General features: G+C 49.0%; 55 protein-coding genes and 1 riboswitch (2 of these 56 only partly in view). Of the genes, 6 read left to right on the top strand and 49 right to left on the bottom strand.

Translation table 11 applies throughout. The annotated features are described in order from the left end of the window. Positions 1–447 carry the start of an MBL fold metallo-hydrolase gene (locus QWY22_RS08725; protein WP_300984026.1) on the bottom strand. The gene continues 501 nt to the left of window position 1, outside the view, so 447 of the gene's 948 nt are visible here — the first part of the coding sequence; it begins with the start codon at positions 445–447; its stop codon lies off the left edge, out of view. Positions 448–1,159: 712 nt separating this feature from the next. On the opposite strand from QWY22_RS08725, the gene proC reads away from it, so the two are divergent. Then, a complete protein-coding gene (gene proC / locus QWY22_RS08720; RefSeq protein ID WP_300984025.1) occupies positions 1,160–1,963 on the top strand; it encodes a pyrroline-5-carboxylate reductase in 804 nt (267 codons plus the stop codon). 56 nt (positions 1,964–2,019) lie between these two features. Then, positions 2,020–3,036, top strand: a complete 1,017-nt coding sequence (gene namA / locus QWY22_RS08715) for an NADPH dehydrogenase NamA (protein WP_300984023.1) — start codon at positions 2,020–2,022, stop codon at positions 3,034–3,036. A 644-nt stretch (positions 3,037–3,680) separates the two neighbouring features. Here namA and rnz read toward each other — a convergent pair. From rnz to mce, 5 genes are all read right to left on the bottom strand, one after another. Continuing rightward, positions 3,681–4,640, bottom strand: coding sequence for a ribonuclease Z (rnz, locus tag QWY22_RS08710; protein ID WP_300984021.1), 960 nt, complete (start codon positions 4,638–4,640; stop codon positions 3,681–3,683). 7 nt (positions 4,641–4,647) lie between these two features. Beyond that, positions 4,648–5,889: a DNA polymerase IV gene (locus QWY22_RS08705; protein ID WP_300984020.1), complete on the bottom strand. Its 1,242-nt coding sequence runs from the start codon at positions 5,887–5,889 to the stop codon at positions 4,648–4,650. A gap of 260 nt (positions 5,890–6,149) precedes the next feature. Next, complete coding sequence (locus tag QWY22_RS08700) at positions 6,150–7,265, bottom strand: M20/M25/M40 family metallo-hydrolase (RefSeq protein ID WP_300984019.1); 1,116 nt, start codon at positions 7,263–7,265, stop codon at positions 6,150–6,152. 94 nt (positions 7,266–7,359) lie between these two features. Then, on the bottom strand, positions 7,360–8,901 hold the full coding sequence (locus tag QWY22_RS08695; protein ID WP_300984017.1) for an acyl-CoA carboxylase subunit beta: 1,542 nt from the start codon (positions 8,899–8,901) through the stop codon (positions 7,360–7,362). 15 nt (positions 8,902–8,916) lie between these two features. Next, positions 8,917–9,315 (bottom strand): methylmalonyl-CoA epimerase, encoded by a 399-nt coding sequence (gene mce, locus QWY22_RS08690; protein WP_300984016.1) that lies wholly within the window; start codon positions 9,313–9,315, stop codon positions 8,917–8,919. A 170-nt stretch (positions 9,316–9,485) separates the two neighbouring features. On the opposite strand from mce, the gene prli42 reads away from it, so the two are divergent. Further along, the gene (gene prli42 / locus QWY22_RS08685; protein WP_300984015.1) at positions 9,486–9,581 is read left to right on the top strand and encodes a stressosome-associated protein Prli42; all 96 of its coding nucleotides are present in this window, start codon (positions 9,486–9,488) and stop codon (positions 9,579–9,581) included. A gap of 36 nt (positions 9,582–9,617) precedes the next feature. Here the strand turns inward: prli42 and QWY22_RS08680 are convergent, their stop codons facing one another. The 13 genes from QWY22_RS08680 to QWY22_RS08620 all read right to left on the bottom strand — a co-directional run bounded on the left by QWY22_RS08680 (position 9,618) and on the right by QWY22_RS08620 (position 27,359). After that, positions 9,618–10,604, bottom strand: coding sequence for an aromatic acid exporter family protein (locus QWY22_RS08680; protein ID WP_300984014.1), 987 nt, complete (start codon positions 10,602–10,604; stop codon positions 9,618–9,620). Positions 10,605–10,659: 55 nt separating this feature from the next. After that, positions 10,660–11,100, bottom strand: coding sequence for a BrxA/BrxB family bacilliredoxin (locus QWY22_RS08675; protein ID WP_036809211.1), 441 nt, complete (start codon positions 11,098–11,100; stop codon positions 10,660–10,662). Positions 11,101–11,165: 65 nt separating this feature from the next. After that, positions 11,166–12,233: a methylmalonyl Co-A mutase-associated GTPase MeaB gene (gene meaB / locus QWY22_RS08670; protein WP_300984012.1), complete on the bottom strand. Its 1,068-nt coding sequence runs from the start codon at positions 12,231–12,233 to the stop codon at positions 11,166–11,168. Continuing rightward, positions 12,233–14,380 carry a methylmalonyl-CoA mutase gene (gene scpA / locus QWY22_RS08665; RefSeq protein ID WP_300984010.1) on the bottom strand — a complete coding sequence of 716 codons (2,148 nt, stop codon included), beginning with the start codon at positions 14,378–14,380 and terminating at the stop codon, positions 12,233–12,235. Before scpA ends, meaB begins: the two co-directional genes overlap by 1 nt. A 1-nt stretch (position 14,381) precedes the next feature. Next, entirely contained in the window at positions 14,382–16,076 is a 1,695-nt protein-coding gene (locus QWY22_RS08660) for a methylmalonyl-CoA mutase family protein (RefSeq protein ID WP_300984009.1), read from the bottom strand. A 99-nt stretch (positions 16,077–16,175) separates the two neighbouring features. Beyond that, a complete protein-coding gene (locus QWY22_RS08655; protein WP_300984008.1) occupies positions 16,176–17,525 on the bottom strand; it encodes a dihydrolipoamide acetyltransferase family protein in 1,350 nt (449 codons plus the stop codon). Positions 17,526–18,020: 495 nt separating this feature from the next. After that, positions 18,021–19,004, bottom strand: coding sequence for an alpha-ketoacid dehydrogenase subunit beta (locus QWY22_RS08650; protein ID WP_036809219.1), 984 nt, complete (start codon positions 19,002–19,004; stop codon positions 18,021–18,023). Next, complete coding sequence (locus tag QWY22_RS08645; RefSeq protein WP_300984007.1) at positions 19,004–20,005, bottom strand: thiamine pyrophosphate-dependent dehydrogenase E1 component subunit alpha; 1,002 nt, start codon at positions 20,003–20,005, stop codon at positions 19,004–19,006. Before QWY22_RS08645 ends, QWY22_RS08650 begins: the two co-directional genes overlap by 1 nt. Before the next feature lie 13 nt (positions 20,006–20,018). Next, the gene (gene lpdA / locus QWY22_RS08640; protein ID WP_300984006.1) at positions 20,019–21,446 is read right to left on the bottom strand and encodes a dihydrolipoyl dehydrogenase; all 1,428 of its coding nucleotides are present in this window, start codon (positions 21,444–21,446) and stop codon (positions 20,019–20,021) included. Between the two features lie 21 nt (positions 21,447–21,467). After that, positions 21,468–22,556 (bottom strand): butyrate kinase, encoded by a 1,089-nt coding sequence (gene buk, locus QWY22_RS08635; protein WP_300984005.1) that lies wholly within the window; start codon positions 22,554–22,556, stop codon positions 21,468–21,470. Positions 22,557–23,152: 596 nt separating this feature from the next. Next, entirely contained in the window at positions 23,153–24,247 is a 1,095-nt protein-coding gene (locus QWY22_RS08630) for a Leu/Phe/Val dehydrogenase (RefSeq protein WP_300984004.1), read from the bottom strand. Between the two features lie 24 nt (positions 24,248–24,271). Further along, entirely contained in the window at positions 24,272–25,180 is a 909-nt protein-coding gene (gene yqiS / locus QWY22_RS08625; RefSeq protein WP_300984002.1) for a phosphate butyryltransferase, read from the bottom strand. Positions 25,181–25,313: 133 nt separating this feature from the next. Continuing rightward, complete coding sequence (locus tag QWY22_RS08620; protein WP_300984001.1) at positions 25,314–27,359, bottom strand: sigma-54 interaction domain-containing protein; 2,046 nt, start codon at positions 27,357–27,359, stop codon at positions 25,314–25,316. A gap of 125 nt (positions 27,360–27,484) precedes the next feature. Between QWY22_RS08620 and QWY22_RS08615 the strand changes: the two genes are divergently transcribed. Next, complete coding sequence (locus QWY22_RS08615) at positions 27,485–27,718, top strand: DUF2627 domain-containing protein (protein WP_036809233.1); 234 nt, start codon at positions 27,485–27,487, stop codon at positions 27,716–27,718. Positions 27,719–27,788: 70 nt separating this feature from the next. Here QWY22_RS08615 and QWY22_RS08610 read toward each other — a convergent pair whose 3' ends face one another. The 20 genes from QWY22_RS08610 to QWY22_RS08515 all read right to left on the bottom strand — a co-directional run bounded on the left by QWY22_RS08610 (position 27,789) and on the right by QWY22_RS08515 (position 47,763). Next, positions 27,789–28,514: a glycerophosphodiester phosphodiesterase gene (locus QWY22_RS08610; RefSeq protein ID WP_300984000.1), complete on the bottom strand. Its 726-nt coding sequence runs from the start codon at positions 28,512–28,514 to the stop codon at positions 27,789–27,791. A gap of 114 nt (positions 28,515–28,628) precedes the next feature. After that, complete coding sequence (locus QWY22_RS08605; RefSeq protein ID WP_300983998.1) at positions 28,629–29,096, bottom strand: plastocyanin/azurin family copper-binding protein; 468 nt, start codon at positions 29,094–29,096, stop codon at positions 28,629–28,631. A gap of 153 nt (positions 29,097–29,249) precedes the next feature. Next, positions 29,250–30,008: a sporulation transcription factor Spo0A gene (gene spo0A, locus QWY22_RS08600; protein ID WP_300983997.1), complete on the bottom strand. Its 759-nt coding sequence runs from the start codon at positions 30,006–30,008 to the stop codon at positions 29,250–29,252. Positions 30,009–30,043: 35 nt separating this feature from the next. Beyond that, on the bottom strand, positions 30,044–31,741 hold the full coding sequence (gene recN / locus QWY22_RS08595; RefSeq protein ID WP_300983996.1) for a DNA repair protein RecN: 1,698 nt from the start codon (positions 31,739–31,741) through the stop codon (positions 30,044–30,046). 16 nt (positions 31,742–31,757) lie between these two features. Further along, positions 31,758–32,207, bottom strand: a complete 450-nt coding sequence (gene ahrC, locus QWY22_RS08590) for a transcriptional regulator AhrC/ArgR (protein ID WP_036809248.1) — start codon at positions 32,205–32,207, stop codon at positions 31,758–31,760. Positions 32,208–32,388: 181 nt separating this feature from the next. Beyond that, positions 32,389–33,210 (bottom strand): TlyA family RNA methyltransferase, encoded by an 822-nt coding sequence (locus QWY22_RS08585; RefSeq protein ID WP_300983995.1) that lies wholly within the window; start codon positions 33,208–33,210, stop codon positions 32,389–32,391. Continuing rightward, positions 33,207–35,111: a 1-deoxy-D-xylulose-5-phosphate synthase gene (dxs, locus tag QWY22_RS08580; RefSeq protein ID WP_300983993.1), complete on the bottom strand. Its 1,905-nt coding sequence runs from the start codon at positions 35,109–35,111 to the stop codon at positions 33,207–33,209. The genes QWY22_RS08585 and dxs overlap by 4 nt, the downstream gene beginning before the upstream one ends. A gap of 92 nt (positions 35,112–35,203) precedes the next feature. Beyond that, positions 35,204–36,082: a polyprenyl synthetase family protein gene (locus tag QWY22_RS08575; protein ID WP_300983991.1), complete on the bottom strand. Its 879-nt coding sequence runs from the start codon at positions 36,080–36,082 to the stop codon at positions 35,204–35,206. Continuing rightward, positions 36,079–36,315, bottom strand: coding sequence for an exodeoxyribonuclease VII small subunit (gene xseB / locus QWY22_RS08570; RefSeq protein WP_300983990.1), 237 nt, complete (start codon positions 36,313–36,315; stop codon positions 36,079–36,081). The genes QWY22_RS08575 and xseB overlap by 4 nt, the downstream gene beginning before the upstream one ends. Next, positions 36,308–37,669, bottom strand: a complete 1,362-nt coding sequence (gene xseA / locus QWY22_RS08565; protein ID WP_300984360.1) for an exodeoxyribonuclease VII large subunit — start codon at positions 37,667–37,669, stop codon at positions 36,308–36,310. The genes xseB and xseA overlap by 8 nt, the downstream gene beginning before the upstream one ends. Before the next feature lie 70 nt (positions 37,670–37,739). After that, a complete protein-coding gene (gene folD, locus QWY22_RS08560; RefSeq protein WP_300983989.1) occupies positions 37,740–38,615 on the bottom strand; it encodes a bifunctional methylenetetrahydrofolate dehydrogenase/methenyltetrahydrofolate cyclohydrolase FolD in 876 nt (291 codons plus the stop codon). A 15-nt stretch (positions 38,616–38,630) separates the two neighbouring features. Continuing rightward, positions 38,631–39,020 (bottom strand): transcription antitermination factor NusB, encoded by a 390-nt coding sequence (nusB, locus tag QWY22_RS08555; RefSeq protein ID WP_300983988.1) that lies wholly within the window; start codon positions 39,018–39,020, stop codon positions 38,631–38,633. A 242-nt stretch (positions 39,021–39,262) separates the two neighbouring features. Further along, positions 39,263–39,661, bottom strand: a complete 399-nt coding sequence (locus QWY22_RS08550; RefSeq protein WP_036809269.1) for an Asp23/Gls24 family envelope stress response protein — start codon at positions 39,659–39,661, stop codon at positions 39,263–39,265. 14 nt (positions 39,662–39,675) lie between these two features. Next, a complete protein-coding gene (gene accC, locus QWY22_RS08545; RefSeq protein WP_300983987.1) occupies positions 39,676–41,025 on the bottom strand; it encodes an acetyl-CoA carboxylase biotin carboxylase subunit in 1,350 nt (449 codons plus the stop codon). A gap of 13 nt (positions 41,026–41,038) precedes the next feature. After that, positions 41,039–41,548 (bottom strand): acetyl-CoA carboxylase biotin carboxyl carrier protein, encoded by a 510-nt coding sequence (accB, locus tag QWY22_RS08540; RefSeq protein WP_300983985.1) that lies wholly within the window; start codon positions 41,546–41,548, stop codon positions 41,039–41,041. Between the two features lie 143 nt (positions 41,549–41,691). Continuing rightward, complete coding sequence (gene efp / locus QWY22_RS08535) at positions 41,692–42,252, bottom strand: elongation factor P (RefSeq protein WP_036809277.1); 561 nt, start codon at positions 42,250–42,252, stop codon at positions 41,692–41,694. Positions 42,253–42,269: 17 nt separating this feature from the next. Further along, positions 42,270–43,337 (bottom strand): M24 family metallopeptidase, encoded by a 1,068-nt coding sequence (locus QWY22_RS08530; protein ID WP_300983984.1) that lies wholly within the window; start codon positions 43,335–43,337, stop codon positions 42,270–42,272. After that, positions 43,334–43,774 carry a type II 3-dehydroquinate dehydratase gene (gene aroQ / locus QWY22_RS08525; protein ID WP_300983983.1) on the bottom strand — a complete coding sequence of 147 codons (441 nt, stop codon included), beginning with the start codon at positions 43,772–43,774 and terminating at the stop codon, positions 43,334–43,336. The genes QWY22_RS08530 and aroQ overlap by 4 nt, the downstream gene beginning before the upstream one ends. Before the next feature lie 462 nt (positions 43,775–44,236). Beyond that, positions 44,237–46,795: a vitamin B12-dependent ribonucleotide reductase gene (locus tag QWY22_RS08520; protein ID WP_300983981.1), complete on the bottom strand. Its 2,559-nt coding sequence runs from the start codon at positions 46,793–46,795 to the stop codon at positions 44,237–44,239. 188 nt (positions 46,796–46,983) lie between these two features. Next, positions 46,984–47,763 carry a lipoate--protein ligase family protein gene (locus QWY22_RS08515; RefSeq protein ID WP_300984359.1) on the bottom strand — a complete coding sequence of 260 codons (780 nt, stop codon included), beginning with the start codon at positions 47,761–47,763 and terminating at the stop codon, positions 46,984–46,986. A gap of 156 nt (positions 47,764–47,919) precedes the next feature. Here QWY22_RS08515 and QWY22_RS08510 point away from each other — a divergent pair, with 156 nt between their 5' ends. Continuing rightward, positions 47,920–48,300 carry a rhodanese-like domain-containing protein gene (locus QWY22_RS08510; RefSeq protein WP_036809291.1) on the top strand — a complete coding sequence of 127 codons (381 nt, stop codon included), beginning with the start codon at positions 47,920–47,922 and terminating at the stop codon, positions 48,298–48,300. Between the two features lie 83 nt (positions 48,301–48,383). Beyond that, positions 48,384–49,658 carry an AAA family ATPase gene (locus tag QWY22_RS08505; RefSeq protein ID WP_300983980.1) on the top strand — a complete coding sequence of 425 codons (1,275 nt, stop codon included), beginning with the start codon at positions 48,384–48,386 and terminating at the stop codon, positions 49,656–49,658. Positions 49,659–49,719: 61 nt separating this feature from the next. On the opposite strand, the gene gcvPB is transcribed toward QWY22_RS08505, so the two are convergent. From gcvPB to comGA, 10 genes are all read right to left on the bottom strand, one after another. After that, positions 49,720–51,183, bottom strand: a complete 1,464-nt coding sequence (gene gcvPB / locus QWY22_RS08500) for an aminomethyl-transferring glycine dehydrogenase subunit GcvPB (RefSeq protein WP_300983979.1) — start codon at positions 51,181–51,183, stop codon at positions 49,720–49,722. Continuing rightward, positions 51,176–52,543, bottom strand: a complete 1,368-nt coding sequence (gene gcvPA / locus QWY22_RS08495; RefSeq protein WP_300983977.1) for an aminomethyl-transferring glycine dehydrogenase subunit GcvPA — start codon at positions 52,541–52,543, stop codon at positions 51,176–51,178. Before gcvPA ends, gcvPB begins: the two co-directional genes overlap by 8 nt. Before the next feature lie 27 nt (positions 52,544–52,570). Further along, a complete protein-coding gene (gcvT, locus tag QWY22_RS08490) occupies positions 52,571–53,674 on the bottom strand; it encodes a glycine cleavage system aminomethyltransferase GcvT (protein ID WP_300984358.1) in 1,104 nt (367 codons plus the stop codon). 153 nt (positions 53,675–53,827) lie between these two features. Further along, positions 53,828–53,919: riboswitch (glycine riboswitch) on the bottom strand. A 138-nt stretch (positions 53,920–54,057) separates the two neighbouring features. Beyond that, positions 54,058–54,573, bottom strand: a complete 516-nt coding sequence (locus QWY22_RS08485; RefSeq protein WP_300983976.1) for a shikimate kinase — start codon at positions 54,571–54,573, stop codon at positions 54,058–54,060. A 206-nt stretch (positions 54,574–54,779) separates the two neighbouring features. Then, positions 54,780–55,217, bottom strand: coding sequence for a competence type IV pilus minor pilin ComGF (gene comGF, locus QWY22_RS08480; RefSeq protein WP_300983975.1), 438 nt, complete (start codon positions 55,215–55,217; stop codon positions 54,780–54,782). Next, positions 55,205–55,468 carry a hypothetical protein gene (locus tag QWY22_RS08475; RefSeq protein WP_300983974.1) on the bottom strand — a complete coding sequence of 88 codons (264 nt, stop codon included), beginning with the start codon at positions 55,466–55,468 and terminating at the stop codon, positions 55,205–55,207. Before QWY22_RS08475 ends, comGF begins: the two co-directional genes overlap by 13 nt. A 25-nt stretch (positions 55,469–55,493) precedes the next feature. Then, positions 55,494–55,934 (bottom strand): competence type IV pilus minor pilin ComGD, encoded by a 441-nt coding sequence (gene comGD / locus QWY22_RS08470; protein WP_300984357.1) that lies wholly within the window; start codon positions 55,932–55,934, stop codon positions 55,494–55,496. Further along, positions 55,919–56,233, bottom strand: coding sequence for a competence type IV pilus major pilin ComGC (gene comGC / locus QWY22_RS08465; protein WP_300983973.1), 315 nt, complete (start codon positions 56,231–56,233; stop codon positions 55,919–55,921). Before comGC ends, comGD begins: the two co-directional genes overlap by 16 nt. A gap of 11 nt (positions 56,234–56,244) precedes the next feature. Then, positions 56,245–57,288, bottom strand: a complete 1,044-nt coding sequence (gene comGB / locus QWY22_RS08460; RefSeq protein ID WP_300983971.1) for a competence type IV pilus assembly protein ComGB — start codon at positions 57,286–57,288, stop codon at positions 56,245–56,247. Beyond that, positions 57,242–57,671: the 3' end of a competence type IV pilus ATPase ComGA gene (gene comGA, locus QWY22_RS08455; RefSeq protein ID WP_300983970.1), read on the bottom strand. The gene runs 614 nt beyond the window's last position; the window shows 430 of its 1,044 coding nt (coding positions 615–1,044); its start codon lies beyond the right edge, outside the window; the stop codon is at positions 57,242–57,244. The genes comGB and comGA overlap by 47 nt, the downstream gene beginning before the upstream one ends.

Here is a 57,671-nt window from a genome sequence, read left to right as displayed (position 1 = left end):
CCCAGGCAATGCATCGCCTTCATTAATCGACATATCCAGCGGCCGGCTGCCCATTAAATTCAGCGGCCGTTTCATTTTCTTGACCCAGAACCATAGCTCTTCCGGAACGCCTTCTTCCTTCAAGCGTTCGAGATAAAACGCATCGTGGTAATCGAGAAAAGCCTGGTCGCGCCTCAGCCACAAATCATTATAAGGGTGTCCGTATAATTTGGCATTTTCAAAACCGTCTACCCAGCCGGCGTGGTCCGGGTGGTGATGCGTCAGCACAACTTGCTCTACATCTTTCGGTTCAACATGGGCTTCTTTCAGCCCTGCTTTTAACGCAAGCCATGCTTCCGGCGTTTTCGGGCCGGCATCAATCAATGTCAGCATATCGCCCTTAATCAAATAGGAATTCACGTCGCCGACCGCAAAAGGCGTCGGAATAATTATCTTATGTAAACTCATTTCTCCATCTCCCTTGAAACTGAATCGCTATTCACCTATCATACCGATATTTTTCTGTTTCGTCACGCACCAAAGAGCATTTGACAAACAATTAAGACTCCCTCTATAATTCAGGTAATATAGACAAGCGAAGAAAAAGACCAGTACAGAAGGTGATGGTGCCAAGAGAGTGCGCTCCAGCTGAAACGCGCATCCCCGCTCCCTTCTCGAACCTGCTTTCGAGCTGCCGTGCAAACACGGCCGTATCTCTGCGATAAAGAGCTCGAGAAGTGCCGCTCGCCGGCAAATTTAGGTGGTACCGCGGAAACCAAGCGTTTTCGTCCTTGCAAAGCAGGGACGAATGCGCTTTTTTTATTGAAAAGCGGAGGTGCCCGATCAGCTCTGACAGGCATAAGACGTCTTGGCGAAGCGGCATGTTTTCAGCCGAATAGCCAAGACGGCTTATGACCCGAGGAGCTGGGCACCGGAGTCTAGACAACGGAAAAACGGAAACGGCCGTTTAGATTCGACAGGCATAAGACGGATTGGCGAAGCGACATTTTTTCAGCCGCATAGCCAAGACGCCTTATGACCCGAGGGGTTGGCCGCCAGAGGCTAGACAATTGAAACCCAGAGAGAAGCCGTTAAAATCCAACGGCTCTTCTCCGCCCATTACATAAGAACAAAAGAACCCAATCCATCCGTTTACAGAACAGAAAAGGAAGTGACTGCAATGAATATCGTTTGTGTAGGAGCCGGATCCATGGCAGAATCCATGATTCACGGCTGGATCAATAAACGCATACTAAGCCCAAGGAATATTTCGGTAATGAACAAATCGGATTTTGATCGTTTGGAGTTTTTGCGGGATGAATACGGGGTCAATATTGTCCAAAAAGAAAAAACAGAACTGGAAAACGCCGATTTTATTTTACTGGCGATGAAGCCGAAAGACGTGAAAGCTGCACTGGGCGGCATACAGGAGCACTTATCCCCCGGGACCGTCGTTCTGTCGGTTGTGGCGGGTGTCTCGATTCAGACCATCCAAAAGCTGGCCGGTGATTTACCGGTTGCCCGTGCGATGCCGAATACATCGGCAAAAATCGGCAAGTCGGCGACAGGCGTCGCCTGGAGCAAACAAGTGACGTTGGACCAGCAATACGAATTGCGTGATCTGCTTTCTTCGATTGGCAGCGTCACCGTCGTCCAGGAAAGCCAGCTCGATGCCGTAACAGCGGTTGCCGGCAGCGGACCTGCCTTTGTTTACTACTTTGCAGAAGCGATGACCGAAGCCGGCGTCAACAGCGGTTTGTCGCTGGAAGACGCCACTAAACTCGTGCGCCATACGATATCCGGCGCTGCCGACATGCTCCAGCAGGCAGATTTTAAAGAACTGCGGAAAAAAGTGACAAGCCCGAACGGCACCACCGCAGCCGGCATTGCTTCCCTGGAGAAAAACGACTTCAAACGCATCATTGGAGAATGCATAGAGCAGGCATCCAGCCGCTCCCAAGCCTTGGGACGCGAATTTGAATAATTCCTTTTGCTATACTAGATATCGACTCATTTGGCACTAAAGGGGAGGAACTTGTATTGGCTAAATTATTTGAACCACTGACCATTAAAAACACCACTTTTAAAAACCGCATCGTTATGGCACCGATGTGCATGTATCAGAGCGATCAAGAAGACGGCCGAGTGACCGACTGGCACCGTGTGCATTATCCGACGCGTGCTGTCGGCCAAATCGGGCTGATCATTGTAGAAGCGACAGCTGTCCAGCCGCAAGGGCGCATTTCCATGAGAGATTTGGGCATTTGGGATGACAGCCATGTTGAAGGGCTCGCGGAAATCGTCCGGCTGATGAAGCAAAACGGTTCCAAAACGGGCATCCAATTGGCACACGCCGGCCGCAAAGCAGACCTTCAAGTGCCGATCCAGGCGCCGAGTGCCCTTGCTTTTAATGAAAAATACCAGACGCCGAAAGCTATGACGCCTGAAGAAATCGCAGAAACCATCCAGGCCTTCAAAGAAGGCGCAAGACGATCCAAAGAAGCGGGCTTTGAAGTGATTGAAATCCATGCTGCGCATGGGTATTTGATCAATCAGTTCCTGTCGCCGCTTTCCAATAAACGCACCGATGAATACGGTGGTTCGGCGGAAAACCGCTACCGCATCTTGCGTGAAGTGATCGACGCCGTCAATGAAGTGTGGGACGGCCCGCTGTTTGTCCGTATTTCAGCAACGGATTATACAGAAGGCGGCATGACGCCGGAGCAATATGTAGAAATGGCCCAATGGATGAAACAGCAAGGTGTTGATTTGATCGATGTCAGTTCCGGGGCGCTTGTACCCGCACAGATTCCCGTCTTTCCGGGCTATCAAGTTCCGTTTGCGGAAACCATCAAATACGAAACACCGATTGCTACAGGAGCAGTCGGTTTGATCACGAGCCCTTTGCACGCAGAAGAAATTTTGCAAAACGGCCGGTCGGATATGATTTTCCTGGCACGTGAACTGCTTCGCGACCCTTATTGGGCTTACACTGCTGCCAAGGAATTGAATGCCGATATCGAGGCGCCTGTCCCATATAAGCGCGGCTGGGTTTAAGGCAGTTGCAAAATCCCAGGAATTTAGTATACTGAAAGTAACGTAAAAAAAACCGAATGCCGGAGCATTCGGCCAGCTGCATGCCGCACCATGGGCGGTTGGCTGGAAATCTTGGCTTTGAAAATAACCGTCATTCCTCTACCACAAGGGACGGTTATTTTCTTTGTTTATAGCCAAGTCCCTTGCCCGCAGCTGTATATTTATTTTATCACAATAAGAACGTATGTTCTATTATTTCTGTATTTTCAGAACAAAAAGTGTTTAAAAATCCGAACAGATTTAGTATACTGAAACTAGCGTAAAAAAACCGAATGCCGAAGCATTCGGCCAGCTGCATGCCGCGCGTGAGCGGTTGGCTGGAAAACTAGGCTCTGAAAATAACCGTCATTCCTCTACCACAAGGGACGGTTATTTTTTTTCGTTCATGGCCAAAATCATGGAAACGACCAAAGTCACTGCACTGATCGTGAGTCCAATGCTCGTGAAAACAAGAGCAAATGATTCTGAAATCGTCATGTCACCACCCCCTTTCTCCGGGAATGGCCAAACCGTCCTCATGCAGCTGTACCTTTATTTTATCATAAATCGAACGTTTGTTCTATTATTTCCATTAAAAACTTTTTAAAACCAAAAAAAACCATCGATTAACGATGGCTTTCCATTTTTTTCTTTAATTGGCGCGACTGCTGGTTCCATTCGTATTCTGCGAAATCGCGGGCGATCCATGTGCGCGGATGCACGTCTTTCACTTGGGCAATCAGAATTTTTTCATCATCCGGCAAGAACCGAGCGCTGATATGGTTGGCAATGAGTGTTTTCGCGCCGGCGCGTTTTGCTATTTTTGCGGCATCGAGTATGGTCGAGTGGCCATAGTCTTTCGCCAGTTTTTGTGTTTCTGCATCAAAAGTGGCTTCGTGGACGACAACGTCTGCATCCCGGCTTAACGCGACGGCGGCATCGCAATACCGTGTGTCGCCAAGAATGGTGACAACGAATCCCGGCTGGGCCGCTTCTGTAACGTCTTCACTTTTGATTGTGGTGCCGTCTTCAAGCACGACGTCTTCCCCGCCTTTTAGTTTCGCGAGCAGCGGCCCTTTCGGCACGCCGAGAGAAATGGCGCGCTCCATGTTCAATTTTGGGGGCAAGGGCTTTTGCGTGATGCGGAAGCCGTGCGACGGAATGACGTGGTCAAGCAATGCCGCTTCCACCCGCATGGTGCCGTCTTCAAAAATGACGCCCTCTAGTTGTTCGTAAAACACGATCTCGTACGTCAAATGCGTGCGGCTGATGCGCAAGAAAGTTTCCACAAACTCTTTGATGCCCGATGGACCGTAGATTTCCAGCGGCTCGTCGCCGCCTTGGAAAGACCGGGAACCAAGCAGGCCGGGCAAACCAAAAATGTGGTCGCCGTGCAAATGAGTGATGAAAACCTTTTCGATTTTGCGTGGTTTTAACGTGGTATGTAAAATCTGATGCTGGGTCGCTTCTCCGCAATCAAACAGCCAGACTGTTCCGCGCTCTTCCAGCAATTTCAGGGCAAGCGCGCTCGTGTTGCGCTGCTTGGACGGCATGCCTGCCCCTGTCCCAAGAAATAATAATTGCATAAAGTCCCTACTTTCTATTGTGGTCGTGGTCATCAAGAAAATCCTTGCTGAAGCTGGTTTTTGAGTCATAGGAAGTTTTCTTGTATTTGGCGCCGCGGATCAAGACGTTTTTGCCGAATTTCGTTTCCAGCTTGGACATCAAATCAAGAATCGGCTCTTCTTTGGCATGCTCCTGAAAATTAAAAATCGACAACTGCTCGGTCATATCGCCTTTGTCCTTAACGTTCGACACCGTGACGCCGACCAGCCGGAGCGGTTCCCCGTTCCAGTTTTTCGTGAACAATTGCCAGGCGTGGCGGAAAATATCGTCGCTTTTCCAGACGGTATTTTTCAACGTGATGCTGCGGGTGTGGTTTTGCCATTCCGAACTGCGCGTCTGGATGCTGACAGTCGGCCCTGCCAGTTCCTTGGCTTCCAGCCGGTTGGCCACTTTTGCACTCAACTGGCGGAAAATCACCTTCAACTGCTCTTCATCCGTTTCATCGACCGGCAGCGTGGTTGACGTACCCACGCTTTTCGTGTCGTAAATAGACTCGGGATCTACGATTCGATCATCGATGCCATTGGCCCGGTTTTGGAGCCGCAGTCCGTTTTTGCCCATTTTTTCTTTGATGAGGCCGGTATTGGCATTCGCCAGATCCCCAATGGTGTCAATCGACAGCCGCTTTAGTTTCGCCGCGGTGCTCTCGCCGATGCCGTGCATTTCAATGACCTCAAGCGGCCATAACTTTTCCTGGATGTCGCGTTTTCTTAAGATGGTAATGCCCATCGGCTTTTTCATGTCGGATGCCGTTTTTGCCAAAAACTTATTCGGTGCAATGCCGATCGAACACGGCAAATCGAGTTCCGACTTCATGCGCTGCTGGATTTCCTCCGCAATCGACAAGGCGTGGCGCTCTTTTGCAAGCTCCGTCACATCGACATAGCCCTCGTCGATCGATACCGGTTCCACCAGATCGGTATACGAACGCAGTATTTCGAACATCGCTTTTGACGCTGCCCGGTAGCGCTCGAAGTTTGGCGGCAACAAGATCAATTCCGGGTACTTCCGCTTTGCTTCGTGCACCTGCATCGTGGTATAGATGCCATGCGCCCGTGCTTCGTAAGAGCACGTGACAATAATGCCGCGCCGCTCTTTCGGATTGCCTGCAATCGCTATGGCTTTGCCCTTTAAAGAAGGGTCATGCGACTGCTCGACCGAGGCGTAAAAACTATTCATATCAATATGGAAAATCACTCGGCCAGCCATGTGGATCGCTTCACTTTCGTTTTCTTCCAGTTTACCATATGAAAAGCTCGGATGCTTGCTGCTCCGTATTTTCAGAATATCCCTTGTCTCCTTACGACCAACAATGCGAAAAATACGACCAGTAGGGAATCAATTACGACCAGAAGCCGCTGAAATACGACCCGCAGCGAATTGTTTACGACTCACAAGCATTTCCATCTACAAAAAACCGCAGCTGCTGCCGGCTTCCCGGCTGCAGTTGCGGTTTTCCAATCATTCCATTAAATTGTTGATTCCTTAACGATTTCAATCAGCATTTCCGCCAGTTTTTCGAGTTCTTCGATTGGCATGCGCTCTTTTTTCGTATGGATTTCCTCATAGCCGACACATAAGTTAACTGTTGGTATGCCGTGGCCGTTGAAAATATTGGCATCGCTGCCGCCGCCGCTCATCAGAATCGGCGCCGGCCGATTGATATTGGCAGCCGCTTTTTTGGCGATTTCAACGACGCGTTCATTTTCGTCAAAGTGGAAGCCCGGATACATCAGTTTGACCTCTGTTTCCGCATGTCCTCCCATGCGCTCGGCTATTTCTTCAAAGACCGATTCCATATGCGCCGTCTGGGACGCCAGTTTGTCTTCTTTGATGGAGCGCGCTTCCGACAGGATGTGCACTTCGTCACAGACGATGTTTGTCGCTTGTCCGCCTTCGAAACGGCCGATATTGGCAGTTGTTTCTTCGTCAATGCGCCCAAGCGACATTTTAGCGATCGCTTTCGCCGCGATGGTGATCGCCGATACACCTTTTTCAGGCGCTACACCGGCATGGGCCGTTCTGCCGTAGATGGTTGTCCACAGTTTCGCCTGGTACGGCGCAGATGTCACAATGCCGCCCACTTTGCCGTCGCTGTCTACTGCGTAGCCGTATTTGGCAAACAGCAAAGAGGCATCCATTTCTTTCGCTCCGACCAAACCGCTTTCTTCTCCGGCAGTAATGACAAATTGGATATCGCCGTGTTCGATTTGCTGTTCCTGGATGCTGCGGATCATTTCAAACAAAGCAGCGATGCCGGCTTTGTCATCGGCACCAAGAATCGTGGTGCCGTCTGAATAGACGTAACCGTCCCGAATTTCCGGTTTTACGCCTTTGCCCGGAACCACCGTATCCATATGGACGGTGAAATAAATAGGCGGTACGGCAGTTGCCGCTCCGCGCAGTGTTGCAATCAAGTTATTGGCGCCGTGTCCGGTGCGTGTGGAAGAATCGTCTTCTTGCACGTAAAAGCCGAGTTCGCTAAGCTTTTCTTTCAGCACTCCGGCAATTTCTGCTTCGTTTTTCGTTTCTGAATCGATTTGCACCAATTCGAGGAATTCGTTTAACAGTCGATCTTTTTTCATATGTTAGGACCTCTTTCTTTTTTGGGCTTGAGCGCCCGGTTAAATCAATGAACAATCAGCGGGAAACGAAGCTCCCGCTGATTGAAGTTGTTCTTTATAATGGCATATTGCCGTGTTTTTTCGCTGGCCGTGTATCTTTCTTGTTGCGCATCATTTCGAGCGCCTGAATCAATTTGACGCGTGTTTCGCGTGGGTCGATGACGTCATCGACCATGCCGCGCGCTGCGGCCACGTAAGGGTTGGCGAATTTCTCGCGGTATTCCTCGATTTTCGCTGCACGCGTTTCTTCCGGATTGTCGCTCGCTGCAATTTCACGGGCGAAAATGATGTTTGCTGCGCCTTGTGGCCCCATTACCGCAATCTCCGCATTCGGCCATGAGTACACCAGGTCGGCACCGATCGATTTTGAGTTAAGGGCGACATAAGCGCCGCCGTATGCTTTTCGCAGAATGACCGTCATTTTCGGCACGGTCGCTTCTGAATAAGCGTAAAGGATTTTCGCGCCGTGGCGAATGATGCCGCCGTGCTCCTGCTTGATGCCCGGAAAGAACCCGGTCACATCTTCAAACGTGATCAACGGAATATTGAACGAATCACAGAAGCGGATAAAACGGGCCGCTTTGTCCGATGAATCGATATCAAGCCCGCCGGCCATCACTTTCGGCTGGTTGCACACCAAGCCAACCGTTTCGCCTTTAATGCGGGCCAGGCCGACCACGATATTGCGGGCAAATTCCGGCTGGACTTCCATGAAACTATCGGCATCCACCACTTGCTCCACGACTTTGCGGACATCATACGGCCGGATCGCTTCATAAGGTACGATATCGGCAAGATCCGGGCGGTAATCATCTTCGTTATCCACTTCAAGCCGCGGCGGCATTTCTTGGTTATTTTGCGGAAGGTAGCTGATCAAGCGGCGCACCATCTGCAATACGTCCTGTTCGGAATCCGAACGAAAATGAGCGTTTCCGCTAATTGCTGTATGTACTTTCGATCCACCTAAATCTTCAGATGAAATTTTTTCACCTGTCACCGTTTCGATGACTTTCGGCCCTGTAATAAACATCTGGCTCGTTTTGTCGACCATGAAGACAAAATCCGTGATGGCCGGCGAATACACCGCGCCTCCAGCTGAAGGTCCCATGATGACCGAAATCTGTGGAATAACTCCAGAATAAATGGAATTCCGGTAAAAAATATGGCCGTAGCCATCAAGCGATAAAACGCCTTCCTGGATGCGCGCGCCGCCGGAATCGTTCAAGCCGATGAACGGTGCACCGTTTTTCGCTGCCAGATCCATGACATTGGCGATTTTCTGGGCATGCATTTCACCAAGTGCGCCGCCAAACACCGTGAAGTCCTGCGAGAACAAATAAATTGCGCGGCCGTCCACTTTGCCGTAACCGGTTACAACGCCTTCGCCAGGCCCCGGGCCCATCCCGAAATCGGTTGTCCGGTGTTCCACGAACGGGCTCAATTCGACAAATGACCCTTCGTCCACCAACAGTTCGATGCGTTCACGTGCAGTCAATTTCCCTTTTTCATGCTGCTTGTTGATGCGCTCTTCGCCGCCGCCAAGCTCAATTTCGCGTTTGCGGTCATACAACTCATTGATTCTTTCGTAAATGTCCATTTCTCCACTCCTCAATCATTGCTTTTCACAAAGTTCGTATAATACTCCGTTTGATGACTTCGGATGCAAAAAGGCAACCATTGCCCCGCCTGCTCCTGGACCTGCATGCTCGCTCAAAAGCTGGACGCCTTTGTCGCGCAAGTCTGCCATGCGCTGTTCGATGTTTTCCACTCCAAAAGCGATGTGATGGATGCCTTCTCCCCGTTTTTCGATAAACTTGGCAACGGCGCCCGTATCGTCTAGCGGTTCCAGCAATTCGAGCTTGATATTGCCGGCATCAATAAAAGCCACTTTCACCTTTTGGGATGCCACTTCTTCAATTTTCAACAAAGGACAGCCCAGTGTTTCTGTATAGTATGTAAGGACTTCATCAATGCTGCGTACTGCAATTCCAATATGGTCGACTTTTTTCATTTTCTCACTTCCTTTTTTATCTTCTCTATTATTGTACCCATTCCGTTGCTAAAACTAAAGGGGCTACTTGAATATTTGGAAAACGGCAGAACCTGCCGCTACAAATCCGCCTCGATTTATGGTATTATTTCTTAAAAGCCAATATTGGAGAACAAAGGAGCATTACGTTCATGAACAACCCTGCATTCCGTAAGTTTGTCGTCTATGCGATGATTGGCATCATGCTGTTGTCCACATTGATGATGGGACTAAGCTTTGTCATCTAACAAGCAATAATCGAATAAATAAAAAGACAGCTGAAATCATCCGATTTCAGCTGTCTTTTTGTTGGTAAAGCCTTTGTAGGACGATTTGATTTCCAAATAGGTGTCCATTTCTTCAATCACTTGGTAAAGTGCCGCCATCGCCAGGAATTTTTCGTGGCTGTCAGGCAGCGGCATACCGGCAAATTCATCTTTGACGGCTTGCAATTTGCTGATGTAACGGTAAGCGGTATTGCCGGAATGGACGTGGCTCGCCAAGTCTTCCAGAAAATCAGCCACTAAATGCGAATGCCCGATAATGACCGGCAGCGCCGTGATTTTTGGCAGAATGCGCTCAATGATTTCAAGCTGCTGTTCACGCATATCGAAATAATGGTAATACTTATTCTCGAGACGGGTCACATGGTTTTCAACATCCTGATAAGCAAGTGCTTTCGCTTTTTTCAGCAGTTCCGTGCTCTGGGTCAATTCTTTCCCATCCCAGTCCGAATCGCCTTGCCGCAGGAAAATCGAGATTTCCTGGAAAATGGAAGAATAAAGCGATTCGATGTCAGAGCGGTAATTGTTAAGTTTCCCTTCAATGCTCGGCATGTACATATTGACCGCCAGCGCTGTCCCGAAGCCGACAGCCATTAAAGACAGTTCATTCAGGAACAAATCCAGCGTCAGGTTTTTGGAATCGTAAATATGCAGCAAAATGACGGAACTCGAAACAAACCCGTCTGAAAACTTCAAGGAAACGAGCACCGGGATAAACAGCAAAATCATCAGCCCGATCATGAGCGGGTGATAGGCAATATTTTCGAGAAAGACGAATGCAAACGCGATGCCGATCAAGCTTGCCACAAAGCGCGAAAATGCTGCGCGGATGGATTTCTTTTTTGTCGGCTGAATGCACAAAATCGTCAAAATCCCGGCGGAGACATAATAATCCAAGTTGAAAAATTGCGCCAGGGAAATCGCAATCGCCACACCTGCAGCGGTTTTCATTGTCCGATAGCCAATGGAAAATCGTTTCAGTTTCATGTTTTGCCCCTTTTCGCCCGCATAAAAAAACGCCCCTTTTTGAGGGGCATTTTTTTTAGATTTCTTTGCAATGCTCTTCAAACAGCTCTTGGATGTGCGTGATAACGGACATCGGATCATGGCCTTCAATTTCATGGCGTCCGATTTCATCAGCCACTTTACCATCTTTCAAAAGAACGAACGATGGAGAAGACGGAAGATGGTCTTCGCCGAAGATTGCGCGTGCCTGTGCCGTCGCTTCTTTGTCCTGTCCTGCAAATACCGTCAACAGGCGGTCAGGGCGTTTGTCGTAATGCACGGAATGTACAGCTGCCGGACGGGCGATGCCGCCTGCGCATCCGCATACCGAGTTGATCATGACGAGGCTTGTGCCCGGCTGAGCGAAAACGTCCTTCACTTCTTCCGGTGTTGTCAGTTCTGTATAGCCAGCGTCCACCATTTCCTGGCGGGCCTGCTTCGTAATATCATTCATAAGAAAATTAAAATCCATTGCCATTTCTATCACTCCTTATCATTTCCTTCATTAATCATAGCAGGAGTTGAAAAGACATGCAAAAAAGCTTACTCGAACAATTCCGCGATGGCCTGGGCCACAGTCAATTGGTCTTGAAGCACTTTTTGCTCGAGTGTGCCCACTTGTTTTCGGCGCTCGGCGTCGCCGTAGAAACGGCTCAACAATTCGTCGGTGATCATGGCATTAAACCAGTCTTTCGTCTGGTTTTGCCGGCGCGTTTTCCAATAGCCGCTGCTTTTAACCGTGTTCTCGAATTCCTTGACCATGTCCCAGATTTCTGAAATGCCGGTTCCTTCAAGAGAAGAAGCGGGCAAAGCCTGTGTTTTCCATCCTTCAGTTGCCCGCTGCAGAAAATGCAGAATCTGTTTGTATTCACGCACCGTCTTTTTGGCAAGTTCGGCATTGTGGCTGTCCGCTTTGTGGACAATGATGGCGTCTGCCAGCTCCAAGATCCCTTTTTTCATGCCTTGCAGTTCATCCCCGGCGCCGGTAAGCACCAGCAGCATAAAGATGTCGACCATGCCGCGGACCAGCGTTTCGCTTTGTCCGACGCCCACCGTTTCAACCAAGATCACATCGTAGCCGGCCGCTTCGCACAGCAGCATCGTTTCCCGGGTCTTTTTATGGACGCCGCCGAGCGTACCTGCCGTCGGCGACGGACGGATAAACGCTTTCGGGTTGCGCGCCAGGTTTTCCATGCGCGTTTTGTCGCCCAGAATGCTGCCTCCGGTGATTGAAGAACTCGGATCGATGGCTAGGACCGCCACACGGTGCCCGAGCGCCGTCAGCATCTCGCCGAACGTCTCGATAAAAGTGCTTTTGCCGGCGCCTGGTACGCCCGTGATGCCGATCCGAATCGAGTTTCCGGTATGGGGCAGCAAGCGGTTCAACAGTTCCTGGCCGTGCTGTTTATGCTCCGGATTTGAGCTTTCAAGAAGCGTGATCGCTTTTCCTAAGTGCAGGCGTGAACCGCTCCGGACCCCTTCGGCCATGTTGTCGTAGTCGAAAGAATGTTCCTGCGGTTTTTTGAATCGTTTCCGCGGCGAGGCCTTCATCCCGTCATGGGCGGCTTTGACCCCTTCCATTACCCGGCGAGTCTCCGTTTCGCGGTTCATCAGTCGGCCACTTCCTCGTAACCCAGGCGCGCGTAGATTTCCTCGATCACTTTTTGCGCGGCCACCGGGATGACGGTTCCTGGCCCGAAGATGGCGCTCGCTCCGTTATTGCGCAAGAACTCGTAATCCTGCGCCGGAATAACTCCGCCGACGACGATCAAGATATCTTCGCGGCCGATTTTCTTCAGTTCAGCCCATAAGTCCGGCACAAGCGTCATATGGCCTGCTGCCAGTGAACTGACGCCAATCACATGCACGTCATTCTCGACCGCCTGCTGCGCCGTTTCAGCCGGCGTCTGGAACAACGGGCCGATATCCACATCAAAGCCAAGGTCAGCGAACGCAGTGGCAATGACTTTCGCACCGCGGTCATGGCCATCCTGCCCCATTTTCGCAATCAGAATACGTGGACGCCGCCCTTCATTTTCAATAAAGTCTTCGGTCATCTCTTTGACGACTTCAATTTCCTGCTGGTTTGAGAAGTTGGAACTGTATACACCGCTCACGGAACGGATCACCGCCTTATGTCTTCCGGATGCCGCTTCAATGGCATCGGAAATTTCGCCAAGAGTGGCACGCAGTCGCGCAGCATCAACGGCGCATGCCAAAATGTTTTCGTCGCCGCTTTGTGCAGCCGCTGTCAATCTGGTTAATGCTTCTCGGACTTTGTCGTTGTCGCGGGAAGCTTTCATGCGTTCAATGCGTTCGATTTGCGTTTTTCGCACAATCGTATTGTCGATATTCAAAATGTCGATTGGGTCTTCTTCGTCCAAGCGGTAACGGTTGACGCCGATGATCACTTCTTCATTAGAATCGATTTGCGCTTGTTTTTTCGCTGCTGCTTCTTCGATGCGCATTTTCGGAAGGCCGGTTTCAATCGCTTTGGCCATGCCGCCAAGTTCTTCAACTTCCTCAATCAGCTGCCATGCTTTTTCCATCAATTCCTGCGTCAGTTTTTCAACATAGTACGACCCGCCCCAAGGGTCGATCACTTTGGTCATCATCGTTTCTTCCTGCAGGAACAACTGCGTATTGCGGGCAATGCGGGCAGAGAAGTCCGTCGGGAGAGCAATGGCTTCATCCAGAGCGTTCGTGTGGAGCGACTGCGTATGGCCCATTGCCGCTGCATTTGCCTCGATCAATGTACGGGTCACATTGTTGAACGGATCTTGTTCCGTCAAACTCCAGCCGGACGTCTGCGAATGCGTACGAAGCGCAAGAGACTTGCTGTTTTTCGGATCGAACGATTTCATCATTTTCGCCCAAATTTCGCGTCCTGCGCGCATTTTGGCGATTTCCATAAAGTAGTTCATGCCGATGCCCCAGAAAAATGACAAGCGCGGCGCGAACGAATCAATATCGATGCCTGCCGCAAGCCCGGTGCGGACATATTCAAGCCCGTCGGCCAGCGTATAGGCCAGTTCAATATCCGCTGTCGCTCCCGCTTCCTGGATATGATAGCCCGAAATGGAAATCGAGTTGAATTTCGGCATTTTGGTGGATGTGTACTTGAAAATATCCGCGATGATCTGCATTGACATCGCCGGCGGATAAATATACGTATTGCGCACCATGTATTCCTTTAGAATATCGTTCTGGATCGTTCCGGCCAGCTGCTCCGGACCAACGCCTTGCTCTTCAGCAGCAACAATGAAGAACGCCATAATCGGCACGACTGCCCCGTTCATCGTCATCGACACCGACATCTGGTCGAGAGGAATGCCGTCAAACAGGATTTTCATGTCTTCGACGCTGTCGATGGCAACGCCCGCTTTTCCGACATCGCCCACCACGCGTGGATGATCGGAATCATAGCCGCGGTGCGTAGCAAGGTCAAAAGCGACCGAAAGCCCTTTTTGGCCCATTGCCAAGTTCCGGCGGTAAAATGCGTTGCTTTCTTCTGCTGTCGAGAATCCGGCATATTGGCGGACGGTCCATGGGCGCGATACATACATCGTCGGATAAGGCCCGCGGACGTTCGGAGCAAATCCAGGATGGCTTTCCTGCAAATCTGCGATGTCCTCTTGCGAATAAGCCGGCTTAACCGGTATGCCTTCATTCGTTTCAAAAACCTCCTCGTGGATAGCCATGTCTTGATTGATTGTTAGTTTCTGTAAATCCACTTTACTGAAATCCGGTCTTCCCATATCAGATGGCCTCCTTTCCAAGACTAAGAATTTGTTCCAGCTTCGAGGTGACGTGCTTGCCGGAGAAAATGGCATCCGTTACGCCGAATTCTTCCCAGCGGTTTAAATCATCTTTTCCGTATTTGCCTGCAACGTCAATAGAGGCCGCTGTACTAAGTGCCGGAATGATTTCTTCCAGCACTTCTTTTGGCCCGCATAGGACAGCGTAGTCGATGGCGTTCTCTGACAGGAAGCGGTTGACTTCTTCAGCACTTTGAAGTTCCGGGCTAAGGATAGGTTCAATGCCGCCTACAGCTAAAAATCCATGGACAAAATCCGATTGGGCTTTGACTGCTTTTAATGGTGCCACATGCAAAACAGCCGCTTTCAAAAGTCTTTCTTTGCTTTGTAAGCGCAGTTTTTCAAACGGCGAAGACAGGCGTTTAGCAGACATATAAACCAAATGGCTTTCGGCAACTTGGCCTTCTTTGACCGGTTCCTGCGGATTCGCGTAGATATTGGTGCCAATCAAGGAATTTTCGCGGGTGGCGACTTTTTCTTTGCGCTCCACCCATTTTGACTGAATGTCATCTGTCAGCCAGCCCGACTTGATGACTTCGGAATAGCCGCCGGCTGCTTCAATCTCCAGGAAATAGCTCCATGCCGCATCGACAAATTCTTTTGTCAAGGTTTCGATAAAGTAAGATCCGGCCGCCGCATCCAATACATGCGATACGTGGGTTTCTTCTTTGATGACCAATTGCACGTTGCGGGCGATTCGGCGGCTTTGCGCATCGGGCACTGTCAAGAAGTCATGCGGATGAACCGTATGCGCATTTGTGCCGCCAAGGACCGCTGAAAATGTGGCATTACCGGCACGCAGCAAATTCACGTAAGGATCCAGTTTCGAGTAAGAACGCACAGACGTTTCAGTGAAAACCGGAATGGCTGGCGCTTCTTCTCCGTAAGCTGAGCAGAACGCGTTCCAAAGAACACGGAAAGCACGCAGTTTGGCGACTTCCTGGAAGAATTGCGTATCTACTGCAAAACGCACCCATAAATCGTTTGCCTGGGCAGCGAAATTGCCGCGGTCCATCTTCTCAGCCAGAATGCTAAGCGCAACGCCCAGTTCGTGGACAATTGTTCCACCTGCGTTATGTACAGGGACTGTATCGATCAACTGAGTGCGGACTTTTTCCGGAGCTGCCACTGCTGTTTCGGAAAAAATAACACCTTGCACATGCCCGAGTTGTTCTTCCGCAACAAAATCAAAGACACGGAGAATGCCGTTGTCGTCAGATCCCAAACGGAAATAAATCGGGTAATGGATGATCAGTTCTGCCAGTTCCTTCAGTTCGGCATCGTTCCACTCCAAATTTTGATAGCTGAGATAGACAATCATTTCATTGCCGCGCTTCAGATCATCTTTGATCGCTAACAAGTAATCGCTGACAGTTTCTGCATGGGTTTCCTGGGCCACAAACCAGCCTGGGAGCCTTTTGCCGTTTTGCACAGCTTTCGTTTGGTCAAAAACAAAGGTGTCGAGGCGTTCCAGCATTTCTTTTGTGTAAAGCGGCTCGAGTGTGATTCCTTCAATAGTGGGTGTTTTTAAAGTTTTTTCGAACGGCTTTCCTTTCAGCGCTTTTTCAGCAGCTTCCCGCCATTCTTCGTATGTACGTTCCGAAAATTGAGTCTTTTTCATCGATTCGATTGTCAAGCTGTTCCCTCCTTAAAGGATATCTCTTCCCATTTTACCTGAGTAAACGCTCACATTAAAGAGAAAAAAGCTGGAAGTCCGCAGACTCCCAGCTTTCCATCAATAAACGGACGTATTTTCTTTGTTCATATTTTCAAGGATTTCTTTGACACGGCCGAGGAATTGTCCGCAAACAAGTCCATCAAGTACGCGGTGGTCAAGCGATAAGCACAAGTTGACCATATCGCGTGCAGCCATCATGCCGTTAGCCATAATGACCGGGCGCTTCACGATCGACTCGACTTGCAGGATTGCCGCTTGCGGATGGTTGATGATCCCCATCGACTGGATAGAGCCGAACGATCCGGTATTGTTGACCGTGAACGTTCCGCCTTGCATGTCTGCAGAACCCAATTTTCCGTTGCGCGCTTTTAATGCCAACTCATTGATGTCGCGGCCGATTCCTTTAACCGACTTTTCATCCGAATTTCTGATGACCGGTACGAATAATGCATTGTCCGAAGCAACAGCAATCGAAATGTTGATGTCTTTTTTCTGAATGATTTTATCTCCAGCCCACATCGAGTTCATCATCGGGAATTCTTTCAAAGCTTGGGACACGGCTTTCACGAAGAACGCGAAATACGTAATGTTGAACCCTTCTTTTTTCTTAAATTCACCTTTGATGGAATCCCGGTAAGAAACCAAATCCGTTACGTCCACTTCAATCATCATCCAAGCATGCGGGGCTTCGTGCTTGCTCTTCAGCATATTGGCTGCGATTGCACGGCGAACACCGGTAACCGGAATTTCGATATCGCCAGGGGCGCTTTCGATTGGCGCAGATTTGGCAGCAGGAGCTGCTGTCGCCGCTGGCTGCGCTTTAGGCGTTTCTGGTTGTGCTGCCGGCGCTTCTTGCTTCGCTGCCGGTGCATCTCCCGCTTTCGGGATATTGCCGCTTTCGATCAAGGCCAGCAAATCTTTGCGCGTGATGCGCCCCTCATTGCCCGTGCCCTGCACTTGTGCAAGATCAATATCGTTGTCTTGTGCGAGGCGCAAAACAGCAGGTGAATAGCGGGCTTTCGATCCTTCCGGGCGTGCCGGTTGGGAAGAGCCTTTCGTTCCGTTCAAGCCGGAAGTCGGTTTTGTGTCATCTGCCGGCATGACGTTTTCTTTGCCGACATTGGCAGGCTGTGCTTCAGCTTCTGCTGCCGGAGCTGAGTCGCCACCTTCGGTTTCGATGGTGCAGACGATTTCGCCTACCGCCAGTGTTTCGCCTTCTGCAGCGATTAATTCTTTAATCGTACCGGTAAAGGAAGATGGCACTTCTGCTGTTACTTTATCGGTGTTGACTTCCGCCAAAGGATCGTACTTATTGACGTGGTCACCGGGTTGAACGAGCCATTTTTCAATCGTTCCTTCCGTCACACTTTCGCCTAGCTGAGGCATTTTTATATTTTCAATAGCCAAAGGGATTCCTCCTTAACTGCTTTTATCGTACTTTGGAGCGTCTGTGGCGCTTCCGGTTTTCTTGTTGTCTAGCTCCGTCGCCTAGTCCCTCGGGGTCTTAAGTCAGCCCACTACGGAAATCAGGATTTCCGTAGTGTTCTACCTGAAAACATATGCTCCTGCAGCACTTCGTGCTTCGTCGCAAAGTCACGTCCCAAATTCCATTTGGAACATGACTTGCCTGTCGGGACTGGACAGGCGACTCCGCTTTTCTTGTCTAGCTGTAGCGCCTAGCTCCTCGAGACGCTTCAGACTGGTCGGCGATGGCAAAAATCGCCATCACTGCCCAGCCTTCCAGCGCTTGTCGGAGCTGAACAGGCGCTTCCGCTTTTCTTGTCTAGCTGCAAGAGCCAGCTTCTCGGGACATAAGCCACTCCGACTGTGCGGCAAAGAACGCCGCTTCGCCGGATCGTCTTATGCCTTTCGAAGCTGAACAGCTCTTTTCGCTTTTCTATCTTAAAACTCCGCTAGTTCCCGCATTGCTTTTTCTACTTTGTCCGGGTTGATCATGAAGTATTTTTCCATGGTCGGAGCGTAAGCCATTGCCGGAACGTCCGGTCCAGCCAAACGGCGGATCGGGGCGTCCAGGTCGAACAGGCAGTTTTCAGCGATGATCGCTGCCACTTCGCCGATGATGCTTCCTTCTTTGTTGTCTTCTGTCACCAGAAGGACTTTGCCCGTTTTCTTGGCCGCTTCGATGATCGCTTCTTTATCCAATGGATAAATTGTGCGAAGATCCAGAACGTGCGCTGAAATGCCGTCTTCAGCAAGGCGTTCTGCCGCTTGAAGGGCGAAATGCACAGCCAGTCCGTACGTGATGACGGTAATGTCGTCGCCTTCGCGTTTGACGTCCGCTTTGCCGATTTCGATGGTGTAATCTTCTTCCGGCACTTCGCCTTTGATCAGGCGGTAAGCGCGTTTATGTTCGAAAAACATGACCGGATCTTCGTCGCGGATAGCCGCTTTTAAAAGACCTTTTGCGTCGTAAGGAGTGGATGGAATAACGATTTTAAGCCCAGGCTGGTTGGCGAATACCGCTTCCACTGATTGGGAATGGTATAACGCACCGTGGACGCCGCCCCCGAATGGTGCACGGAAAACGATCGGACAGGACCAGTCGTTGTTTGAACGGTAACGGATGCGCGAAGCTTCCGAAATGATCTGGTTAACGGCAGGCATGATAAAGTCCGCAAACTGGAATTCCGCAATCGGGCGCAAACCGTACATGGCTGCACCGATGCCGACGCCCGCAATTGCAGATTCAGCAAGCGGCGTATCCACTACGCGGTCTTCTCCGAATTGGTCGTACAACCCTTGTGTCGCTTTAAATACGCCGCCTTTTTTACCAACGTCTTCTCCAAGAACAAAAACGTTTTCGTCACGTTCCATCTCTTCTTTCATGGCAAGCGTGATGGCGTCAATATAGTTCATAACTGCCATTATTCGTTTCCTCCTTCAGCGTAGACGTATTTTAAGGCATGTTCCGGTTCGGCATATGCTGCATTTTCCGCATAGTCGGTCGCTTCATTGACAATCGCCATGATGCGGTCATTAATTTCTTTTTCAAGCTGATCATCCATGATGTTGTGTTCTTTCAAGTAAGCGCCGAAAGTCAAGATCGGGTCTTTTTCTTTTTGCGCTGCTAATTCATCAGCCGAACGGTACTGGCGGTGGTCATCGTCTGATGAGTGGGCGGTCATCCGTTCGGAAACCGTCTCAATCAGGCTCGGCCCTTCGCCGCGGCGTGCGCGGTCAGCTGCTTCTTTTACGTGTTTGTAGACTTCAATCGGATCGTTCCCATCAATCGTCACCCCTGGCATACCGTATCCGATGGCCCGGTCCGAAACGTTTTTGCTCGCCACTTGGCGGTCAAATGGAACGGAAATTGCGTATTTGTTGTTTTCAACCATTGTGATGACCGGCAATTTATGTACGCCTGCAAAGTTCAAGCCTTCATGGAAATCGCCTTGGTTGGATGAACCTTCACCCAATGTGTTGAATGTAATGAAATCCTGTTTCTTCATTTTCCCAGCAAGAGCCACACCGACTGCGTGAGGCAGCTGTGTTGTAACCGGCGAAGAACCCGTCAAAATGCGGTTTTTCTTCTGGCCGAAATGCCCTGGCATTTGGCGGCCGCCTGAGTTTGGATCTTCAGCTTTGGCAAACGCCGACAGCATCAAATCTTTTGGCGTCATGCCGAAATGAAGGACTACGCCAAGGTCGCGGTAATAAGGAGCGACATAATCTTTTGTGTTGTCCAGTGCATAAGCAGCGCCAACTTGTGCAGCTTCCTGCCCTTGGCAAGAAATAACAAATGGGATTTTTCCTGCACGGTTGAGGAGCCACATGCGCTCATCGACGCGGCGTGCCGTCAGCATCGTTTCGTAAATTTTCAGCAAATCTTCGCTGGTCAATCCAACTTCTTCGTGTTTTGTAACCATTGAAATTCCTCCTTTAACTATGAATCGCTTTGCCGTCTACAGCCAGAGCCGCTTCGCCCATCACTTCGGAAAGTGTCGGATGCGGATGGATCGTATCGGCGATTTCCCAAGGCGTCGCATCCAGAACCATGGCAAGGCCTGCTTCTGAAATCATATCCGTCACATGCGGCCCAATCATATGGACCCCGAGAATATCGTTTGTCGCTTTATCTGCGATGATTTTGACAAAACCGTCAGATTCTCCGTATACAAGCGCTTTGCCGATCGCTTTGAACGAGAACTTGCCTACTTTGACATCAAAGCCTTTGTCTTTTGCCTGCTGCTCCGTAATGCCGACGCTTGACGCTTCCGGGCTTGAATAAATGCAGCGCGAAACCAAATCGTAATTGATGGCATGCGGCTTATTGCCTTTAATATGCTCGACTGCCGTAATTCCTTCATGCGACGCAACGTGCGCCAATTGCAATCCGCCGATGACATCGCCGATGGCATAAATATGGGATTCTTTCGTCTGGAACGTGTCTTTTACTTGAATAAAGCCTTTTTCAACAATGATGTCGGTGTTTTCCAAGCCGATGTTTTCAACATTTGCCTGGCGCCCGACCGATACCAGCATTTTTTCAGCACTGAAAGTTTCGTTGCCGGCTTTCAGCTCCGCTTGAATGGTTACGCCGTTATCGCCGGTTTGAAGAGTATCCGCCAAAACTTTGGCGCTCGTCGCAAATTTGATGCCTTTTTTCGTTAACAATTTCTGCATTTCTTTGGAAATGTCTTTGTCTTCTGTTGGAATGATGCGGTCTGCGTATTCGATGACCGTTACATCAACGCCAAAATCGTTGAGCATGGAAGCCCATTCGATGCCAATAACGCCGCCGCCGACAATCAAAATCGACTTCGGAAGTTCTTCCATTTGAAGCGCTTCGTCAGAACTCATGACAAACTGGCCGTCAATCGTCAAGCCAGGCAGTGTGCGGGGGCGCGAACCTGTCGCAATGATGACGTTATGCGGTATCAGCATTTCGTTTTCTTCGCCATTTGCCATTTCCACGGAAACCGTACCGGCATTCGGCGAAAAGATGGACGGCCCCAAAATGCGGCCGATTCCTTCGTAAACATCGATTTTGCCTTTTTTCATCAAACCTTGGACACCTGCGTGCAATTGGTCCACAATTCCTTGCTTACGCTGCTGTACACGTGAAAAATCCAGGGAGACTTCTCCGGTATTCACACCGAAATCAGCTGCGTGGTTTTTCGTCGTTGAATACACTTCTGCGCTGCGCAGCAGCGCTTTGCTTGGAATGCATCCTTTATGGAGGCATGTGCCGCCAAGATTTCCTTTTTCGACGATTGCCGTTTTCAAGCCGAGCTGGGCAGAACGGATAGCCGCTACATAGCCGCCGGTTCCGCCGCCAAGGATGACTACATCATAATTTTGTGCCATTAAAGACGACCTCCTTATTGATCATTTTCCTGCTGTATACGTTTTCACTTTTTCTTCTTTGTTCAGTACCCGAACGGCTCCTTCAGCCAAAGCCTGGAGCTCGTTTTCGCCGGGCATGACTAGCACATCGGCAATCCAGTTGACGCGTTCGGAAATCGAAGCAGTAAATTCCTTGCCATAAGCCAAACGGCCAGTCAAAATGATGGCGTCTATTTTGCCGCTTAAGACCGTACTGGCCGATCCGATTTCCCGTGCCACCTGGTAAACCATCGCTTCATAGATGCTTTGGGCTGGTCCATCACCTTTTTGAATGCGTTTTTCCACTTTCACGGTATCGGTAGTGCCCAAATAACCCGCGAGGCCGCCTTGCCGGATGAGCATTTTCATGATTTCCTGCCGGCTGTACTTGCCTGAATAGCACAGCTCCACCAAATCGCCGGCCGGGACTGTTCCAGCCCGTTCGGGGCTGAATGGGCCATCTCCATGAAGTCCATTGTTCACTTCTACGACCCGCCCGTTCAGGTGAACGCCGACCGTGATGCCGCCGCCCATATGGGCAACAATCAGCCGCATATCTTTATAGGCCCGTCCTTTTTCTTTGGCATATCGCCGGGCTACCGCTTTATGGTTCAACGCATGGAAGATTGATTTTCGTTCGATTAATGAGAAACCCGAAATCCGGGCAATCGGGTCAAGTTCATCTACTACGACAGGATCTACGATAAACGAAGGGATATTCAATCCTTCCGCAATTTCATAGGCGATAATGCCGCCGAGATTGGAGGCGTGCTGGCCCAATATCCCTTTACGCAGATCTTTAAGCATGGTTTTGTTGACTTTATACGTTCCGCCTTCGATGGGATGCAGCAATCCGCCTCTTCCGCAGACTGCGGAAAGGTTGGAAACATTCATCCCTTCTTCATCCAGCGTTTCCAGGATGGTTTGTGTCCGAAAACGGTATTGGTCAGGAATCGTCGGAAATTCAGCCAAAGCCTCGGCCGAATGGTGAATCGTCCGTTCCATGATCAGGATTTCGTTGTCAAAAACGCCGATCTTAGTCGATGTGGAACCCGGGTTGATGACCAAAATACGATGCAGCTGTTCTTGCACAGCGAACCCTCCGTTCTTTTTTCCATTTTCAGCGGAAAAAGCCAGTTTCCCGGCTCTTTCTGCTTTCTTTTATGTTGAGCGGAATGCCTGTTTTTGAGGCGACTCCGCTTTTCTTGTCCAGCTGCAAGAGCCAGCTTCTCGGGTCATAAGCCACTCCGGCTGTGCGGCAAAGAGCGCCGCTTCGCCGAATTGTCTTATGCCTTTCGAAGCTGAACGGCTCTTTCCGCTTTTCTTGTCTAGCTGCAGCGCCTAGCTCTTCGGGTCATAAGCCAGCCCAGCTGTGTGGCAAAAAGCGCCACTTCGCTGGTCTGGCTTATGCCTTTCAGAGTTGAACAGGCGCTTCCGCTTTTCTTGTCTAGCTGCAGCGCCTAGCTCCTCGGGGACTTAAGTCAGCCCACTACGGAAATCAGGATTTCCTGTGTGTTCTGCCTTAAGCCTGTCGGAGCTGAACAGGCGCTTCCGCTTTTCGTGTTGTCCAGCTCCGTCGCCTAGTCCCTCGGGTCGCTTCGGTCTTGCCGGCAATGGCAAAGGTACGCCATTCCCTTCAAGCCCTCCAGCGCCTGTCGGGACTGGACAGGCGACTCCGCTTTTCTAGACTATCTTCTGCTGATGATGTTGTGTTCGTTGCGCAGGAATGAGCTTCTTGATTTGGCAACGCGTTCGATGCGTTCTTCAGCCAAACGGTCTGCTGCTTTGTAGCTTGGGATTCCGTCGCGTTTTGAGATTTCAAAGATTTTTGAAATGCTGTCGTAGATTGTGCCGACGCGTTTCAATGCACGTTCTTCGTTGTATCCGTATAATTCGTCAGCCACGTTAATTACGCCGCCTGAGTTGATGACGAAGTCAGGTGTGTAGACGATGCCGCGTGCTTCCAATTCGTCGCCGTGGCGTTCTTCTTTCAACTGGTTGTTGGCAGAACCAGCTACCAATTTCACTTTTAGTTGAGGAATTGTGTCGTCGTTGATAATGGCGCCCATTGCGCATGGTGCAAAAATGTCAGCTTCTTGTGAGTAGATATCATTTGGTGCTACAGCTACAGCACCGAAATCATTTACTGCGCGCTGGACAGCTTCTTCGTTAATGTCTGATACGATTAATTTTGCGCCTTCTTCGTGAAGGTGTTTGCAAAGTGTGTAAGCTACGTTCCCGACGCCTTGAACTGTTACTGTTTTGCCTTCAAGTGAATCGTCGCCGAATGCTTCCAAAGCGCCAGCTTTCATTCCTTTATAGACGCCGTAAGCTGTTACCGGAGATGGATTTCCTGAAGAACCGAATGCCGGCGAAACGCCAGTGACAAAATCAGTTTCTTCACGGATCAAGTCCATGTCAGCAACTGTAGTGCCTACGTCTTCAGCTGTGATGTAACGGCCGTTCAAGCCTTGGACAAAGCGGCCGAAAGCGCGGAACATCTCTTCGTTTTTGTCTTTCAACGGATCTCCGATGATAACGGTTTTGCCGCCGCCAAGGTTTAAGCCGGCTGCCGCATTTTTGTAAGTCATGCCGCGCCCCAAACGGATCGCATCTTCAATCGCTTCTTCTTCTGTTGCATAGTTCCACATGCGCGTGCCGCCTAGTGCTGGCCCAAGAGTTGTATCGTGGATGCAGATAATTGCTTTAAGTCCTGAAGTTTTGTCTTGGCAGAAAACCAATTGCTCATAATCGTGTTGTTCCATTTTGTCAAAAATAGCCATTGTTAGTTCCTCCTAGTATGTTCGTTAAATGTTGGACGAGCGAAGTGCCAATGCAAGCGAATACAGTTTGCTTTCGGCACTGTCGGCGCGTGAAGTTAAGACAATGGGCGCTTTGGCCCCCGCAATCAGCCCGCCGACTTTCGCTTTTGAAAAATACACCAATGATTTGTATAGGATATTGCCGGACTCGATATTCGGGACAAGCAGGATATCTGCATTTCCGGCGGTATCGCCGGAAATCCCTTTATGTTTTGCCGCATTGATCGAAATGGCATTGTCGAGGGCAAGCGGCCCATCGACGACGCAATCGGTTATTTGGCCACGCCTGTTCATTGCAGCCAGTGCCGCTGCATCAAGTGTAGCAGGCATTGCCGAATTGATGACTTCTATCGCAGCAAGCGGCGCTACAATCGGCTTGGTGACGCCGACGGATTGTGCAACCTGAACGGCGTTTTGTATGATTTGAGCTTTTCGCTGCAGATCCGGATTGATATTCATTCCGGCATCGGTGATAAACAGCAAGCGGTCATAACCGGGAATTTCAAAAGCAGCCACATGTGACAAGATATTTCCTGTCCTCAAGCCGAAATCCCGGTTTAACACCGCCTTCATCAGAATGGCGGTTGGGATCTGGCCTTTCATCAGCACGTTTGAATCGTTTATGTACACCGATTTAACCGCTTGTTCAGCTGCCTGGTCAGCCCCTGCAGCGTGATAGACCTTAATTTTCGGATGATCAATCAGATGGGGAAAGTCGGTATGGATCATTTTCTTCAATTTGGCTTCATCATCATACAGCCGGAAATCCGCAAATTTCCGTTCCACTGCCACACTGACAGCTTTAAGCACTTCAAAGTCTGCTGCTGCGGCGACTGCTACGGTATGTTCTGCTTCCACAGAAATTTCATCCATTAATTGAGTTAATGTAACCACTTTCAACACCTCATTCCTTTCTAATTAAAACAGAAAAAAGCACGGAATATAAGGGTTGTAAGCGCTTTATTGCCATTATTAACTAAAAAACCTTGCAAATTCTTGCAAAACCCTGCAAGAATTTGCAAATGGCTTAAGACAGACCGTATTTCTCGAGTTTGTAATACAGGGTTCGCAATGATATCTCGAGTTGCTTGGCAGTTTTGGATTTGTTGCCATTAAACTGCTTTAAGGCATGTTGAAGAATTCCTCTTTCAATCGTATCAAGCTGTTCCTGCAGCGGCACTGATGACTCGAAGGTCACTTCGTGCTTCGCTTCCGGAGACTTGATCATGTTTAAGGGAATATGCTCTTCAGTCAAGACCTTATCGTTCATCTGCATGAAAATCATCGCCCGGCTCAAGACGTTTTCGAGTTCCCTTACATTGCCCGGCCAATCGTAGAGGCGCAGCAATTGCAGCGCTTTGTCCGTGACTGTCTCCACGTTGCGTCCATACTCCTGATTCAACTTGAGCAAAAGCCGGTCCGCGATTCTCGGAATGTCCTGCTTCCGTTTCCGCAGCGGCGGAATCAAAATCGGCATCCGGTTTAGCCGGTAATACAGATCTTCGCGGAAAGTGCCTTCCAGCAAAGCTTTTTCCATATTGGCATTGGTGGAAGCAATAACGCGCACATTTACTGGAATCGGCGTCGTACTGCCAATCCGGAGCGTTTCGTGTTCTTGCAGTACACGCAGCAACTTGCTTTGGATCGCCGGCGACAATTCTCCGATTTCATCCAGGAAAATACTGCCGTTATTGGCTTCTTCGAACAAGCCTCTTTTTTCGCCGCTTTTTATGCCGGGCAGCGCGCCTTCTTCATAGCCGAACAATTCGCTGTCCAATAATTCCTCTGTCAATGCGGCACAATTCACCCGGACGAATTTATTGTATTTCCGCTCGCTCGCACTGTGGATGGCATGGGCGAACAATTCTTTGCCCGTCCCGGATTCGCCGCGCAATAACACCGTTACAAGCGTCTGCGCAGCCAGTTTAGCTTGCTGGAGGCTCAATTGCATTTCCGGGCTCAATCCGACGATGTCGTCGAACGTATACTTCGATTCAAGCGTCCGGATAATGCTTCTTGCCCGGTCCAATTCTTTCATCAGCGAGCGGATTTCGGTTGTATCGTGGATGACCCCGACACTGCCTTTCAATTTATCGTCTACGATAATCGGCGCAACATTGACGATCACTTCCCGGTTTGCCGGGCCAACCTTTAAATTGACGCCCCGATAAGGCTTTCGCGTTTGGAGCGCTTTTAAATGCATGCTTTCTCCTTCGGATATATCCGCAGACGCCGGCTGGCCGATGACTTCTTCCATTTGAAGGCCGGTGATGCGGGTATAGGCCGGATTCACCAACAAGCCGTTGCCGTTTTCATCGACGACCGATATAGCATCATCGCTCGATTGGATGATGGCTTGCAGCATCGTCTGGACTTCTTTCAAATCCGTAATCTGTTCTGCCAGCGACACCACTTCTGAAATATCTTTAAAGACAGCAAACGCACCAATCGTTTCGCCGTGTTCATCGACCATCGGAAAACGGGAGGAAACAATTTTAGCGCCGTTTGGCAAAACCAGCTCCCGGTTCAGTTCCGTACGCCCGCTTTCATAAGTGTGCGGCAGTTCGCTGGCCGTGATGAATTCATGGATCGGCCGCCCGATGGCAAGCTCCGCTTTGACTTCGAGCATGCGGGAAGCGCTTTTGTTCAAGAAATTGATATGGCCGTTCCGGTCAATGCCGACCATGCCTTCTTCAATCGAGTTGAAGATGATGTTTTGCTTATGGCTTTCCTCGCTCAATAGCGAAATGAAATGCTCTTTCTCGGTGATCAAGCGGACCAGAACATTGGCGATGCCCCCCGGTATAATAACGGTGGACTTCGGAAAATGAAGCGGCAATTGCTGCTGTACTTCATCGCTCCCTGTCACATTGAACACCATATGCACATCGTCTTTATTAAAATCCCGGTAATCGGTTGAAACGGGAATACCCCATTGTTTGGCTTTTTGTACGGCCGGCGCCGCCAGATGAATGTCCGCAATGCCGCATACCCGCATATAGTCTGATTCCAGCAGCATTTGGAGAATGGCAGACCCTCCTGCTCCTCCGCCTATGATCAATACATTTTGCAATGGCCTTCATACCTTTCTGATTTTACTGTGCAATTCTTTGCAGTACCTGTCTTTAGCGTACCTGAGGATGTGTTTCTTGACAACTAAAACGGAATTAGAAACAATAGAAGAGAAGGAGTGGAAACATGGGACGTTTAATCGCATTTATCATTTTGCTGATTCCTGGTATTATGGCTGCATACGGCATAAAACTGATGCGCGATACCTTATTCAATAAACTATTGGAACCTTACCCTGCGTTGTGGATGCAATTTACATTAGGAACAATTTTCGTGGTGCTTGGCATCGGATTTTTTGCAGGCTTCCTGTTGAACCGGGACCGCAAAAAAGGGACCGTCGCCAAGAGATTCCAGAAGTAACAGCTGTTATTGGAATATCGGCAGATACAATCTGAAATTCACTACAATAAACGATCACAAAAAATTGCGTCTACCTGTTATAGGCTAGACGCAATTTTTTTGTGATCCGTTCCGGATGGTCCGTAATGATTCCTTTTAGCTCTGGCGCGATTTTTTTCATCGCGGCTTCGGAGCCGATGATGCCGTAGACCCGGATGGTTTTTTTCATTTCATGGAGAGCTTCCAAAAAAGACAACGAGTACAGTTTCCTGTGGAGATGGATGCTGTCTACCCAATCCATACGCCGAAGGGTTTCTAAAGGCATGCTTTTCTTCAAGATCAACGCCATTTCTTTTGTCGGCATCAATTGCTTCATTTCCTTCAGGAGCTGCGGATTAAACGAAGAGACATGAAAATTGTCCAGCCCATCGAGCATCGCTGCCAATATTTTCGGTCCATTCGGATGGGCCGAAAATGAATTTTTCATTTCCACATTCAATGGAATATTCTTTTCCTTTGCCCATTGGAACACTTCATAAGCAAGCGGAATTTCCAGATCTGAAAAACGGCGCTTCCATCGTTTCCCAATCTTTATTTCTTTTAAGTGCTGGTAATCAATTTCTTCGATTTTGCGTTTTTCGCCGCCAAGGCGCTTTAAATTGTCATCGTGGAACACGACTACTACTCCGTCTTTGGTAATCTGTACGTCCAGTTCAATGCCAACCTGAAGCTCGCAAGCTTTCTGAAACGCATCCCACGTGTTTTCCAGCGCATGCTTGGAAGCTCCGCGATGGGCATATACTTTTACTTCGGACACCTCTATCAGCTTCTTTCAGTAAAATTAGATTCCGATTGATTCTTTCGACTATCCGGATAGAAGTAAAAAGAAAATAGGCCAGGTTCAATCGTCCCGGCCTATCCTTCACCTTTGTCAGTCAAAAGAGACGTTATGCTCAACTTCATCCTGATTGGTCCACGTTACGACAGTGCCTGGAGCAACAGTCAATTCAGTTTCGCTAAAAGCGAAATCCGCCATTTCCACTGCGGCTTCGCCGCTCGTAGATGCCCCTTCTTCCACAATCACGGTCATTTTCATGGTCGGATGCGGATCGCAGTGAAGCGGAAATTCACCGGCTTCGTTAAAAACAAAACTTGTGGTTTCCCCTTGTGCAATCAGCGGAGAAGCTGTGCCGCTTGCTGCTTCAGGCGCATCGGAAGAGTCCACCGAAGAAGATTCGGGTTCATCTTCTTTTGCGGCGTCATCTGCATTATGGTCGCCTTTGTCCATTTCATGGTCCGCTACATCGGTTTCCTCTTCTGCCGGCTGCGCATCTTCCTGGCCACAAGCCCCCAACACCAAAACACCCCCGACAATAAGCGCACTCCATCTTCTGTTCATGCAAATCCTCCCCTTCTTGTTTTTCTTATAACATCCAAAGAAACAACCGGGCAATTCACATCAAGAGAATGATTGCATGCAACTTCTGCAGAGGGTGGAACTGAGTTGAAAAAACAAATTGCCAGCTGCATTGCAAGGATTCTTTATCATCAATTATAAATTAGAATCCATCCGGATGCTATCCGCAACCATTGCAATGAACTGGGAATTGGTCGGTTTTGATTCCAAATGCTCTTCGCTGTATCCGAAAAGCTTGGAGATGTGCTGCGTTTCTTTTCGGCTCCACACCACTTCGATGGCATGGCGAATGGAACGCTCCACCCGCTGGGGCGTCGAGTCAAAATGTTTGGCGATTCCGGGATAAAGCTCTTTTGTGACCCGGTTTAAAACATCCGGATTTTCCAGCACCAATGAAACCGCTTCTTTTAAGAAAAGATAGCCATTAATATGGGGAGGAACTCCGATTTCTTTGATCATGTGGGTGATGGCTTCATCCTTTGCAGCTGCTTCGTTTTTCGGATTGTCCACAGTTTCGCGCTTATGCATAATATGGCTGATTTGAACGGCCAGCCGTTCCGTCTCAAACGGTTTCATGATGAAATACGAAGCACCGTATTCAGCTGCCTGGCTCATAATGGATTCCTGGCCAAAAGCAGACAGCATGATGACGTCAATCCCCCGCAATTCGCCGTCTTCTTTGATGGCATCCAGCACTGCGATGCCATCCAAATAAGGCATGATGATGTCAAGCACCAACACATCCACTTCGTGCTGTTTCAGCATTTCAATGCAAGTTTTTCCGTTATACGCGACAGCGACAACTTCCATATTCGATTGGCTGCTTAAATAATCACTCATGAGCTTTACCAATTCGCGATTATCGTCTGCGATTGCAATTTTAATCTTGTCCATCAACTTTCTCCCCCTGATGACTGCTTCTTGCAAATTTACCTCATCGTCAGTTTTCTGTCGCGCGCCAACGTCAACAATTCTTCGGCATGTTGCAATGTCAATTCCGTAATTTCCGCGCCGGACAGCATGCGGCTCATTTCTTCCGTGCGTTCCTGGCCATCCAATTCATGGACACTGGTCACCGTGCGCTGTTTTTCCACTTTCTTTTCGATGAACAAATGCTGATCCGCCATCGCCGCTACTTGCGGCAAATGCGAAATGCACAGCACTTGCGAATGGACGGAAATGGCAGCGATTTTCTCGGCAATGGCCTGTGCCACCCGGCCGCTGACTCCCGTATCCACTTCATCGAAAATGATCGACGTAATGCCCTGGTGTTTCGAAAAGATCGTTTTTAAAGCGAGCATCATTCTCGACAATTCTCCGCCAGAAGCCACTTTTGTCAACGGCTTTAGCGGCTCGCCCAGGTTTGTTGAAATATAAAAAGCGATCATGTCGCGGCCATTCCGGTCAAAGCGGCCATTCGGAAGCGAACTGAAGTTCACTTCGAACGACGCTTTGCCCATATGCAAAGCCTGTAATTGTTCCATTATGGCATGTCCCAGTTGTTTGGACGCTTTTTTTCTAAGAATCGTCAATTCTTCCGCTTCAACCCGCAAGTCTTCCGTAAGTTCTTTCAGCTTCTCCTGGTCCAGCTGCAACCGCTGGTCCCGGTTGATGAGCCGGTCGAGTTCATCGACCTGGGTTTCATAATACAAGAGCATATCTTCTACCGAAGCCCCGTATTTCCGTTTCAGCGATTGAAGCAGCGTCAGGCGCTGTTCAATTTCATTCAAACGTTCCGGATCAAATTCCATGTCGTCAATCACGCGTTTGATTTCAGTGGAGACATCCTGGAGCTGGTAAAAAGCGCTCGACAAGGTTTCCGACTGGCTGCTGAACGCTTCGTCGACCGAAGCCGCGTGTTCGAGTTCGGACATCGCCGAACCGACCCAATCCAACCCTTTCGATTCACCTTGAATCGCTTCGTGGGCCGCGGATACCGATTCGTAGATTTTGTTGAAATTCTGCAGCCTTTTGCGTTCCTGCTGCAGTTCTTCCTCTTCGCCTGCCACCAATTCAGCAGCTTCGATTTCGCGCAGCTGAAAAGTCAGCAAATCGATTTTTTGTGCAATCTGCTGTTCGTTTTCATTGTACGAGGCAAATTCACGCTTCAGCTTCAAGTATTTGTCGTAGGTATTCAAATAGCTTTCTTTTGCTTTGGCAATTGACTTGCCGGCAAACTGATCCAGCAAATAGACATGCTGTTTCTCGTCCATCAATTCCTGCGTTTCATGTTGGCCATGTATATCGATCAATGCCGCACCCACTTCGCGGAGAATCGAAATGGTCACCAGTTTCCCGTTGATGCGGCACACATTTTTCCCTTTATCATTCAGCTCTCGGCGCAGCAAAATATCGCCGTCGCTCGAGGTTATTCCAAATTCATCCAGTTTACGGAACACTGGATGTTTTTCATTGTCCAAAGAAAAAAGACCTTCAATTTCTGCTTTTTTAGCGCCGTGCCGTATAAATTCTTGGCTACCGCGCCCCCCTGCCAATAAATGCACCGCATCAATGATGATCGATTTGCCGGCACCGGTTTCCCCGGTCAACACGGTCAATCCATCCGTAAAGCTGACGGTCAGTGCATCGATAATGGCGAAATTGCGTATATCCAGTTCCCGCAGCATACCCATCCACCTCTTTTTATAGCATTTCGATCAAGCGTTGTTTCAGCACTTCCCGTTGTTCGGTGTCGCGGCAAATAATCAGGCACGTATCGTCTCCGCAGATCGTCCCGAGGATTTCTTCCCAGTCCAAATGGTCGATCAGCGAGCCGATGGCATGTGCATTGCCCGGCAATGTTTTCATGATCAAAAAGTGGCTTGCTCCGTCAATGCTGACAAAAGCATCCGTCAATGCCCGGTGCAGTTTCTGCATCGGATTGAAGCGCTGGTCAGCAGGCAAACTGTATTTATAGCGCCCATCCTGCAGCGGCACTTTCACCAAATGCAATTCTTTTATATCACGCGAGACCGTTGCTTGCGTTACTTCATACCCAGCAGATTTCAATAAATCCACGAGTTCGTCCTGCGTTTCAATTTCACGATTGGAAATCAAATCGCGAATTTTTATATGGCGTTGGCCTTTGTTCACTTTATTGTCCTCCCAGAATGAATAATTATTCTATATGTCTAATATCGTACCTTTAATCCTTCCGAAAAACAAGCAAGGAACTGAATGCACACGGGAAACCCAAACGGCAAGGCGGCCTTGCCCGGCATCCTCTTTTTAGAGCCAGTAAGCCAAAAAGAAAACACATCCCGCTGGAATGTGTTTAAAGTTTTTCATGTGCCGCTTTAACGGTTTCTGCCACCTGTTCTGCCGAAAGAGGAGCGATTTCCTGCCCTTCAGCGGCAGACTGCAGATGGAACAGAAATTCAATATTGCCTTCTCCGCCGGTAATTGGCGAAAAAGACATGTTTTTCAAATGGAAGCCCGCATCGATGGCGAAGCCTGCCACTTTTGCCAGCACTTCTTTATGGGTTTTCGGATCACGCACAATGCCCTTTTTGCCGACAGATTCGCGCCCTGCTTCAAATTGCGGTTTTACCAAGGCAATGACATCGCCGCCCGGCACCAAAATGGTCTTAAGGACCGGCAAAATGATGCGGAGCGAAATAAAACTGACGTCAATCGTCGCAAATTCCGGCAGCCCTTCAGCAAAATCTTCCGGTTTGGAATGCCGGAAGTTGGTGCGTTCCATAACGGTAACGCGTTCATCCTGCCGAATTTTCCAAGCCAATTGATTATAGCCGACATCCAGCGCGTAACAATGCTTAGCGCCGTTTTGCAACGCACAGTCCGTAAATCCGCCGGTGGAAGAACCGATATCAAGCATCAGTTTGCCTTCGACGGACAAGTCGAACTCTGCCAATGCTTTCTCCAGTTTCAAGCCTCCACGGCTGACATATTTCAAGTCATTGCCTTTCATCTGAAGCGCTGCATCTTCGGCGATTTTTTCACCGGGCCGATCCATCCGTACTTCATTGGAATAGATGATGCCTGCCATAATTGCCCGTTTTGCTTTTTCGCGTGTTTCGCAAATTCCGCGCTCTACCAGCAGCACATCTACCCGTTCTTTTTTCGGTTTGTTCATAGCGCCGTCGTTTCCGCCTTCGTTTCCGGCTTCACACGCTTTTTAACCACACGCACAACTTCATCGCTGTTCAAATGGATTTCATCCATCAATTCGGCCACATCGCCGTGTTCGATAAACTGATCCGGAATGCCCAAGCGGTCAATGACCGCTCCTCGGTATTGGTTTTCTTCAGCGAACTCCAATACCGCACTGCCGAATCCGCCTTGCAGCACAGCTTCTTCAATTGTAACAATCGGGACATTGCGTTCGAAAATCTGGTGAAGCATGCTGATGTCCATCGGCTTGATAAAGCGGGCATTGACCACTTCGGCTTGTATGCCTTCCTCACGCAATTGTTCAGCTGCATGGAGCGCCATTGGAATCGTGGTTCCGAAAGTTAAAATGACCGCATCTGTACCTTCTTCCAGCACTTCCCATGAACCGATCGGCAATGCTTTCAGTTCCGCATCCATTGGAACGCCTAAACCGTTTCCGCGCGGATAGCGCAGGGCAATCGGTCCGCCGTTGTAATCAATCGCTGTTTGCACCATATGCTGGCCTTCGTTTTCATCTTTTGGCATCATGATGACCATGTTTGGCAAGTTCCGCAAAAACGCAACGTCAAAGACGCCTTGATGCGTCTCGCCGTCTGCTCCGACAAGCCCTGCCCGGTCAATGCCGATAAAGACATTCAAGTTCTGGCGGCAAATGTCGTGGACTACCTGATCATAAGCGCGCTGCAGGAACGTCGAGTAAATCGCCAAAAACGGTTTCATGTCCTGGGTTGCAAGGCCTGCTGCCATTGTCGCAGCATGCTGTTCTGCAATCCCGACATCGTAAAAACGGTCTGGGAACTCAGAAGCGAAGCCGACAAGTTTAGATCCGACCGGCATTGCCGGTGTAATGGCCACAATTCGTTCATCGGTGCGCGCCAATTTCCGGACAGTTTCCGCTACAAGTCCGCTCCAAGATGGTGCAGTTGATGAAGATTTCACCAAATCGCCGGTCTCCATTTTATAAGGGCCAGTTCCGTGCCAAGTGCCGACTGTATCCGTTTCAGCAGGCAAAAAGCCTTTCCCTTTTTTCGTGATGACGTGGAGCAGGACCGGGCCGCCGATTTTCTTGGCATACCGCAGGTTGTCTTCCAATTCTTCTAAATCGTGCCCGTCAATCGGCCCAAGATAGGTAAAACCAAGCTCTTCAAAAAACATGCCGGATACGACAAGGTATTTCAGGCTGTCTTTCACGCGTTCTGCCGTAGATGCCAGTTTTCCGCCGACTGCCGGAATTTTCTTCACCAAATACTCCAAATCGTCTTTGACTTTATTGTATTTGCCTGCTGTACGCATTCTGCCTAGCATGCTGTGCATCGCTCCAACGTTTGGCGCAATAGACATTTCGTTGTCATTCAAGATCACAATCATGTCGGTTTTTTCATGGCCGATGTGGTTAAGGGCTTCAAACGCCATACCGCCTGTAAGCGCACCGTCTCCGATGATCGGAATTACGTGGTTTTTCGCTTTTTTGATGTCGCGCGCCGCTGCCATGCCCATTGCCGCTGACAAAGAAGTCGAGCTATGGCCGGTTTCCCAGACATCGTGGTCGCTTTCGTTGCGTTTCGGGAAGCCGCACAAGCCTTTGAATTGGCGCAGCGTATCAAACTGGCTCGCTCTGCCCGTCAAAATTTTATGCACATAAGACTGATGCCCTACGTCCCAGATAAATTTATCGTCGGGGCTGTTAAATACCTTATGCAACGCAATTGTCAGTTCCACAACACCCAGGTTCGGTCCAATATGGCCGCCCGTCCGGGAAAGGTTTTCTATTAAAAATCGCCGAATATCTTCACTTAAACGAACGAGCTGTTTATTGTCCAGCTCTTTTAAGAAAGATGGACTAGTAATCGTATGCAGATCCATTCCATCACACACCTTTTTTAAATTTTTTCCATTAAATAGCCTGTTTCCATTATATCAATCTCTGCTCAATGTACAAATTCGAGAGCCGAAATTCAGTTTTTTCTTTTCACGATCAACGCTGTCAGTTCTTCCAGAAGCCCTTTTTCCACGCCCAATGCCTGAATGGCTTGAAGCGCTTCGGCAGCATGATAATCCAGTTTTTCTTTTGCTTTCGGCAAAGTCAACAAGCTCGGATATGTGCTTTTTTCGCTCGATTCGTCTTTGCCTGCAGTTTTGCCCAGTTCCTGCGATGTTCCTGTGACGTCCAATATATCGTCCTGGATTTGGAATGCGAGGCCCAAATGTTCGCCGAACCGGCTGAGTGCCAGCATTTCTTCGGGAGTGGCTTTTCCGAGAATGGCTCCTGCGAGGATGCTGTAAGTCAGCAATGCCCCCGTTTTTAAGCGGTGCACTTGTTCAAGTTCCTCAAGCGTCAATTTCTTTTCTTCGCCTTCGATGTCGAGCACTTGCCCGCCCACCATTCCTTCTGCCCCTGCAGAAACGCTCATCAAATCGATCAATTGGATTTTGTCGTCGCTCGAGACATGCTGCAGCCTCGCCACTACACCAAAGCTGTAAGTGATTAAAGCATCACCTGCTAAAATCGCTATAGCTTCGCCGAACACTTTATGGTTGGTCGGCATGCCGCGCCGCAAGTCATCATTGTCCATGCTTGGCAGATCATCGTGGATCAGCGAATACGTATGGATCATTTCAATGGCCGCAGCCACTTTCAGTGCTTCCGGATGCTCTCCGCCCAGTTCGTGGAGAACGGCCAACAGTAAAATGGGCCGGATTCTTTTTCCGCCCGCCTGCAAGGAGTAGTGCATGGACTCTTTCAATGAAGCCGGAATAGACAGGGCGTCAATCAAATCCGCCAGTTCTTTTTGGATCAGCGGCTCATAATAAGCTCGGAATTGGGTTAAGTTCATTTCGTAGTACCTTCCGTTTCTATGTCAACCGACACTTCTTTGCCGTCCTTCATCATGGTCACCAGTTGTTTTTCCGCACTTTGCAGCTTGTCATGGCAAACTTTTGAAAGCTCCATTCCTTTTTGGTATAAAGTCAGCGCTTCTTCGAGCGGCACATCGCCTTGCTCCAGTTGACGCACAATTTCTTCAAGTTGTTCCATCGCTTGGTTAAACATGATTTCTTTTTCAGCCATCTTTGTTTTCTCCTTTGCTTGTTAAAATGCGTTCTGTGACAGTCGCCGCCAATTTTCCGTCTTTCATTGAAATGGTCAGACTTTCGCCTTCTTCAACCTGGCTGACACTTTTGATGACTTGCCCGCCTTTGTATGAAATTGAATAGCCGCGGTCCATAATTTTCAATGGGCTTAGGGCATCAAGTGTCCGCATAGCAGAAGACAGCTGCTGGGTACGGTTTTGCAAAGATTGGCCCATCAGGCTGTCTAGCCTTCTTTGCAGATGATCCAGTTCGCTTGCGGATTGCTTGATCAAATTTTCCGGGCTTCTGCCCGCCAATTGTCTGTCCAGGTAAGCATGCTGCTCTCTTGAGCGCCTGTAAGTCTGGATCACTTCACGCTGCAAGGAATCCGTTGCCCGTTCGACCCGCTCGATAAACGGGCGGTATAAACGGTCTGGATAAGCAAACGGCATCGATGAAGTCAGACGGTTAAGCGCCGTTTTTTCTTTTGCGATCGTATTGGAAGCCATCCGGTACATGCCGGTGCGGTAGCTCAGCAGCCGTTCGAGCAATTCGGCTTTGCTTGGCACCGCCAATTCCGCTGCAGCCGTCGGAGTTGCTGCCCGAAGATCTGCAACAAAATCGGCAATCGTCGTATCGGTCTCATGGCCAACTGCCGAAATGATCGGAATGCGCGACTGGAAAATCGCCCGCGCTACAGCTTCGTCGTTAAACGCCCACAAGTCTTCAATCGAACCGCCGCCACGCCCGACAATCATGACGTCGTAATCCGCTTTATTGGCTGCCTGGATGGATTGGACAATCGACTGGATGGCCTGCGCCCCTTGCACCAAAGTCGGGTATATCACAATTTTCGCCAGCGGATACCGCCGGTTAAGCGTGATGCAGATATCGCGCACCGCGGCCCCTGTGGGCGCTGTAACGACAGCGATTCTTTCTGGAAAACGCGGGAAAGGCTTTTTATGTACAGCATTAAACAGGCCTTCTTTTGCCAGCTTTTCTTTCAGCTGCTCAAAAGCCAGGTAATAGTCCCCGATGCCATCTGCCTGCATTGATTGGGCATACAGCTGGTATTGGCCGGAAGCTTCATAGACGGTGACATCACCACGGATCAGCACAGTCATTCCACTTTCCGGTTTGAACTTCACGGTCCGGGCATTGGCCGCAAACATGACAGCCGGCAGCCGGGATGAATTATCTTTCAATGTGAAATAAATATGTCCGCTCGTATGGATTTTCACATTTGATAATTCCCCTTTGACGTAGACATCACGCAAATGGGGATCCGCATCAAATTTCTTTTTTATGTATTTGGTTAATGCCTTTACGGATAAATACGGGTCGCTCGACAAGATTTCAACCCCAATCTTAGAAATTAAAAAGCTGTCTTTCTTTCGAAAAACAGCTTCTTTTTTATTCATTTTACATCGTTTCAGCGCTTTTGTCTTTCTGAAGCCCATTTTCAGCCGATTGGACCGTGTTTTCCATCAGCATCGCAATGGTCATCGGGCCAACGCCTCCAGGAACCGGGGTAAGGAAAGAAGCGGTTTCGGATACATCCGCAAAATCGACATCTCCGCATAATTTTCCATTTTCATCCCGGTTCATGCCAACATCGATAACGACTGCACCCGGTTTAATGAAGCTTTGGTCAATTAATTTGGCTCTGCCGATTGCAGAAACCAGAATATCCGCTTGTCTCGTAAAAGAAGCCAAATCGGCTGTTTTGGAATGGCAGTAGGTAACTGTCGCATCTTTCTGAAGCATCAATTGCCCGACCGGTTTGCCGACAATATTGCTGCGGCCGATGACAACGGTATGTTTTCCGGCTGGATTGATATCGTAATGTTCGAGAAGTTTCATGATGCCGTGCGGTGTGCAAGGCAAGAAAGCTTCTTTGCCGATCATCATATTGCCGACTGAAATCGGATGGAAGCCGTCTACGTCTTTTGCCGGATCGATGGCCAAAATCACTTTGAATTCATCAATCTGCGCCGGCAGCGGCAGCTGCACCAGGATTCCATGGATATTAGAATCGTTATTCAATTCTTCAATGGTCGAAAGCAGTTCCGCTTCTGTCAAGGTATCCGGAAATTGATGCAAATCCGAACGCATGCCCAGGGCTTCACATGTTTTCTTTTTGTTTTTGACATATGTATGGGAAGCGGAGTCTTCGCCGACCAGCACTACTGCCAGACCGGGAATAACTCCTTGTTCTTTCAATCGTTCCACGCGCGTTTTTACTTGCTCTTTGATTTTTTGGCTTACTGCTCTACCGTCTATTGTTGTCGCAGTCACTGTAGTTCCTCCAATTCAATTTGCTAGTTCGTCTGTGAATTTCGATAATACCCCGTTGACAAAGCGGCTTGACTTGTCGTCTCCAAACGTTTTGCTGAGTTCAATCGCTTCGTTCATAACGACGCTGGCCGGTGCATCTTCCATATAAGCCAATTCAAAAACTGCCATGCGCAAGATGGTCCGTTCCACTTTCGGCAGGCGTTCAAGCGTCCAGTGCTCCAAGTGCCCTTTTAGCCTTTCGTCGATTGCCTCCATGTTGGTATGCGTCCCCTGGACAAGCAAATCATAAAAATTATCGCGTTCCAGTCCCATTACGTGCTCGGTGGCTTCTGCAATCGTTAGTTCCGTTCCATCCACTTGAAATAAAGTCTGGAGCGCCTTTTCGCGTGCTTCATGTCGTTTCATAATAATATCCGGTCTCCTTTTCACACTAATTATCCCCCATTATACAGGTAATGCACCCGAACTTCCATGTTTGAAATGTTTCGATAATTATCGGAAGGCGCAATGTTAGCGTGGTTTTTCATCGGCAAGTTTCCAAAACGGAATTCTGCAAAAAGAAAGCACTGTCCGCCAAGCCGATTATCAGGCTTGGTGGACAGCGCATGCTTTTGTTTTCGTTTAGCCCAATCCGTGTAAAGCGCGCTTTACTCTTCGGTCTGCTGGGTTTCGAATTGAACACCGGTAATATGGACGTTGACTTCCTGCGTTTGAAGAGACGTCATATTTTCCAGGGTCTGCCTTACTTGTTCCTGCAGCTTCAAAGCGGTTTGCGGAATCGAAACGCCGTATTTCACGACACAATAGATGTCAATCATCAATCCTTCTTCTGTCAGATCGGTCTTGACGCCTTTGCCATGAATTTTCTTTCCAAGGCGTTCTGCTACACCGGAAGCAAAGTTGCCCTGCATGCTGGCCACGCCTTCGATATCAGTCGCCGCTATGCTGGCGATGATTTCCAGCACTTCCGGCGCCACTTCGATATTCCCTAAATGCTGTTTGCCGCTTGCTTTCATTTGCAAATAAGGGGCTGTTTTTTCTGCCATGATGAGTTCCTCCCTTAGGATCCTAGAACGTCGTACTTTTCAAGGAATTTCGTATTGAAGTCCCCTGATTTAAACACTTCATGATCCATCAGTTTCAAGTGGAACGGAATGGTCGTATGAACGCCTTCGACAACAAATTCATCGAGTGCGCGTTTCATTTTGGCGACCGCTTCCTCACGCGTATCCGCAAAAGTGATCAGCTTCGCTACCATCGAATCATAGTAAGGCGGAATGCTGTAGCCTGGATACATCGCAGAATCCACGCGTACACCAAGGCCGCCCGGCGGCAAGTACATCGTCACTTTCCCTGCAGACGGCATAAAGTTTTTCGCTGGATTTTCTGCATTGATGCGGCATTCGATCGACCAGCCTTTGAACGTGATGTCTTCTTGTCCGAACGCCAAGGTTTCGCCTGAAGCCACTTTCAATTGCTGCTGAATCAAGTCAATGCCTGTAATCATTTCGGTCACCGGGTGTTCCACCTGGATACGTGTGTTCATTTCCATGAAATAAAACTTCTGGTTAACTGCATCGAAAATGAATTCGACCGTTCCGGCGCCGCGGTAGTCAACAGCCAAAGCCGCTTTTACAGCTGCGTCGCCCATTTCCGCACGGAGTTCCGGAGATAATGCCGGAGACGGCGCTTCTTCTACCAGTTTTTGCATCCGGCGCTGAATCGAACAGTCGCGCTCGCCCAAATGGACGGCATTGCCGTACGAGTCAGCCAGCACTTGAATTTCAATATGGCGAAAATCTTCAATGAACTTTTCAATATAGACGCCTGGATTGCCGAAAGCCGCCGCTGCTTCTTTTTGTGTCATCCGAAGCCCCGTAATAAAATCATCGCGGTCGCGCGCCACGCGGATGCCTTTGCCTCCGCCGCCTGCTGTAGCTTTGATGATGACTGGGAAACCGATTTCTTCAGCAATTTCAAGGCCTTCTTTTTCACTGCCGACGATGCCGGTAGAGCCGGGCACAACCGGTACGCCTGCGAGGCGCATCGTTTCCCGTGCTACGTCTTTAGTTCCCATTTTGGAAATCGCAGCAGAAGTAGGCCCGATAAACATGATGTCACATTCTTCGCAGAGCTCCGCAAAACTTGCATTTTCCGCCAAAAAGCCATAGCCCGGATGGATGCCGTCGCAGTTGGTCAATTTCGCTACGGAAATAATGTTAGAGAAGTTCAAATAGCTGTCTTTAGATAGTTTGGGTCCGATGCAGTATGCTTCATCCGCCAATTCTACGTGAAGCGCTTCTTTGTCCGCTTCTGAATATACCGCTACCGTTTCGATATCCATTTCTTTGCAGGCACGGATAATCCGTACAGCGATTTCACCGCGGTTTGCAATTAACACTTTTTTCATAGCTTTCTCCTCCTCAGTTAGCTTTTACGAGGAAAAGAGGCTGACCGTATTCAACTAGCTGGCCATCTTTTACAAGAATTTCAGCAATTTCCCCATCCACTTCCGCTTCGATTTCGTTGAACAGCTTCATCGCTTCTACGATGCAGACCACTTGATCAGCAGAAACTTTCGATCCTGGCTGAACATATGCCGCTTCTTCCGGTGAGGGTGATTGGTAAAACGTGCCGACCATCGGCGATAAGATCTTATGTAGATTTTCATCTTGCTGGGCTGGAATTTCAGGAGTCTCCTCTGAAATCAGTTCTTCCGGTTTTGCAGCTGGAGCTGGCGTTGAAGCCGGTGCCGGCGCTGTTGGTGCTGCTGCAGGTGCCGATTGGGCTGGTGCTGCTGATTGTGGCGCCGCATTTGTTTCGCCGCTGTTTTTCTTCAGCTTCACTTTTGTACCTTCGGATTCGTAGGTGAACTCATCGATTGATGAATTATCCACCAGTTTAATAATTTCTCTGATTTCTTGGATTTTCATTTTGTTCTACTCCCCTTTATGTATGGTGTATGCATCTACTCCATTTTAGACTTTTTCCTGACAAAATGAAATAGCCATTCGGCAATTGGAAAAGCGGCCTCTTTTGAAGAGGCCACTTTTTTAACCAACTTCAGTGCACGAGCTTACTGTGCGCGTGAAACGTAAGAAGAATCGGTTGTGTTGATGATCAGTTTGTCGCCTACATTGATGAAGAAAGGCACTTGGACAATAAGGCCAGTCGACAAAGTAGCCGGTTTTGAGCCGCCGCTTGCCGTATCTCCCTTGATGCCTGGGTCTGTTTCTGCAACTTCAAGCACCACTGAATTCGGAAGTTCAACGCCGAGCACTTCGCCTTGGAATTGGATGACTTGGACTTCCATGTTTTCCTGAAGGAACTTCAATTCATACTCAATGCTTTTCTCGGGCAACTCGATTTGGTCATATGTTTCGGTATCCATGAATGCATGAGTATCCCCATTTGCGTATAAATACTGCATTTTCCGGTTGTCGATTTGGGCTTTCGCCACTTTTTCGCCGGCACGGAACGTTTTCTCGTTGACGTTGCCTGAACGCAAATTGCGCAATTTCGTGCGGACAAAAGCTGCGCCTTTTCCTGGCTTCACGTGCTGGAATTCCATTACGCGCCAGATGTCGCCATCCACTTCAATTGTTACACCTGTTTTAAAATCGTTTACTGAAATCATGTAAGTTCCTCCGTTTGTTATAAAATGCGTAGCTCTTTCGTGGAGTGAGTTAATCGTTCATTTCCTGACTCAGTTATCAGTATATCATCTTCGATGCGAACTCCGCCAATTCCCGGAAGATATATTCCCGGTTCCACGGTTACAGCCATTCCTGGCTCTAGAACTGTCTGCGATTTAAATGATAACCCAGGTGCTTCATGCACTTCAAGTCCGATGCCATGCCCCGTTGAATGGCCGAATGCTTCGCCATAGCCTTTTGATTTGATGTAGTCGCGTGCTATGGCATCTGCTTCGATGCCCGTCATGCCCGGCCCGATTTTTTCAACACCCAAAACTTGCGCATCCAAGACCACTTGATAAATTTCCTTCAGTTTATCGGAAGGTTCTCCAACCGCCACCGTGCGCGTGATATCCGAAATGTAGCCGTTGTACAGAGCACCATAGTCCAGCGTAATGAAATCACCGCTTTCGATCTTTTTCTCCGTGGCTACGCCGTGCGGCAAAGCGGATCGAAGGCCCGATGCGACAATCGTATCGAATGAAGAAGAGGTGGCTCCTTGCTTTCTCATGAAGAATTCAAGTTCGTTCGAAATTTCCAGTTCGGTCTGGCCGACTTTGATGAATTTGCAGATATGTTCAAAAGCATCATCTGCAATTTTTGCTGCCGCCTTCAAAATATTTACTTCTTCCGAAGTTTTGATCATCCGGATTTTTTCAATCAAGCCGCTGACCGGTTGTAATTCCGCTTCGATTTTGGCCTCATAATCCAGAAATGCTGCATAGGTCACGTAATCTTTTTCAAAAGCCAGGGATTTCACGGCAAGGTTTTTCACCAGTTCTGCTGCTTCTTCCAATAAATTCGTTTTGGCCTGCACGACGTCGAACTCTTTGACTTGTTCCCCAGCTTGTTCCGTGTAGCGGAAATCGGTGATGAAATATGCTTTGTGCTGGGTGACGAGAGCCAGTCCGGCGGTACCGGTGAATTCAGTTATGTAGCGAAGATTGTACTGGCTTGTAATCAACAACGCCTCGATTTGCTGTTGTTCCATTTCCTTGCGCAATTTTTGTAATTTCAATGGAGTCATCCTCTCGCTTGTTTTAATAGCAGTGCGTGCAACGCCAGCTTATAAACGTCCTGGCCGAACCCGGTAATCTGTCCGGCCGCTACCGGAGCGATAAACGAATGCTGGCGGAATTCTTCGCGTTTGTAGACATTTGAAATATGTACTTCAATGATTGGAATCTGAACGGCGGCAATGGCATCACGGATGGCGACGCTGGTATGGGTATAGGCGCCGGCATTCAAGACAATTCCTTCCGTCCCGTCGTCAGCCGCCATGTGGATCCAGTCGATCAATTCGCCTTCATGGTTCGACTGCATGCACATCAAGTTGATGCCGTTATTCTCCGCAAATTCCATCAAGTCTGCTTCGAGCTCATCGAGCGTAAAGGTGCCATATGCTTCTTTCTCGCGTTTCCCGAGGCGATTCAAGTTCGGCCCATTCAAACACAAAACTTTCATTTCCCCACTCCTTCCCTTTGCAGTCTTCATTATTTTACCATACCGCTTAAATTAAGAGAGCAAATATTTCATTAATGGCTGTTTGCGTTTGTTGTTTTGCTTCTTTTGTTTTTATCTGAACTTACCCTTATGTAGCTTTATACATTTATTAAAAAAATGGGCTTTTTCATAATAAATTTTGAGTCGAACCTGTTACCGGATGCTGAAATCGAACTAACTGTAGCGCCTTTCAGTTTTTCCCATAAAAAAAACGCGGCGGCCGAAGCCGTCGCGTTTTCTAGATTATTAAAAAGCACATGCCCTTATTTCTCAAACAATCTATAGTTAAAGTATTCTAATGTCCAGACTCCAGCTCCCAGATTCTCGGGTCATAAGCCGCTCTGGCGCCGCGGCTTAAATCACGCCGCTACGCCTGAGCGTCTTATCCCTGTCGAATCTATACGGTCGCTTACGCTTTTCTTATTATAATCCGCATTTCAGTTGAGCGTTGCAGTTGGTGCAAGTGTTGCAGCCGCCCATTTCTTCAACTGTCCCTTTGCGGCAAACCGGGCATGTGTCGCCCACTTCAGAGCCGATGGTGACATTTGTCGAACGCAGATCCTGAATGGTATCAATAAGGACGATTGGCCGTTTTCCTTTGACTTCTTCCGGATGGCTTTCTTCAAACGTATTTTCTTCCGCTTTCAGCGTCAATACCTGTGAATCACGGCTGCCGTCGACATAAACTGTGCCGCCTTTTGCTCCGCCTTTGTACAAGCGCTCGTAGACGCCTTGCACTTGCTCGACTGTATAGCCGCGCGGTGCGTTGACCGTTTTCGAAATGGATGAATCGATCCAGCGCTGGATAATGCACTGCACATCCGCATGCGCTTCAGGAGCCAAGTCCATTGAAGTGACAAAAGCTTTTGGCAAGTTTTCTTCATCCGCTTCCGGATTATTTTTCAAGTACTCGCGCACGATGTCGGCTTTCACTTCGATGAATTTGCCGAGACGCCCGCTGCGGTAGTAAGTGAAGGAATAATAAGGTTCAAGGCCGGTCGATACGCCAACCATAGTACCGGTTGATCCAGTCGGAGCAACTGTCAATAAATGCGAGTTGCGGATGCCGTTTTCCAGGATTCTTTCCCGGACTTCTTCCGGCATGCCTTGCATAAAGCCGGTTTCCGTGAATGCTTTCCGAAGCGCTGCTGTTTCTTCGTCGGTATTGCCGACTAGGAATGGGAAGCTTCCGCGTTCCACTGCAAGCTCCGTCGACTGCTCGTAGGCTGCCACAGCGATGGTCTTGAAGATTTCATCGACCAATTCGTTGCCTTCAGGCGAACCGTATTCTTTGTCGCAGTAAATGAGAAGATCCGCAAGGCCCATAACCCCAAGTCCGACACGGCGCTCACCTAAAGCCTGCACACGGTTTTCTTCAAGGAAGTAAGGAGTCGCATCAATCACATTGTCCTGCATGCGGACACCGACGCGCACTGTTTCTTTCAATGCTTCAAAATCCACTTGCTTAGTTGACGGGTCGGCAAATTGCGCCAAGTTGACTGCTGCCAAGTTACAAACGGAATAAGGCGCAAGCGGCTGCTCACCGCAAGGGTTTGTCGCAACAACTTTTTGGCCGTATGCTTTCGCGTTTGTTTTTTCGTTGGCATTATCGATGAAGAAAATGCCGGGTTCTGCTGAGTAAGTCGCACAAACATTAATCAAATTCCACAGTTCACGAGCTTTCATCGTACGGTAAGTGCGGACTTTATGGCCTAATCTTTCCCATTCGCGCACATCGCCTACTTCATGCCATTGCTCGTTGTAGACGGCCATTTCTTCTTTTGAGTACGACTCAACAGCCGGGAAGCGCAAATCGAAATCTGCATCTTCTTCCACCGCTTTCATGAAATCATCCGTCAAGGTCACGGAAATATTGGCGCCTGTCAGGAACTCTTCGTTATGGACGGAATACGTGCCGCCATCGCGCAGCTTCGTTTCAGCGTCGCGCATGATTTTTTCATTGAATCCACCCATCCCCGGAATCGCCCGGTAGTTCAGGATGCCTTGGTACATGGCTTCTTCCTGTTCTGTCAGCGGCTTAAATTTCAATTTATTGTGCGCAAGTTTTTTAATCGTTTCATCTTCCGAGTTCTCGATCAGGAAACGGAGGATGCGGGGATTCTGCATTTTTGAAATGATGAATTCCGCAATATCCGGGTGCCAGTCGGCAAGCATGATCATTTGGGCGCCGCGGCGCGAACCGCCCTGCTCTACCAAGTGAGTCAATTTTGCAATGTCGTCGAGCCATGAAACCGAACCGGAAGATTTTCCGTTGACGCCCCGCGCCAATGTGTTGCGCGGACGCAGCGTCGAACCGTTTGTTCCGACTCCGCCGCCTCGAGACATGATTTCCATTACTTGTTTGCGGTGATCCGAAATTCCTTCGCGTGAATCCGCCACAAACGGCATTACGTAACAGTTGAAATACGTTACATCCGTATCTGCTCCTGCTCCGTATAGAACGCGCCCAGCTGGAATGAACTTCAATCCGACCAATTGCTGGTAGAATTTCTCGAACCATTCCTGGCGTTTTTCCGGAGTCGTTTCAACAGATGCCAGACCCGTTGCGTTGCGTTTTGCGATTTGCTCGTAATAGACTTCGAGCGGCTTTTCAATGACATCCAACGTACGGTTGACGATTCCGCTTTCCTGTTCGCTTTCCTTGTCGATCGCACTGCGGTAATCTTCTTCGATCCAGATTTTTGCAGTGTTTGCGGCTTTATCGATTGAAACGATATAGCCAAGGCCGCGAGCCGGGAATTTCGGATCTTCTTTGACGGTCAAGACGACGAAGTCGCCGGCTTTAAGCGTCTTTTTCTCCGTATCTTTGAATGAATACCGGTCGATCATGACGAGGCGGGATACCCCTTTATGTGTAATTTTCATGTCAGGAGTAATCGCATGCACTTGCGGAAACGCTTGAATGTCGGTGTTTAAAGAATGTGGATCTAATGTGTATTGAGTTTGTGTAACAGAAACCATTTGACAATTCCTCCTTCGTATTATATGGAGTCAAACACTATATATAGTATTACTACATTTCCCATGATACTAGATGTTGAAACTCTTTGGAATAACAAAATTTTGCGCTGGAATTATTTCCAATTGAAAATCCACTTGCAGCAAGCTTTTCCATTGGACCCAGAATTCAAAATGAGCCAAAAGACTCCTTAATTCCGAAAATTCCATACATCGTTGCCGTACTTTTTCTCTTCTATGGATTTAACATATGCAAGCTGTTCCTCATTCAATATGTAAGGATGGAGATGGATCGATAAAGCCTCTTCAAAGCCGGCCTTAAAAGCATCGACGCATTCTTCAATGGTTGCAGGATGTTCCCGGAGCGAATTGATCGCCACCGCTTTTTCCGGAATTTTGCGGCGCATGGCCTCTTCGGATTCGGGACTCGAAAATTTAAAGACAGACAGCAATTTTTCAGCATCCAGGTCCAGTAAGATGGCTCCGTGCTGCAGGATGACCCCTTTTTGCCGGGTCTGCGCGCTTCCCGCCACTTTTTTTCCTTCAACGACCATTTCATACCAGCTCGGTGCATCAAAGCAGACCGCACTTTTCGGCTTTTTTAAATCCGCCCGTTTTTCGTCGGTATCGGGCACTGAAAAATACGCATCCAGCCCCAGGTTTTTGAATCCTTGCAGCAGCCCGCCGCTGATGACGCGGTAAGCTTCTGTCACCGTCTCCGGCATTTCCGGGTAATCTTCCGATACAATGACGCTGTATGTCAGTTCATGCTCATGAAGCACTCCCCTTCCACCGGTCGGTCGGCGAACAAAACCGAGCCCGAGCGCTGAAACCTGATCCATATCAATTTCTTTTTCCACTCGCTGAAAATAGCCGATCGACAAAGTGGCCGGATTCCATCCGTAGAAACGGATCACCGGCGGAATCAGCCCTTCGCTGTGCCAGTCCAATAACGCTTCATCCATTGCCATATTGAAAGCGGGGCTGTTTTGCCCCGAGTTTATGAAATACCAATCTGCAAATTTCACAAGATCGCCTCCTAAATCCAATAATTAGTGTAACATTGGCATTGAATAACCGTCACTCCTTCTTTTATAATAAAAGGAGAATAGAAAGGGGCAAGAACATTGGATTTTCTGTATATCATCTTAGGCGTTCTGCTGATAGCAATCATCTTCGGACTGATTTCCTATTTCCGAATTAAAAAAGCTGTCACAAATCTAACACAAGAACAATTTATCGAAGGCTACCGCAAAGCTCAGCTGATCGATGTACGCGAACCGAAAGAGTTTGCCGGCGGGCACATCCTGGGCGCGCGCAACATTCCTCAATCCCAATTGCGCCAGCGCTATAAAGAAATCCGTTCCGACAAACCGGTCTACTTGTATGACCAAAACGGTGCACGCAGCGGCCGGGTCGCGTTATTCCTGAAGAAAAAAGGCTATAACCAATTGTATCAATTGCAAGGCGGTTTCAAGCAATGGACCGGCAAAGTTAAATCCAAATGATGCACCCATAAAGTCTTTCCAAACCGGAAAGACTTTTTTTCTACCCAAACAGGCGATTCGATTCTTTAGAAAAGAGGAAAACCATGACAAAACCGACAATTTTATTCCCGCACAACCACGCAATCCGTGAAACCTTGCCGCATTACGCGGATATCGCTGCTGTATCCGGCCGAATCTTCTCCCAGCTCAACGAACGTTCCGCTGGCGCCTGGATGCACATCGACATCGCTGAAACGATTACGCAACTCCACACGTACCTTCTAGATATGATGGAAAACGGCCAGCTAACCTACGAAACTTTGTCTTATGTTTACGAGGCGCGTCCGATGGGCAAAATCGGCAATGTGCCGGATGATTTGCACAGCGGCAATTTAAAGATCCAGGAGACATTTGACAACCGGCTGATCTATTTTCCCGCCCACGAAGTCGCGCTGACGCAATTGCCCTTCTATACGACGGCCGACAACAGCTGGCCGGAATTTCAATGCTACGCCAAATCCATCGACGGCGCGTTCCGCTTCCTTGAAGACTTGAACGAAATGCTGCGCCAGGCATTGATGAACAATATCACATTCCTAGTCGATACGGAAGAAGGGGTTAGAAGGCGCAACTACGGCGAGATGGCAATTGTCTCGCGCGCCGATGTCATGCTTGAAGCCGGTGTGAAACAGGACATTTTCCGTTCGATTGATGAGTTTTTCCGCGACGGCGGCCAGTTCTTTAAAGACTACGGCGTGCCGTTCAAACGCGGCATCCTGCTGTACGGCTCTCCCGGCAACGGCAAGACAACGCTCGTGAAATCCATCACCGGCTCTACAGAAGCGCCTGTCGTCTACTGGCAGATTACAGAGTATACGAACAGCTACACCGTCCAGGAAGTGTTTGGGATCGTCTCCAGGCTCGCTCCGGCTATTCTCGTGATTGAAGACATCGATTCGATGCCGGAGTTCACCCGCTCGGTTTTCCTGAACACGCTAGACGGCACCCAATCGCGCGAAGGCTTGTTCATTATCGGTACGACCAATTACCCGGAACGGATCGACCCGGCGCTGATCAACCGCGCCGGACGCTTTGACCGCGCTTATGAAATCCCATCGCCCGACAAAAAGCTGCGCAAGCAGTATTTACGGAAACTCGACATCAAATCTATTTTTTCGGAAGACGAAATCGATGACATGGCGAAATTGACAAAAGGCTTGTCCATTTCACAGCTGAACGAGCTATATATGAGTTCTGCACTCAATTGGCATTACGACGGCGACTCTGGCTATGCCAAACGCATACAGGAACTCCAGAAACAGAACAAACGCACCGAACGCAATGATTGGGAAGATCCGGAATCGACGATCGGTTTTTAATGCCATGGAACAGAAAAAAGCCCGCTTGAAAGGTTTATCCTTTCAAGCGGGCTTTTTGAATTTATTCGGCTTTCGTGTAGCGCAGAACCGGCTTGCGGGCCGCCTGCGTTTCATCCAAGCGTTTGATTACGGTTGTGTGTGGAGCATTCTGGACGATTTCCGGATTTTCTTCCACTTCTTTCGCAATCTGGATCATTGCATCGATGAACGCATCAAGCGTTTCTTTCGATTCTGTTTCGGTCGGCTCAATCATCATGCCTTCTTCCACGTTCAACGGGAAGTAGATTGTCGGCGGATGGTAGCCGAAGTCAAGCAGGCGTTTCGCCATATCCAATGTACGCACGCCCAGTTTTTTCTGGCGGCGCCCACTTAACACAAACTCGTGTTTGCAGTGGCGGTCATACGGCAAATCGAAATGAGGCGCCAGTTTGCGCATCATGTAGTTGGCATTCAGCACTGCGTATTCGGTTACCGCTTTCAAGCCGTCCGGCCCCATTGAGCGGATATACGTATAGGCACGGACGTTGATGCCGAAGTTGCCGTAGAATGGTTTGACGCGTCCGATTGATTCCGGGCGGTTGTAATCGAATGTCAAGCCTTCTCCGGATTTCACCAATACCGGCTTCGGCAAATATGGAATCAAGTCTTTTTTCACGCCGACAGGGCCTGAACCCGGTCCGCCGCCGCCGTGGGGGCCGGTGAAGGTTTTGTGCAAGTTCAAGTGGACAACGTCAAAGCCCATGTCGCCAGGGCGCGCTTTTGACATGACGGCATTCAAGTTCGCGCCGTCATAATACAATTTGCCGCCTACTTCGTGGATGATAGCAGCCATTTCCAGGATCTGTTCTTCAAACAAGCCGAGCGTATTCGGGTTGGTCAGCATCAAGGCCGCTGTATCTTCCCCGACAACGCGCTTCAAATCTTCAAGATCGACCAAGCCGTGTTCATTTGATTTCACTGTAACGGTTTCAAAACCGGCTACTGTTGCCGATGCCGGGTTGGTGCCGTGTGCGGAATCCGGAACGATCACTTTGGTGCGGTTCATGTCGCCTCTCGATTCGTGGTAAGCGCGGATCATCATCAAACCTGTCCACTCGCCATGAGCGCCGGCAGCCGGCTGAAGCGTCACTTCGTCCATGCCTGTGATTTCTTTCAAGTGTTCCTGCAAGTCGAACAATAATTCCATCGCGCCTTGGACAGTCGATTCTTCCTGCAGCGGGTGAATATTTGCAAACCCAGGGAAGCGGGCAACGGTTTCGTTGATTTTCGGGTTGTATTTCATTGTACAAGAACCCAACGGATAAAATCCGGAATCTACGCCGTGGTTGCGTTTTGATAAGGCCGTATAATGGCGCATGATGTCCAGTTCCGACACTTCCGGAAGCTCTGCTGCTTCTTCTCGGATCAAGCCTTGCGGCAGAACGTCTTTCAAATCGATTTCCGGAACTTCAAGATCCGGCAGGCTGTAGCCGATGCGGCCTTCTTTCGTCATTTCAAAAATGAGCGGTTGGTTGTCTTTATGCATGAGTAGCCCCCATTTCCTGCACTGCTGCAGCAACTACCTGCACAAATGCATCGATTTCTTCTTTCGTACGCTGTTCGGTTACTGCAACGAGCATATGCCCTTCCAGCTCGTCGTAGCTGCGGCCAAGATCGTATCCGCCAATGATGGCTTTTTCAAGCAAAGCGGCATTGATTTCTTTCACAGGAACTTTCGTTTTGACAACAATTTCGTTGAAATGGGCGCCGTCAAAGGCAATTTCGAATCCGGCATTTTTCAACTGCTGTTTCATATAGTAGGTTTTGGTGATGTTTTGCACCGCCATCTGCTTCGTGCCGACTTTACCGAGCGCTGTCATGGCAACGGAAGCAGCCAGTGCGTTCAATGCCTGGTTCGAACAAATATTGGAAGTCGCTTTATCGCGGCGGATATGCTGTTCGCGCGCCTGCAAGGTCAATACAAAGCCGCGGCGCCCGTCTTCATCCGTCGTTTCACCGACCAGACGTCCAGGAACTTTTCGCATCAATTTCTTTGTCACAGCGAAGTATCCGCAATGCGGCCCGCCGAATGCTTCGGCAATTCCGAACGGCTGTGCATCGCCGACCGTAATATCTGCACCCAATTTTCCAGGAGGCGTCAATGCACCAAGCGCCAATGGATTGGCCGATACAACAAACAGCGCACCTGCTTCGTGGATAACCGGTTCAAACACGGACAAATCTTCCACTTGGCCGAAGAAGTTCGGGTATTGGATCATAACCGCTGCCACATTATCGTCAATCAGGTTTTTCAATGCTTCAATATCGGTATGGCCGTCTTTCAAAGGAATTTCTTCCACTTCAATTGATTGGCCTAATGCATATGAACGTACGACTGCGCGCGATTCCGGGTGGACGGCACGGGAAACCAGGATTTTCTTGCGGCGCGTATGCCCGGCAGTCAGCATGCCTGCTTCTGCAAGCGCTGTTCCGCCGTCATACATGGAAGAGTTGGCAAGATCCATGCCGGTCAATTCGCTGATCATCGTCTGGAATTCAAAAATCGCCTGCAATTCACCTTGCGAAATTTCCGGCTGATACGGCGTATAAGCTGTATAGAACTCAGAACGCGAAATCACATGATCCACAATAATCGGTTTGTAGTGGTCGTAAACGCCTGCACCAAGAAACGAAGCGAAACGATTGGAATCGGCATTTTTTGCCGCCAATTGAGCCAGCTCTTTTGTCAAAGAAGATTCGGATTTTGCTGCTTTAATATTGTATTCGCCTTTAAAACGGACTTTTTCAGGAATGTCCGCAAACAATTCATCGATCGATTGGATTCCGATTGTGTCCAGCATGTCTTTTTCGTCTTGAGACGTCATTGGTAAATATCGATGTTTCATGGAGTGCTGTCCCCTTTTCAAATGAAATTATTTTGAACGTTTGTAAAACGGTGTTTCGACTGTTGTCGCTTTAAGGCGTTTGTTGCGGATTTCAATTTCCAGTTCCACACCAAGTTCGGCAAAGTCAGCAGCAACCAAAGCCAATCCGATGTTTTTCTTCAAGCTTGGTGACTGGGTGCCAGTGGTCACTTCCCCGATTTTTTCACCGTTTGCAAAAACCGCATAGCCATGGCGAGGAATTCCTTTGTCGATCATTTCGATGCCGACCAATTTGCGCGGTACGCCGTTTTCTTTTTGTTCAGCGAGTGCAGCTTTTCCGATGAAATCCGATTCTTTCTTCAATTTCACCACAAAGTTGATGCCGGCTTCGAGCGGTGTAATATCTTTCGACAATTCCTGTCCGTATAGTGCCAGGCATGCTTCAAAGCGCAATGTGTCCCGTGCGCCTAATCCGCATGGAACCACGCCGTCTGCCTGTCCTTCAGCAAGGATCTGATCCCAAAGCGCAACCACTGCATCCGGGCTTGCGTAAATTTCAAAACCGTCTTCTCCTGTATAACCGGTCCGGGAAATGATGGCCGTCTGCCCGCCGACTTGGACATCGGTTTTAAAACGGAACGCTTTGATTTGCGATAAATCTTCATCTGTCAAACGCTGCAATACGGATTGGGCAAGCGGTCCTTGAAGCGCCAATAGCCCGTATTGGTCCGACTGGTTGTCGAGTTTCACGTCGCCGGATACAGCTTTTTGCATCCATTCAAAATCTTTCTCGATATTGGATGCATTGACAACCAGCAAGTAATGGGCATCACTGATTTTGTAAATCAGCAAATCGTCCACTGTACCGCCGTCTTCATAGCACATTGCCGTGTACTGGGCTTGGCCATCCTGAATTTTGGAAACGTCATTGGTCACCAGGCGCTGCAAAAATTCCAGGCTGCCGGAGCCCGTCACCAGGATTTCTCCCATATGCGAAACATCAAAAAGGCCGGCCTTCGTTCTGACCGCTTCGTGCTCTTCTTTGATGCTCGAAAACTGGACCGGAAGTTCCCAGCCGCCAAAATCTATCGTCTTTCCGCCGTACTTTGCGTATGCCTCAAAAAGAGGGGTGCGCTGCAATTGCCCTGTCATTTCGCCCATTCATCTTCCTCCTCAGATAATCAAATTCCACAAAAAAAGACAGAGATTCCCCTATAGAATAGGGAAATCTCTGTCCTGGAACCTGAAAGTTTACCTTTACGGCTTTCCTCTTTGGTAGCTGCAAAGCAGCATTCTCCAGAGATGCGTCCTGCACGAGTCTTTTTGCCTGAGAGATTCATAACTATCGTTATTTGCTCCTTCGGCGACGCTTTCGCGTTCTCTCCCCGTGCGCTCATCCGCCCAAATCATAACATTTGGTCCAAACCGTTATACAGAATAGTATAACTTTGACTATATCCTAACATTGATTAGGCGGAAGCGCAAACAATTTTCTGCAGAGCATAAAAAGACGAACGATAAATAAATATAAACATTTATTGTTCGCCTTTTAAGCGATTCACTTGAAAAGCGGCATATTGTGTAATTTGCCGCAAGGTGCGGAATTCTGTACGGATGGTGATATGGGCTGCTGCCTTGTAATGGCGGTAGCGCGATTTGAACAAAGCTTCGATTTCTTCACGTGTCGAGTTGCGGACAATCGGCCGGTTCACATCATTGTGGATCCGTCGCCAAATCTCCCGAAAAGGCGCATCCAAAAACAGCACCAAACCGGTTTCGCGCATAATTTTCCGGTTTTCTTCACGCAGCGCTACCCCGCCGCCAGTTGAAACGATGCAATTGTCATGGCTGTGATTTTTCAAAAACTGTGTTTCGAGGTTCCGAAAATATTCTTCTCCATGCTGCTCGAAAATTTCCGGAATCGTCATGCCGGTTTGGCGGACAATCTCCTTATCCATATCGTAAAAAGGAAGTTTCAATAAAAAACTGAGCCTTCTGCCCACCGCACTTTTGCCGCAGCCCATAAATCCGACTAAATATATTCTTTTCATCTTTCTACCCGATACTCCCCTACTGCTCCGGCGTTTTCTGCGTTTTAATTTCCATTAGTAGTTGTATCGTAGCATGTCTATGCATATTTTCCAATCCATCATATGTTTTGTACTGGACCGAATAGATTGAGAGGCCGTGGGACAGCAGGATGAGCGCCGATAGAAAAAAGACGAGCGTGCCGGGGTATAATGCGCCTTTGTCGGACTTAAGGAGGTGTAACCACATAGTCAACCTCCTCGATCGCGCCGTTTGAGAATTCTGCAAGGACGGTTAATTTTTGGCCATCCAGCTCAAATCGGCAGTTTTTGATGCGCGTCAGCATAATTTCATGGCCTTGCCTGAACTTCTGCTTGCGCACCGAATGTTCATACAGCTCGATATCGTATTCCACGCTTTGCTGAACCGTGCGGATCCCCCCTCCGTTATTGATGATTTCGACTGAATCGCTTCCCGCCAGATAGCTTTGCAATTCCACACTGAACAACTGCCATTCCACGCGTTTGGCCTCGGCCTCTTTTGAGAAGGACAGCATAAATCCGAAAAACAGCACGACAATCGGCAAAAAAATCATCAAAATCGACAGCTCCAACAGCGAATTTAAGAGTACAAAGCCTTTTTCATCACAGGTTTTTATTCGATGCATATCGTTTTTTCTACTTGCTTGTAATTTTCATAGTGCACACACAGCTGCTCCGCCATTTCCCAGCGGTAAACCACTCCGCCGGCCCGCCTTTCACCGGCCGCATTCCCAAGTGCACGAAATTCTTTGGCGCCTTCATGGAGCGTCTCAAAGGCAATCATGCGTTCTTTCTTTATATGGAGCGACTGCTGCAATTGCTGCATTACCGGCAGCAACGTGCCGAACAGCATAAAGAGCATCAAGAGGCTTAACATGGTTTCGGCCCAGGAATATCCGTTTTCATTCAGAAAAAACCACCCTTCCTTTTCCCAAATGGATGACCATTGAACGTTCTCCCGTGCTCGTTGAGAAGCGCATCGTACCCGCGCTTGTCACAGATCCGTTTGCCGTAAAATAGACGCCATTGATATTGCTCGTTTTTAGGATGCTGACCGAAGGCGGCAGTTTTCTCGCCGGCAGCATCTTTTTGAAGTTTTGAATCACTTCATACGTCTTGTCGCTTTCGCGGAACACCACCATAACGGATGTTTTGCTGCGGTACGTTTCGCTTTGGGCGTAGTAAATATCCCGAAGCAGCAGATCAAAAAAACGGTCTTCTTCTTGTTCCGTTTCAAAGGTGCGGTACGAAGGGATGGCGATGCCGATCACGGTCATTAAAATCGCCAGCACCAAAAGCATTTCAAGCAAAGTAAAGCCGCCTTGCTTTAAGACGCTCTTGATGTGACGACTCCTTCAGTGGAAATCTCCACCGCATCGCCGTTCGGGCAAGTGGTTTCATCGGTTTTCAAATATCCGCCTGACACCAATTCGGCAATGGTCGGCACTTTTTTCTCATCCATCCGATAAGATTCCACTTGGCCCTGCACCATGTGCACAAACGCCTTGCAGCCTTTTTCATCGACCGCTGACGTTTGTTTCGTGACGTTCGGAATGGCAATGGCGATTAAAACCGTAATAATGAGCATTACAATCAGCATTTCAATCAATGTAAATCCTTTTTGGTTTTTTAATAGACGCATAGTTCTCCTCCTCAAATGGTGTGGACTAGATTGTACATCGGCAATAGAATCGCCAAATAAGCACCGACAATGCAAATGGCAATCATGATAAAAAACGACGGTTGGATGACGCGCAGCAATTGGGACGTGTGCTGCTCGATGCGTTCCATCAGCACTTCACTGTATAGAATCAATTCCTTTCCAAGGTAGCCGGTCATTTCTCCGTGCTGGACAAACGACGCCATATCAGCGGCGAAAAAAGCTTGGCGGCCAAGCGCCGCTGAAAGCGGATTGCCTGTCATCACTTCTTCGTGGCAGGACTTTGCCATATATTGAATGATGGAATGATAGGTCTGGTTTTGGAGCAGATGAAGTGATTCCTGAAGCGAAATGCCGCTGTGCAAAAGCGTTCCCAGCTCCCTTGCCAAAAGATGCGACCAATACAGCCGCATGAATTTGCGGAGCAGCGGAAACTTCAGGAGCCAAGCAATTTGCCGTTCGACGGACTGCTTTTGAAGGACAGCCCAAAAAACAGCGGTGGTAATTCCGATGGCAGCGAAAACGCCGATAAACAGATCAGGCAAGTTTAATAGATAGGTCGGAACTCCGCTCGATTCTTCCCCTGACTGCAAAGACTCCATCAATTCAGTTAAATTGGGAACGTAATTCGTGCGGAAAAACAGGAACAGCACCGATGTGAACAGCAGCAGCGAAACCGGGTACACCATGATGTTGCGCAGCTTTTTCTGGACGCCTTCTGTCCGGGCGAAGCTTTTAGCAATGCTTTCAATGGATTCCGCCAGGCGGCCGTGGTGCTCCGCGATTTCCACGGGAAACAGCACCTGGTCTTTAAAACCGAGAAACTTCAGAATTTCTGCGGCATTGCCGCCGCCTTTTAGGATGCCTGTCATGCCGGTTAAAGCTTCTTCAGTCTTCGTGGTATGCATCGGCAAGAGCAGCGTGAGCGCCGTCGGCAGCAAATAGCCTTCTTTCATCAAGACCGCGAGGCGGCTCAGGAAATGTTCCCGGTCACGAAGAGGAATTCGGCTTGATTTCATAGGAAGCTTCAATCGCACCAATTTTCACTCCTTCCCGAATCTGTCCGCCGAAAGACAAATGCTCCGGCAAGGAATAGCTTTTCTGGCTTTTTGCGGATTCCAGCGCTTCGTCCAGCCGGTCGCCGTGCAGAATTTCATACAAAGCCCGGTACGACAGTTCGGGGTCTTCCATATCCGAATACACCGGGATAATGCGCTGTGCGGAAACGGCAATCAGTGTTTGGGACATATCTTCAAAAGAAATGCCCAAGTCCCGAAGCCGGTGCAGGCATCCGACTGAATGCCGGGCATGGATGGTCGAAAACACAAGGTGTCCGGTCAACGCTGCTCGCACGGCGATTTGCGCCGTATCGGCATCCCGGATTTCCCCAATCATGATGATGTCGGGATCATGGCGGAGA

The sequence above is a fragment of the Planococcus liqunii genome (assembly GCF_030413595.1).
GTDB lineage: Bacteria > Bacillota > Bacilli > Bacillales_A > Planococcaceae > Planococcus > Planococcus liqunii.
This window is presented reverse-complemented; position numbering and strand designations above follow the sequence as displayed.

Bases quoted from the DNA above. Each gene is read 5' to 3' on its own strand.
- proC (WP_300984025.1), top strand. From the start codon at position 1,160: ATGAATATCGTTTGTGTAGGAGCCGGATCCATGGCAGAATCCATGATT.
- rnz (WP_300984021.1), bottom strand. From the start codon at position 4,640: ATGCAATTATTATTTCTTGGGACAGGGGCAGGCATGCCGTCCAAGCAG.
- QWY22_RS08705 (WP_300984020.1), bottom strand. From the start codon at position 5,889: ATGGCTGGCCGAGTGATTTTCCATATTGATATGAATAGTTTTTACGCC.
- QWY22_RS08700 (WP_300984019.1), bottom strand. From the start codon at position 7,265: ATGAAAAAAGATCGACTGTTAAACGAATTCCTCGAATTGGTGCAAATC.
- QWY22_RS08695 (WP_300984017.1), bottom strand. From the start codon at position 8,901: ATGGACATTTACGAAAGAATCAATGAGTTGTATGACCGCAAACGCGAA.
- mce (WP_300984016.1), bottom strand. From the start codon at position 9,315: ATGAAAAAAGTCGACCATATTGGAATTGCAGTACGCAGCATTGATGAA.
- prli42 (WP_300984015.1), top strand. From the start codon at position 9,486: ATGAACAACCCTGCATTCCGTAAGTTTGTCGTCTATGCGATGATTGGC.
- QWY22_RS08680 (WP_300984014.1), bottom strand. From the start codon at position 10,604: ATGAAACTGAAACGATTTTCCATTGGCTATCGGACAATGAAAACCGCT.
- QWY22_RS08675 (WP_036809211.1), bottom strand. From the start codon at position 11,100: ATGGCAATGGATTTTAATTTTCTTATGAATGATATTACGAAGCAGGCC.
- meaB (WP_300984012.1), bottom strand. From the start codon at position 12,233: ATGAACCGCGAAACGGAGACTCGCCGGGTAATGGAAGGGGTCAAAGCC.
- scpA (WP_300984010.1), bottom strand. From the start codon at position 14,380: ATGGGAAGACCGGATTTCAGTAAAGTGGATTTACAGAAACTAACAATC.
- QWY22_RS08650 (WP_036809219.1), bottom strand. From the start codon at position 19,004: ATGGCAGTTATGAACTATATTGACGCCATCACGCTTGCCATGAAAGAA.
- QWY22_RS08645 (WP_300984007.1), bottom strand. From the start codon at position 20,005: ATGGTTACAAAACACGAAGAAGTTGGATTGACCAGCGAAGATTTGCTG.
- lpdA (WP_300984006.1), bottom strand. From the start codon at position 21,446: ATGGCACAAAATTATGATGTAGTCATCCTTGGCGGCGGAACCGGCGGC.
- QWY22_RS08630 (WP_300984004.1), bottom strand. From the start codon at position 24,247: ATGGCTATTTTTGACAAAATGGAACAACACGATTATGAGCAATTGGTT.
- QWY22_RS08615 (WP_036809233.1), top strand. From the start codon at position 27,485: ATGGGACGTTTAATCGCATTTATCATTTTGCTGATTCCTGGTATTATG.
- QWY22_RS08605 (WP_300983998.1), bottom strand. From the start codon at position 29,096: ATGAACAGAAGATGGAGTGCGCTTATTGTCGGGGGTGTTTTGGTGTTG.
- spo0A (WP_300983997.1), bottom strand. From the start codon at position 30,008: ATGGACAAGATTAAAATTGCAATCGCAGACGATAATCGCGAATTGGTA.
- recN (WP_300983996.1), bottom strand. From the start codon at position 31,741: ATGCTGCGGGAACTGGATATACGCAATTTCGCCATTATCGATGCACTG.
- QWY22_RS08585 (WP_300983995.1), bottom strand. From the start codon at position 33,210: ATGAACAAACCGAAAAAAGAACGGGTAGATGTGCTGCTGGTAGAGCGC.
- dxs (WP_300983993.1), bottom strand. From the start codon at position 35,111: ATGGATCTGCATACGATTACTAGTCCATCTTTCTTAAAAGAGCTGGAC.
- QWY22_RS08575 (WP_300983991.1), bottom strand. From the start codon at position 36,082: ATGAACTTAACCCAATTCCGAGCTTATTATGAGCCGCTGATCCAAAAA.
- xseB (WP_300983990.1), bottom strand. From the start codon at position 36,315: ATGGCTGAAAAAGAAATCATGTTTAACCAAGCGATGGAACAACTTGAA.
- nusB (WP_300983988.1), bottom strand. From the start codon at position 39,020: ATGAAACGACATGAAGCACGCGAAAAGGCGCTCCAGACTTTATTTCAA.
- QWY22_RS08550 (WP_036809269.1), bottom strand. From the start codon at position 39,661: ATGGCAGAAAAAACAGCCCCTTATTTGCAAATGAAAGCAAGCGGCAAA.
- accC (WP_300983987.1), bottom strand. From the start codon at position 41,025: ATGAAAAAAGTGTTAATTGCAAACCGCGGTGAAATCGCTGTACGGATT.
- accB (WP_300983985.1), bottom strand. From the start codon at position 41,548: ATGAAAATCCAAGAAATCAGAGAAATTATTAAACTGGTGGATAATTCA.
- efp (WP_036809277.1), bottom strand. From the start codon at position 42,252: ATGATTTCAGTAAACGATTTTAAAACAGGTGTAACAATTGAAGTGGAT.
- QWY22_RS08530 (WP_300983984.1), bottom strand. From the start codon at position 43,337: ATGACTCCATTGAAATTACAAAAATTGCGCAAGGAAATGGAACAACAG.
- aroQ (WP_300983983.1), bottom strand. From the start codon at position 43,774: ATGAAAGTTTTGTGTTTGAATGGGCCGAACTTGAATCGCCTCGGGAAA.
- QWY22_RS08520 (WP_300983981.1), bottom strand. From the start codon at position 46,795: ATGGTTTCTGTTACACAAACTCAATACACATTAGATCCACATTCTTTA.
- QWY22_RS08515 (WP_300984359.1), bottom strand. From the start codon at position 47,763: ATGGCAATGGATGAAGCGTTATTGGACTGGCACAGCGAAGGGCTGATT.
- QWY22_RS08505 (WP_300983980.1), top strand. From the start codon at position 48,384: ATGACAAAACCGACAATTTTATTCCCGCACAACCACGCAATCCGTGAA.
- gcvPB (WP_300983979.1), bottom strand. From the start codon at position 51,183: ATGCATAAAGACAACCAACCGCTCATTTTTGAAATGACGAAAGAAGGC.
- gcvPA (WP_300983977.1), bottom strand. From the start codon at position 52,543: ATGAAACATCGATATTTACCAATGACGTCTCAAGACGAAAAAGACATG.
- gcvT (WP_300984358.1), bottom strand. From the start codon at position 53,674: ATGACAGGGCAATTGCAGCGCACCCCTCTTTTTGAGGCATACGCAAAG.
- QWY22_RS08485 (WP_300983976.1), bottom strand. From the start codon at position 54,573: ATGAAAAGAATATATTTAGTCGGATTTATGGGCTGCGGCAAAAGTGCG.
- comGF (WP_300983975.1), bottom strand. From the start codon at position 55,217: ATGCATCGAATAAAAACCTGTGATGAAAAAGGCTTTGTACTCTTAAAT.
- QWY22_RS08475 (WP_300983974.1), bottom strand. From the start codon at position 55,468: ATGTTAAGCCTCTTGATGCTCTTTATGCTGTTCGGCACGTTGCTGCCG.
- comGC (WP_300983973.1), bottom strand. From the start codon at position 56,233: ATGCGTCTATTAAAAAACCAAAAAGGATTTACATTGATTGAAATGCTG.